This is a genomic window from Anaerobacillus sp. QJM3NY_32 (assembly GCF_056173645.1).
The window spans coordinates 3,049,706-3,107,376 of sequence record NZ_CM149684.1; the positions used below are offsets into that span (position 1 = coordinate 3,049,706).

Annotated in this window: 60 protein-coding genes (1 of these 60 cut by a window edge); 8 read left to right on the forward strand and 52 right to left on the reverse strand. The window is 39.2% G+C overall.

Features of this window, described 5'->3' with window-relative positions; all coding sequences use genetic code 11:
* Positions 1–441 precede the first annotated feature (441 nt).
* The 12 genes from AC0VYH_RS16005 to AC0VYH_RS16060 form a co-directional block, all read right to left on the reverse strand.
* A complete protein-coding gene (locus AC0VYH_RS16005; protein WP_430241391.1) occupies positions 442–1,470 on the reverse strand; it encodes a glyceraldehyde-3-phosphate dehydrogenase in 1,029 nt (342 codons plus the stop codon).
* A gap of 171 nt (positions 1,471–1,641) precedes the next feature.
* Entirely contained in the window at positions 1,642–2,235 is a 594-nt protein-coding gene (coaE, locus tag AC0VYH_RS16010) for a dephospho-CoA kinase (protein ID WP_194219315.1), read from the reverse strand.
* Positions 2,236–2,251: 16 nt separating this feature from the next.
* Positions 2,252–2,884 carry a sporulation membrane protein YtaF gene (gene ytaF, locus AC0VYH_RS16015; RefSeq protein ID WP_194219314.1) on the reverse strand — a complete coding sequence of 211 codons (633 nt, stop codon included), beginning with the start codon at positions 2,882–2,884 and terminating at the stop codon, positions 2,252–2,254.
* 65 nt (positions 2,885–2,949) lie between these two features.
* Positions 2,950–3,780, reverse strand: a complete 831-nt coding sequence (mutM, locus tag AC0VYH_RS16020) for a DNA-formamidopyrimidine glycosylase (protein WP_430241394.1) — start codon at positions 3,778–3,780, stop codon at positions 2,950–2,952.
* 20 nt (positions 3,781–3,800) lie between these two features.
* Positions 3,801–6,428: a DNA polymerase I gene (gene polA / locus AC0VYH_RS16025; RefSeq protein ID WP_475372751.1), complete on the reverse strand. Its 2,628-nt coding sequence runs from the start codon at positions 6,426–6,428 to the stop codon at positions 3,801–3,803.
* 326 nt (positions 6,429–6,754) lie between these two features.
* Positions 6,755–8,173: a two-component system histidine kinase PnpS gene (gene pnpS / locus AC0VYH_RS16030; protein ID WP_430241397.1), complete on the reverse strand. Its 1,419-nt coding sequence runs from the start codon at positions 8,171–8,173 to the stop codon at positions 6,755–6,757.
* Positions 8,173–8,889 carry a response regulator transcription factor gene (locus tag AC0VYH_RS16035; protein WP_283153890.1) on the reverse strand — a complete coding sequence of 239 codons (717 nt, stop codon included), beginning with the start codon at positions 8,887–8,889 and terminating at the stop codon, positions 8,173–8,175. Before AC0VYH_RS16035 ends, pnpS begins: the two co-directional genes overlap by 1 nt.
* A gap of 196 nt (positions 8,890–9,085) precedes the next feature.
* Positions 9,086–9,565: a MaoC family dehydratase gene (locus AC0VYH_RS16040; protein WP_475372752.1), complete on the reverse strand. Its 480-nt coding sequence runs from the start codon at positions 9,563–9,565 to the stop codon at positions 9,086–9,088.
* Between the two features lie 86 nt (positions 9,566–9,651).
* On the reverse strand, positions 9,652–10,590 hold the full coding sequence (gene mdh, locus AC0VYH_RS16045) for a malate dehydrogenase (RefSeq protein WP_475365599.1): 939 nt from the start codon (positions 10,588–10,590) through the stop codon (positions 9,652–9,654).
* 47 nt (positions 10,591–10,637) lie between these two features.
* Entirely contained in the window at positions 10,638–11,909 is a 1,272-nt protein-coding gene (gene icd / locus AC0VYH_RS16050) for an NADP-dependent isocitrate dehydrogenase (protein WP_430241403.1), read from the reverse strand.
* 73 nt (positions 11,910–11,982) lie between these two features.
* Entirely contained in the window at positions 11,983–13,098 is a 1,116-nt protein-coding gene (gene citZ, locus AC0VYH_RS16055) for a citrate synthase (RefSeq protein WP_194219306.1), read from the reverse strand.
* Between the two features lie 254 nt (positions 13,099–13,352).
* The gene (locus AC0VYH_RS16060) at positions 13,353–13,820 is read right to left on the reverse strand and encodes a DUF441 domain-containing protein (RefSeq protein WP_306558417.1); all 468 of its coding nucleotides are present in this window, start codon (positions 13,818–13,820) and stop codon (positions 13,353–13,355) included.
* Positions 13,821–13,957: 137 nt separating this feature from the next.
* Between AC0VYH_RS16060 and ytvI the strand changes: the two genes are divergently transcribed.
* Positions 13,958–15,067, forward strand: a complete 1,110-nt coding sequence (gene ytvI, locus AC0VYH_RS16065; RefSeq protein ID WP_475365600.1) for a sporulation integral membrane protein YtvI — start codon at positions 13,958–13,960, stop codon at positions 15,065–15,067.
* Between the two features lie 199 nt (positions 15,068–15,266).
* Here the strand turns inward: ytvI and AC0VYH_RS16070 are convergent, their stop codons facing one another.
* The 11 genes from AC0VYH_RS16070 to AC0VYH_RS16120 all read right to left on the reverse strand — a co-directional run bounded on the left by AC0VYH_RS16070 (position 15,267) and on the right by AC0VYH_RS16120 (position 27,881).
* Positions 15,267–15,563, reverse strand: coding sequence for a putative quinol monooxygenase (locus AC0VYH_RS16070; protein WP_430241409.1), 297 nt, complete (start codon positions 15,561–15,563; stop codon positions 15,267–15,269).
* Between the two features lie 31 nt (positions 15,564–15,594).
* Positions 15,595–16,230: a nitroreductase family protein gene (locus AC0VYH_RS16075; RefSeq protein WP_430241411.1), complete on the reverse strand. Its 636-nt coding sequence runs from the start codon at positions 16,228–16,230 to the stop codon at positions 15,595–15,597.
* 27 nt (positions 16,231–16,257) lie between these two features.
* Positions 16,258–16,692, reverse strand: a complete 435-nt coding sequence (locus AC0VYH_RS16080) for a MarR family winged helix-turn-helix transcriptional regulator (protein ID WP_430241413.1) — start codon at positions 16,690–16,692, stop codon at positions 16,258–16,260.
* Positions 16,693–16,941: 249 nt separating this feature from the next.
* Positions 16,942–17,334, reverse strand: coding sequence for an FxsA family protein (locus tag AC0VYH_RS16085; RefSeq protein WP_194219301.1), 393 nt, complete (start codon positions 17,332–17,334; stop codon positions 16,942–16,944).
* 180 nt (positions 17,335–17,514) lie between these two features.
* Complete coding sequence (gene pyk, locus AC0VYH_RS16090; protein WP_430241414.1) at positions 17,515–19,269, reverse strand: pyruvate kinase; 1,755 nt, start codon at positions 19,267–19,269, stop codon at positions 17,515–17,517.
* A gap of 125 nt (positions 19,270–19,394) precedes the next feature.
* Positions 19,395–20,354, reverse strand: coding sequence for a 6-phosphofructokinase (gene pfkA / locus AC0VYH_RS16095; RefSeq protein WP_226614638.1), 960 nt, complete (start codon positions 20,352–20,354; stop codon positions 19,395–19,397).
* 115 nt (positions 20,355–20,469) lie between these two features.
* The gene (gene accA / locus AC0VYH_RS16100) at positions 20,470–21,447 is read right to left on the reverse strand and encodes an acetyl-CoA carboxylase carboxyl transferase subunit alpha (RefSeq protein ID WP_404681375.1); all 978 of its coding nucleotides are present in this window, start codon (positions 21,445–21,447) and stop codon (positions 20,470–20,472) included.
* Positions 21,447–22,304 carry an acetyl-CoA carboxylase, carboxyltransferase subunit beta gene (gene accD / locus AC0VYH_RS16105; protein WP_430241416.1) on the reverse strand — a complete coding sequence of 286 codons (858 nt, stop codon included), beginning with the start codon at positions 22,302–22,304 and terminating at the stop codon, positions 21,447–21,449. The genes accA and accD overlap by 1 nt, the downstream gene beginning before the upstream one ends.
* Before the next feature lie 36 nt (positions 22,305–22,340).
* Positions 22,341–22,985, reverse strand: coding sequence for a FadR/GntR family transcriptional regulator (locus tag AC0VYH_RS16110; RefSeq protein ID WP_475365602.1), 645 nt, complete (start codon positions 22,983–22,985; stop codon positions 22,341–22,343).
* Positions 22,986–23,158: 173 nt separating this feature from the next.
* Positions 23,159–24,403 carry an NADP-dependent malic enzyme gene (gene ystJ / locus AC0VYH_RS16115; RefSeq protein ID WP_430241481.1) on the reverse strand — a complete coding sequence of 415 codons (1,245 nt, stop codon included), beginning with the start codon at positions 24,401–24,403 and terminating at the stop codon, positions 23,159–23,161.
* A gap of 124 nt (positions 24,404–24,527) precedes the next feature.
* On the reverse strand, positions 24,528–27,881 hold the full coding sequence (locus AC0VYH_RS16120; protein ID WP_475372753.1) for a DNA polymerase III subunit alpha: 3,354 nt from the start codon (positions 27,879–27,881) through the stop codon (positions 24,528–24,530).
* A 220-nt stretch (positions 27,882–28,101) separates the two neighbouring features.
* On the opposite strand from AC0VYH_RS16120, the gene AC0VYH_RS16125 reads away from it, so the two are divergent.
* From AC0VYH_RS16125 to AC0VYH_RS16135, 3 genes are all read left to right on the forward strand, one after another.
* Positions 28,102–28,437, forward strand: coding sequence for a YtrH family sporulation protein (locus AC0VYH_RS16125; protein WP_194219635.1), 336 nt, complete (start codon positions 28,102–28,104; stop codon positions 28,435–28,437).
* Complete coding sequence (gene ytrI, locus AC0VYH_RS16130; RefSeq protein WP_194219293.1) at positions 28,434–28,940, forward strand: sporulation membrane protein YtrI; 507 nt, start codon at positions 28,434–28,436, stop codon at positions 28,938–28,940. Before AC0VYH_RS16125 ends, ytrI begins: the two co-directional genes overlap by 4 nt.
* Positions 28,941–29,036: 96 nt before the next feature.
* Positions 29,037–29,228 carry a YtzJ family protein gene (locus AC0VYH_RS16135; protein WP_098444518.1) on the forward strand — a complete coding sequence of 64 codons (192 nt, stop codon included), beginning with the start codon at positions 29,037–29,039 and terminating at the stop codon, positions 29,226–29,228.
* A gap of 63 nt (positions 29,229–29,291) precedes the next feature.
* Here the strand turns inward: AC0VYH_RS16135 and AC0VYH_RS16140 are convergent, their stop codons facing one another.
* Entirely contained in the window at positions 29,292–30,230 is a 939-nt protein-coding gene (locus AC0VYH_RS16140; RefSeq protein ID WP_226614647.1) for a DHH family phosphoesterase, read from the reverse strand.
* Positions 30,231–30,338: 108 nt separating this feature from the next.
* On the opposite strand from AC0VYH_RS16140, the gene AC0VYH_RS16145 reads away from it, so the two are divergent.
* On the forward strand, positions 30,339–30,644 hold the full coding sequence (locus AC0VYH_RS16145) for a YtpI family protein (protein ID WP_430241427.1): 306 nt from the start codon (positions 30,339–30,341) through the stop codon (positions 30,642–30,644).
* 52 nt (positions 30,645–30,696) lie between these two features.
* On the opposite strand, the gene AC0VYH_RS16150 is transcribed toward AC0VYH_RS16145, so the two are convergent.
* The 13 genes from AC0VYH_RS16150 to AC0VYH_RS16210 all read right to left on the reverse strand — a co-directional run bounded on the left by AC0VYH_RS16150 (position 30,697) and on the right by AC0VYH_RS16210 (position 40,051).
* A complete protein-coding gene (locus tag AC0VYH_RS16150; protein WP_194219290.1) occupies positions 30,697–32,007 on the reverse strand; it encodes a DRTGG domain-containing protein in 1,311 nt (436 codons plus the stop codon).
* A gap of 107 nt (positions 32,008–32,114) precedes the next feature.
* Entirely contained in the window at positions 32,115–32,351 is a 237-nt protein-coding gene (locus AC0VYH_RS16155) for a hypothetical protein (protein WP_194219289.1), read from the reverse strand.
* Positions 32,352–32,455: 104 nt separating this feature from the next.
* Positions 32,456–33,136 carry a metal-dependent hydrolase gene (locus AC0VYH_RS16160; protein ID WP_194219288.1) on the reverse strand — a complete coding sequence of 227 codons (681 nt, stop codon included), beginning with the start codon at positions 33,134–33,136 and terminating at the stop codon, positions 32,456–32,458.
* Between the two features lie 99 nt (positions 33,137–33,235).
* Positions 33,236–34,780 carry a polyamine aminopropyltransferase gene (locus tag AC0VYH_RS16165; protein ID WP_475372754.1) on the reverse strand — a complete coding sequence of 515 codons (1,545 nt, stop codon included), beginning with the start codon at positions 34,778–34,780 and terminating at the stop codon, positions 33,236–33,238.
* 29 nt (positions 34,781–34,809) lie between these two features.
* Positions 34,810–35,205 carry a DUF350 domain-containing protein gene (locus tag AC0VYH_RS16170; protein WP_194219286.1) on the reverse strand — a complete coding sequence of 132 codons (396 nt, stop codon included), beginning with the start codon at positions 35,203–35,205 and terminating at the stop codon, positions 34,810–34,812.
* A gap of 18 nt (positions 35,206–35,223) precedes the next feature.
* Positions 35,224–35,784 carry a DUF4247 domain-containing protein gene (locus tag AC0VYH_RS16175; protein WP_475365605.1) on the reverse strand — a complete coding sequence of 187 codons (561 nt, stop codon included), beginning with the start codon at positions 35,782–35,784 and terminating at the stop codon, positions 35,224–35,226.
* A 26-nt stretch (positions 35,785–35,810) separates the two neighbouring features.
* Complete coding sequence (locus tag AC0VYH_RS16180; protein WP_430241435.1) at positions 35,811–36,482, reverse strand: PspA/IM30 family protein; 672 nt, start codon at positions 36,480–36,482, stop codon at positions 35,811–35,813.
* A 14-nt stretch (positions 36,483–36,496) separates the two neighbouring features.
* A complete protein-coding gene (locus AC0VYH_RS16185; RefSeq protein WP_475365606.1) occupies positions 36,497–37,003 on the reverse strand; it encodes a DUF4178 domain-containing protein in 507 nt (168 codons plus the stop codon).
* A 53-nt stretch (positions 37,004–37,056) separates the two neighbouring features.
* Positions 37,057–37,524 carry a DUF3939 domain-containing protein gene (locus tag AC0VYH_RS16190; RefSeq protein WP_475365607.1) on the reverse strand — a complete coding sequence of 156 codons (468 nt, stop codon included), beginning with the start codon at positions 37,522–37,524 and terminating at the stop codon, positions 37,057–37,059.
* Between the two features lie 132 nt (positions 37,525–37,656).
* Entirely contained in the window at positions 37,657–38,775 is a 1,119-nt protein-coding gene (gene ald / locus AC0VYH_RS16195; RefSeq protein WP_475365608.1) for an alanine dehydrogenase, read from the reverse strand.
* A 135-nt stretch (positions 38,776–38,910) separates the two neighbouring features.
* Positions 38,911–39,249 (reverse strand): fluoride efflux transporter FluC, encoded by a 339-nt coding sequence (locus tag AC0VYH_RS16200; RefSeq protein WP_475365609.1) that lies wholly within the window; start codon positions 39,247–39,249, stop codon positions 38,911–38,913.
* Positions 39,249–39,620, reverse strand: coding sequence for a fluoride efflux transporter FluC (locus AC0VYH_RS16205; protein WP_475365610.1), 372 nt, complete (start codon positions 39,618–39,620; stop codon positions 39,249–39,251). The genes AC0VYH_RS16200 and AC0VYH_RS16205 overlap by 1 nt, the downstream gene beginning before the upstream one ends.
* Positions 39,621–39,676: 56 nt before the next feature.
* Complete coding sequence (locus AC0VYH_RS16210) at positions 39,677–40,051, reverse strand: hypothetical protein (RefSeq protein ID WP_194219278.1); 375 nt, start codon at positions 40,049–40,051, stop codon at positions 39,677–39,679.
* A 127-nt stretch (positions 40,052–40,178) separates the two neighbouring features.
* Between AC0VYH_RS16210 and AC0VYH_RS16215 the strand changes: the two genes are divergently transcribed.
* On the forward strand, positions 40,179–41,504 hold the full coding sequence (locus AC0VYH_RS16215; protein ID WP_475365611.1) for a purine-cytosine permease family protein: 1,326 nt from the start codon (positions 40,179–40,181) through the stop codon (positions 41,502–41,504).
* Between the two features lie 84 nt (positions 41,505–41,588).
* Here the strand turns inward: AC0VYH_RS16215 and AC0VYH_RS16220 are convergent, their stop codons facing one another.
* From AC0VYH_RS16220 to sppA, 10 genes are all read right to left on the reverse strand, one after another.
* On the reverse strand, positions 41,589–41,747 hold the full coding sequence (locus tag AC0VYH_RS16220) for a hypothetical protein (RefSeq protein ID WP_226614667.1): 159 nt from the start codon (positions 41,745–41,747) through the stop codon (positions 41,589–41,591).
* Positions 41,748–41,881: 134 nt separating this feature from the next.
* On the reverse strand, positions 41,882–42,385 hold the full coding sequence (locus AC0VYH_RS16225; RefSeq protein WP_475365612.1) for a MogA/MoaB family molybdenum cofactor biosynthesis protein: 504 nt from the start codon (positions 42,383–42,385) through the stop codon (positions 41,882–41,884).
* On the reverse strand, positions 42,382–43,230 hold the full coding sequence (locus AC0VYH_RS16230; protein WP_430241447.1) for an EcsC family protein: 849 nt from the start codon (positions 43,228–43,230) through the stop codon (positions 42,382–42,384). Before AC0VYH_RS16230 ends, AC0VYH_RS16225 begins: the two co-directional genes overlap by 4 nt.
* Before the next feature lie 126 nt (positions 43,231–43,356).
* Complete coding sequence (locus tag AC0VYH_RS16235) at positions 43,357–44,544, reverse strand: acetate kinase (RefSeq protein ID WP_475365613.1); 1,188 nt, start codon at positions 44,542–44,544, stop codon at positions 43,357–43,359.
* A gap of 175 nt (positions 44,545–44,719) precedes the next feature.
* Positions 44,720–45,712 carry a class I SAM-dependent methyltransferase gene (locus tag AC0VYH_RS16240; protein ID WP_430241452.1) on the reverse strand — a complete coding sequence of 331 codons (993 nt, stop codon included), beginning with the start codon at positions 45,710–45,712 and terminating at the stop codon, positions 44,720–44,722.
* Positions 45,713–45,936: 224 nt separating this feature from the next.
* Positions 45,937–46,434 carry a thiol peroxidase gene (gene tpx / locus AC0VYH_RS16245; RefSeq protein ID WP_194219271.1) on the reverse strand — a complete coding sequence of 166 codons (498 nt, stop codon included), beginning with the start codon at positions 46,432–46,434 and terminating at the stop codon, positions 45,937–45,939.
* A 220-nt stretch (positions 46,435–46,654) separates the two neighbouring features.
* Positions 46,655–47,188, reverse strand: coding sequence for a GerW family sporulation protein (gene ytfJ / locus AC0VYH_RS16250; protein ID WP_194219270.1), 534 nt, complete (start codon positions 47,186–47,188; stop codon positions 46,655–46,657).
* A 31-nt stretch (positions 47,189–47,219) separates the two neighbouring features.
* The gene (locus tag AC0VYH_RS16255) at positions 47,220–47,819 is read right to left on the reverse strand and encodes a DUF2953 domain-containing protein (protein ID WP_430241455.1); all 600 of its coding nucleotides are present in this window, start codon (positions 47,817–47,819) and stop codon (positions 47,220–47,222) included.
* Between the two features lie 107 nt (positions 47,820–47,926).
* A complete protein-coding gene (locus AC0VYH_RS16260; protein WP_430241457.1) occupies positions 47,927–48,400 on the reverse strand; it encodes an RDD family protein in 474 nt (157 codons plus the stop codon).
* Positions 48,401–48,413: 13 nt separating this feature from the next.
* Positions 48,414–49,409 (reverse strand): signal peptide peptidase SppA, encoded by a 996-nt coding sequence (sppA, locus tag AC0VYH_RS16265; RefSeq protein WP_475365614.1) that lies wholly within the window; start codon positions 49,407–49,409, stop codon positions 48,414–48,416.
* A 284-nt stretch (positions 49,410–49,693) separates the two neighbouring features.
* Here sppA and AC0VYH_RS16270 point away from each other — a divergent pair, with 284 nt between their 5' ends.
* Positions 49,694–50,491 (forward strand): NAD kinase, encoded by a 798-nt coding sequence (locus AC0VYH_RS16270; protein ID WP_475365615.1) that lies wholly within the window; start codon positions 49,694–49,696, stop codon positions 50,489–50,491.
* Positions 50,492–50,664: 173 nt separating this feature from the next.
* On the opposite strand, the gene AC0VYH_RS16275 is transcribed toward AC0VYH_RS16270, so the two are convergent.
* Entirely contained in the window at positions 50,665–52,272 is a 1,608-nt protein-coding gene (locus tag AC0VYH_RS16275) for an amidohydrolase (protein WP_475367800.1), read from the reverse strand.
* Between the two features lie 171 nt (positions 52,273–52,443).
* Between AC0VYH_RS16275 and AC0VYH_RS16280 the strand changes: the two genes are divergently transcribed.
* The gene (locus AC0VYH_RS16280) at positions 52,444–53,514 is read left to right on the forward strand and encodes an undecaprenyldiphospho-muramoylpentapeptide beta-N-acetylglucosaminyltransferase (RefSeq protein ID WP_430241464.1); all 1,071 of its coding nucleotides are present in this window, start codon (positions 52,444–52,446) and stop codon (positions 53,512–53,514) included.
* 49 nt (positions 53,515–53,563) lie between these two features.
* On the opposite strand, the gene mbcS is transcribed toward AC0VYH_RS16280, so the two are convergent.
* The 4 genes from mbcS to AC0VYH_RS16300 all read right to left on the reverse strand — a co-directional run.
* The gene (gene mbcS / locus AC0VYH_RS16285; protein WP_475367503.1) at positions 53,564–55,147 is read right to left on the reverse strand and encodes an acyl-CoA synthetase MbcS; all 1,584 of its coding nucleotides are present in this window, start codon (positions 55,145–55,147) and stop codon (positions 53,564–53,566) included.
* A gap of 115 nt (positions 55,148–55,262) precedes the next feature.
* The gene (locus AC0VYH_RS16290; protein WP_098444548.1) at positions 55,263–55,463 is read right to left on the reverse strand and encodes an alpha/beta-type small acid-soluble spore protein; all 201 of its coding nucleotides are present in this window, start codon (positions 55,461–55,463) and stop codon (positions 55,263–55,265) included.
* Positions 55,464–55,552: 89 nt separating this feature from the next.
* On the reverse strand, positions 55,553–56,755 hold the full coding sequence (thiI, locus tag AC0VYH_RS16295; protein ID WP_276511810.1) for a tRNA uracil 4-sulfurtransferase ThiI: 1,203 nt from the start codon (positions 56,753–56,755) through the stop codon (positions 55,553–55,555).
* Positions 56,755–57,671 carry the 3' portion of a cysteine desulfurase family protein gene (locus AC0VYH_RS16300; RefSeq protein WP_475372755.1) on the reverse strand. It continues 223 nt past the right edge of the window, so 917 of the gene's 1,140 nt are visible here — the last part of the coding sequence; its start codon lies off the right edge, out of view; the stop codon is at positions 56,755–56,757. The genes thiI and AC0VYH_RS16300 overlap by 1 nt, the downstream gene beginning before the upstream one ends.

The window sequence follows — 57,671 nt, forward strand, 5'->3', positions numbered from 1 at the left end:
GGGGAAAGTTAGTCCGATGAGGTCCTAACCCTTTAAGTAGTTTTCAATGCCAAATTGCTATAAAAGAAGTTCACGAAAAATAGTATAAGGCTTTTAAAATAGATTTGCAAGAATAAATTAAAGAACCTTTTTGTTAGTTCGTCGTTATTGAGCATTAAAGCTCATTATATTCTTATATGACTAATTTTATCCTATTAACTGTAGTATGATTCAATCATTCAAATATATTTGGTTTATCGTTAACTGCTCCTTTAACTAAGATGTGAATTTCACGAGTACTATCATTACGTTATTTTACATACCGACTATATTAACGAGCCTTGTTGATTTTTGTAGTATTTACGCGCTGTGTCAACCCATTGATTCGAACAAAAATCGAGCTATCAATAACACAAGCTTATAAAAAAAGAAGCGGTGATATACCGCCTCTTCTCCCACTTTCTATACGATTGCTTTCAATCTCTCGGGTATTCTTTCTCCCACATACTTCGCCATATCAACAACTCGGCATGAGTAACCCCACTCATTATCGTACCAGGCAAGGACCTTTACTTTCTTATTCTCAACGACCATTGTAGAAAGTCCATCGACAATCGATGAATGATCATTTCCGTTGTAATCAATGGAAACGAGAGGTTCATCAGAGTAGCCAAGAATTCCTCGAAGCGGTCCCTCGGAAGCAGCCTTTAAAGCATCATTAACCTGATCAATTGTCACATCCTTCTCAAGATCTACTACAAGATCTACAAGTGAGACATTTGGTGTAGGTACACGAAGTGACATGCCGTTAAGTTTCCCCTCAAGGTGTGGTAAAACTTTAGAAATTGCTTTTGCCGCTCCTGTCGAAGTCGGTATGATTGACTGACCACAAGCGCGAGCTCTTCTCAAATCTTTATGGGGGTTGTCGATATTTTTTTGGTCATTCGTATACGCATGCACAGTTGTCATCATTCCCGAGACAACACCAAAGGATTTATCAAGCACCTGTACTACAGGAGCAAGACAGTTGGTTGTACAAGAAGCGTTTGAAAGAACGTGATGTTTTTCATTATTGTATTCGCTTTCATTTATGCCCATCACAATTGTAAGATCTTCATTTTTACCAGGAGCTGTTATGATTACCTTGGTAGCACCCGCATCAATATGATAGGCTGCTTCTTCTCTTGTACGGAATTTACCAGTGGCTTCAATCACAATATCGATCCCCATATCCTTCCAAGGAAGACTTTTCGGATCACGGTTGTTTAAAACAACAACTTTTTTACCATTAATTTTTATCCCGTTTTCAACAGGGACTACTTCTCCATCAAATGTACCGTGAATGCTATCATATTTAATTAAATGGCTGAGCGTTTCCGGCGGATAGCTAGCGTTAATTGCCACAACTTCTAAACTATCTTCCATAATTGCCTTTCTAAATACCATACGCCCAATTCTTCCAAAGCCATTAATCGCTACTCTTGATTTCATCCAGCGTTCCTCCTGCCATATATGTGTTATACTTATTTCCCCTATCACAAAATTAGTATAACATATAATATGCAATTAAAAAGATTAATTTACACTATTTTTGTAAATCGTCATATATCTGAGCAATCGTCTAAATAAATACAAAAAAACACGCCAGAAAGGCGTATTTTTTTAAATGATTTTCCATTTAGTTAGAATGTTCCTAAGCTGCTTATCTGTTTCTTCACGTGTTCCCATATTATCAATCACTTCATCAGCAAGCTTTTTCTTCTGTTCGATAGGCAATTGAGAGTGTATGCGATCAGTTGCCTCTTCTTCTGTACTACCGTCTCGCTCCACTAATCGTTTCAACTGGACGTCAGCATTAACATAGACAAGAAGTGTTTGATCTACCATATGAGTCAGTTTACTTTCAAATAACAGCGGAATATCGAATACCACGTGAGCGTTTCCTTGTTCTTTATAAGCTGCAGCTTCGTCAAGCATTCCTTTTCGAATAGCAGGATGAAGAACACGATTTAATTGCTTACGCTTGTCATCGTCCTTAAAGATAACAGAGCCAAGCTTCTTCCGATCAAGCCCACCATTATCATCCTTCATTTCCTCTCCAAACAAACGAAAAATCTCTTCTAGAGCTGGCTCACCAGGTTCAACCACTTTTCTTGCCATCACATCTGCATCAATTATTGGTATGTTATATCGGCGAATCATTTCTGCCACAGTACTTTTTCCACTAGCAATTCCACCGGTAAGTCCTATATCCATCGTATCTTCTCCTTTCCTACATTCTCATAAAGCCCAGAATGATGAGTAAACACCCTGGTAAAAAAGAAAGTTTATCCATCCATTTAATATTTGAAGTGAAGTTACCAAACTTAAGACCTAAAAGCAGGAATAACGAACTCATACATGCGATTAAAAGAGAAGTTTCAATTGGTGGAAACCCAACCATTGACGCACCAATCCCTGCTCCAAAGGCATCAAGCGACAATGCTGCACCGAGCATGATAGCTTCAATACCTGTAATCGTACCGGAGTCATCAAAATCGGCTGTTGTCGGCTTTCTTAATATACTGATGACCACTCCAAGCGAGCGAATTTCATAATGAAGAAGGATTCGCTCTGAAACAGTTTTTTCTGCTTCTTTATTGTTACGAAACATTTGATACAGCACCCAGCCACCAAGCGCAATAAGGATGCCGCCTCCAATACGCTGGGCTAATATATCTGATATCCATAATTGTAAAAGGGACCCGAACCCCATAGCGACCAACATGGAGACCGCCGAAAAGATTGAAATAATGAGAATTGACTTAAAAGGAATCCTCATTCTTCGCAAGCCATAAGTTAAGCCGACCCCAAATCCATCTACACTTACTGCAAGTGCTAAGAAACAAAGAGAAACCCAGTACATAGGCGAGCTCCTTCCATACTAAAATCTTAAATAGTATATGAAAGCAGCCCATCCAACGCTACGAATCACTCATTTATCTGACAGTCAGGACAAAATGTCGTACCGCGCCCACCGACTACGATTTTGGAAAGTTCTCCATTGCACCTCTTACACTCTTGACCTGCTCTACCATAGACAAATAAACTGTCCTGATAAGTTCCAACTTTTCCCTGACTATTTACATAGGAACGTATTGTACTTCCACCTTTGTTTACAGCATCTTTTAACGTATTCACAATCTCAGCATGAAGCTCTTCAATTTCGTTTTCTTTTAACGTTGAAGCCACTCGCTCAGGATGAATACCAGCTTTAAACAATGCCTCATCCACATAAATATTTCCTAACCCCACAACGATTGTTTGATCTAATAATACCGTTTTTACTTTCCTAGAAGTCTTTTTAAACCCCTGTTGTAAAACTTCTGGGGTAAACTGATCAGAAAATGGTTCATAACCTAGCTGAGCAAGCGGCAACTCATTTTCTTCTATTCCAATCGGAAACAAGTGCATCGTGCCAAATTTACGTACATCATGGTATCGAAGTTCTGTCCCATCATCAAAAGTGAAGAATACGTGAGTATGATGATCAAACTCTTCTTCTATAGATGTTAACTTATATTTCCCTTCCATTCGAAGATGCGAAACGATCACATCATCCTCGAGTATAAGCTTTAGAAACTTCCCTCTTCTTCTTACACCCTTAAATGTCTGTCCAATCACCTTCATTTTAAATGCTTCGACATCATCAGGTTTCTTGATGATTTTTGGCCATTTTACTAATACATTTGTAATTCGTTTCCCTACGATTAATTCTTCGAGCGTGCGTTTAACTGTTTCTACTTCTGGTAATTCAGGCATTATTCCCTCTCCTTTGATGCCTACTTCGCATCATACCAGGTGGAGCCATATTCATAATCAACTTTCAGCGGTACATCCAGTTTGATTGCAGATTCCATCACTTCAGGTACGATCCGTTTTAACGTTTCAATTTCTTCTTCTGGTGCCTCAAAAATTAATTCATCGTGTACTTGAAGTAGCATACGCGTTTTTAGATTTTCTTCTTTTAATCGCGTATCCATTTGAACCATCGCAAGCTTAATAATATCAGCAGCCGTTCCTTGAATCGGTGTGTTCATTGCCGTTCTTTCAGCAAACCCTCTTTGATTAAAGTTCCTTGAGTTAATTTCGGGCAGATATCTTCTTCGCTGGAGCATTGTTGATACATACCCCTCTTCTTTCGCCTTAACAACTACATCTTCCATGTAATTTTTCACCCCTGGGAAACTCTCTAAGTACCGATCGATGAATTCGCCAGCTTCCTTTCTCGAAACGTCAATACTTTGAGAAAGACCATAATCACTAATACCATAAACAATTCCGAAATTAACAGCTTTCGCGTGTCTTCTCATATTCGACGTAACGTCATCCTTGTTAACGTTGAACACATTCATCGCTGTTTTCGTATGAATATCCTCATCCTGTTGGAAAGCTTCGATTAAATTTTGATCCTGAGCGATGTGTGCAAGGACTCTTAGTTCAATTTGCGAATAGTCTGCCGCAAACATAACCCAGTTTTCATTAGATGGAATGAAAGCTTTTCTAATCTTACGGCCTTCTTCTAAACGAATCGGGATGTTCTGTAAGTTAGGGTCTGTAGAACTAAGTCGACCTGTTTGCGTGAGAGCCTGGTTAAACCTTGTATGAATTTTCCCAGTATCAGAATAGATCACTTTTAGTAAACCTTCTACATATGTTGAATTCAACTTCCCTAATTGACGGTAAAGAAGAATTTCTGGAATAACATCGTGTTTACTTTCAAGCTTTTCGAGTACATCAGCTGAAGTTGAATATCCAGTTTTTGTTTTCTTAATCACCGGAAGCTCTAGCTTATCAAATAGAACCTCACCGAGTTGCTTAGGCGAATTGATGTTAAACTCTGTACCTGCAAGTTCAAAAATCCTTGCTTCGATTTTGCTTAATTTCTCATTTAACTCTGCACCCATTTTCTCAAGGAATTTCGTATCAACGGATACACCTTTTGTTTCCATTTCACCAAGAACAAGGGTTAACGGCATTTCAAGATCGTGAAATAGCTCATATTGTTCATTCTTTTTTAACTGTTCTTCAAGTGTCTCTTTTAATTGGAAAACAGCGAAAGCTTTTCGAACAAGGTGGTCTGCAAGCTCGTCTTGTTCTGGAAGTTTGCGTTTTGCCCCTTTACCATAAACCGATTCATCAGAGGAAACGATTGAAAAGCCTTCTCGACGAGAAATAGCAGATATATCATGCGTTGACTCAGAGGGATTCAGTAAATAAGAAGCAATTACTAAATCAAACGTAATGCCTTCTAGCGCAACCCCTTTCCACCCTAGAGCAACAACTGCTCGCTTCGCATCAAACACCCACTTCTTCTGAGATCGATCTTCAAGGAAGTTTTTTAATAGCTTAGAAGACATTGCGACTTCGGTTGGTATGAAATAATTCCCATTTTCATTCACAATAGAAATACCTTGTATTTCCGCATTGTGATAATTTTCTTCCATTACCTCAACGATCATGGCAGAAGGACTGATTAAATGATGCTCTTCAATTTCTTTAACCAAATCAAAAGACAATTCATCTATTTCTTGTTCTTCATTTTGCTCTCCACCAATTCGATTAAGAAGGTTTTTAAAGCCGAGCTCATTAAATAATGAAACTACAGCATCATGTTCATATCCGCTGTATGACAGATCATTTATTCCAAGCTCAAGAGGCGTCTCCTTAAATATTGTTACGAGTTCCTTACTCATCATGGCCTGATCACGGTTCTCTTCAAGTTTTTCCTTAAGCTTTTTGCCCGACACTTTATCAAGCGACTCATAAACCGCATCAACTGTGCCAAATTGCTTCAATAATTTAAGAGCCGTTTTTTCTCCAACCCCTGGTACCCCAGGGATATTATCCGAGTTATCACCCATTAGCGCCTTCATATCGATAATTTGATCTGGAGAAAGTCCATATTTTTCATTAAGAAATGCAGGGTCATATGTATCAATATCTGTAATCCCTTTACGAGTTAAAGCAACATGAACGTTATCTGAAACTAGCTGAAGAAGATCCTTATCACCGGAGTATATTTTAACTTCCCAATCTTCCTTACTCGCAATGGTTGATACCGTTCCAATAATGTCATCTGCTTCATAGTTCTTAATTTCATATCTCTTAATATTAAAGGCATCTAGCACCTCACGAATGACAGGAAACTGTTCACTCAATTCAGAAGGAGTCTTTTGTCTACCACCTTTGTATTCTGTATATGTCTTATGACGGAACGTGGTTTTTCCTGCATCAAACGCTACGAGCATATGAGTTGGTGATTCATTTTCAATAATCTTCAGCAACATCGTTGTAAAACCTAACACCGCATTCGTATATACACCCTTATCATTGTTTAGCAATGGCAATGCGAAAAATGCACGATAAGCAATACTATTTCCATCAATTAATACTAATTTGTTTTTCAATCGAAATCCTCCCGTTTCATTCATATAGACGTTTTATTATCGCTAAAATTATAAAAAGCGACGCCTGCTCCTTTCATTTTACCACGATGGCAAAAAGAAAGAAAAACAAGCGCCAATAAACAAATAAAGCATAATAAAATCACGACTTAACATTTTCAATAAAGTTTTGATTTTGTATAGAAGGCATTCCATAATATGATCTAAAAAAAAGGAGACGAGTTATACTCGTCTCAAAAATATGCTCTCGTCATGATGAAGGGGTCAATTGTTACTTTACAGAAATAGTTTAAAGGACATATAAATAGAGTGTAAAGAAATCGTAAAGTTTAGAAATGTCTCTCTTTGTTAAGTGTAATCACGAATGTTGTCCCATCTCCAAGTTCGCTCTTCACATCAATACGACCATGATGTGCTTCAACAAGGTGTTTCACTATAGCAAGCCCAAGACCCGTTCCGCCTGAATTTCTACTTCTAGCCCGGTCCACTCGATAGAAACGTTCAAATATCCTAGGAAGTTCTTCTTTACGAATGCCAATTCCGTTATCCGAAATGATGAACTGAACAATGTCACTTGACTCTTGAACAGAAATCGTAATTTTGCCTTCTTCCGGTGTATACGTAATGCTATTGGCAATTAAATTCAGAAACACTTGTTTTAAACGATTTGTATCTCCTTTAATATGAAGATTCCCCTCATATTGGACATTCACTTCAATGCCCTTTTTTTCTGCTTTGCTTTGAGTCATTAACAAACAATCATCAATAACCTCTTTTAAGTCTACAACTTGCCAGTTTAATGAGAAATGCTTTTGTTCCATTTTAGATAAATCGAGAAGATCCTGAATTAAACTTTGAAGTCGATCACTCTCATTTAGAATAATGGTAAGAAAACGAGTTCTAAAAGCTTTATTTTCCATAGCGCCATCTAATAATGTTTCAGCAAACCCTTTGAGCGAAGTCACCGGCGTTTTCAATTCATGAGAAACGTTCGCTACGAAGTCTTTGCGCATTTGTTCGAGCTTCTTCAATTCTGTAATATCGTGAAAAACAAGGACAACACCTTTCAGCTTATTGTCCTGATCAAGAATTGGTGCACCAGACACATCAAAATGCCTTATTTCAATTCCCACTTCTAACTCAACCTGCTTACGCACTGTTTGTTCTACAAGAAGTGTCTCCTCAACAATACGAATAATATCTCGATAAGGAATAGCCTCATAATAAAGCAGGTCCATATAATCATTTACTTGGATTTGAAAAGTGTCTTTATAAAAGCGGTTTACTAAATTAATATGACCTTTTGAATCAATAAGAATTAAGCCGCTATCCATGTTTTCAATGAGTGTCATTAAGCGATTTTGCTGAATTTCATAAGATGTGGTCATGGTTTGCAAATTTCTAGCAAGTATATTTAAAGCATGACTAAGTTGTCCTGTCTCGTCTAGTTTATACTCATATGTTCTTGCCTTGAAATTTCCAGAAGCTAGTTCATTCGCAACCTTTAATGCTCCCTCCAAGGGCTTCGTTAACTGATTGGAGATACGAAGACTAATATATATAATGATAAAAAAAGCAGCTGCAAAAGAAAAAATCAATATCAGCCACATATTCGATAGAGCTTCCTGACTAGCACTCTCGAATAGAATTCCTTCAAATAAATTGCCAAGGAAAACGATCATCATAGAAAATACGATAAAGAGGATAACAAATTGAGCATTAAGAAAGCGTGAACGAAATCTTTTCATTAAATTGAGGGCTCCTCTAACTTATACCCAAGACCCCTGATTGTTTTAATGTATTCAGGTTTGCGCGTATTCTGTTCGATCTTTTCACGTAAGTGACTAACATGCACATCAACAATTCTCGTATCTCCTACAAAATCATAATTCCATACAGCGCTTAACAGCTGCTCTCTTGTAAGTACACGTCCTTTATGACGTAAAAGATAAACGAGTAACTCAAATTCTTTCGGGGTTACCTCCATAATTTCTTCTTGGAAGAATGCTTCATAATTATTAGGGTATACTTCCAATTCTCCAACTTGGATTTTTTCGGATTCTTCCATTTGGCTAGCAGCCTTTGATTCCTCAAGTTGTTTCACTCGTCTGAGAATAGCTTTGATTCTGGCCACTACTTCCCTTGGACTAAATGGCTTCGTCATATAATCATCAGCACCTAGTTCAAGACCAAGCACTTTATCAAATTCATCATCCTTTGCAGTTAACATCAGCACCGGTGTGTGAATATGACGTTGTCTCAATTCTTTACATACTTCTAATCCATCCATTTCAGGTAGCATGAGATCAAGGATAATGCAATTCGGCTTTTCCTCAATCACGACTTCTAAAGCTTCAGCACCGTTTTCAGCAGTGACGACTTCGTATCCTGCCTGTTCAAGATTAAATTGAAGCAATGTTAAAATTGATATTTCATCATCAACAACTAGTATTTTTTGAGCCATTGTCAAATCCCCCTAACGAATTTCCCCATTCATCAATACCGATTCTTATACCAGGCGGTTTTCTTTATTTTAGCCTGAATACTTTCATCATACTATTTTTTTCACAAAGGCAAAAGAAAAACTTAAGCTATCCACGATATTAACCGTTTTCCATACGTATGAAATTTCGTTACAAAAAAAGAGCCCAAAATGGGCTCTAAAAATTATCAAATGAAGTTGACTTTGTTAGTGGTTTAGCAGGATATGGAGGGCTGACAGTGAAAGTTCCGTCTAAAATGCAATCCTCCGATTCGTTTACACCCTTAACAGCTATGACGACTTCATGTGCTTCTTTAGACACGTTTATGACTTCAAACTTGAAGTGAAGCGTCTCATAATGATGAACCGGGTTTTCATATTTCACTTCATGTTTCTTAAGACTACTTCCGGGTCCTGGCAAATATTTAGAAATAGCACCTGTTACGATAGCAAGGAGCATAATTTGCGGAACAATCGGCTTTTTAAAAGGCGTCATAGAGGCATAATCATGCTGAATGAATAGGGGATTGTTATCGTTGGAAATTCCAAGGTAGAGAAGAAGATCTCGATCCTCTATTTTTTCTGATACTTCAAGCTTTTCACCAACAGAAATCTCTTCAATCATTCGTCCAATTTTTCGTTTTTTCCCTAAAAGCACAGCTACTCCCCCTTATATAAGAAAGCGCTTTCTTATAATGTTGTAAAAGAGATCCGGTTAACACCGGATCTACTTTAATGGCATTATTAACCTAATACCGTCATAACTTTGCGAACAGACTCGGCTGATTTATCCAGCTCTTTCTTTTCTTCGTCAGTTAAATCTAATTCGATGATGTCTTCAATCCCGTCGCCACCAAGTATTGTTGGCACACCAAGGTATAGACCATCATAGCCATATTCACCCTCAAGATAAGCAATTGTAGGAAGCACACGACGTTGATCTTTTAAAATGGCTTCAACCATCTCAACAAGAGATGCAGCAGGAGCATAATAAGCACTACCATTTCCAAGCAGACTTACAATTTCCCCGCCACCTTTACGTGTACGTTCTACAATTTCATTAAGCCGGTCTTCAGAAATAAGGCTTTGAAGAGGAATGCCTCCAGCAAATGAATAGCGAACAAGTGGTACCATATCATCACCATGACCACCAAGTACGAAACCGGTAATATCTTTCACAGAAAGATTTAATTCTTCAGCAATAAATGAACGGAATCGTGCAGAATCAAGAATGCCTGATTGCCCGATGACACGGTTTTTAGGGAGACCTGACTCCTTAAATACCGTATACGTCATGGCATCTACAGGATTTGTTAGAACAACTATTGTCGTTTCAGGAGAATATTTTACGATTTCTTGAGTAACGCTCTTCATGATTTTGGCATTAGTATTCACAAGATCATCGCGACTCATCCCTGGTTTCCTTGCAATTCCAGCAGTAATAACAACAATATCTGAATCAGCTGTATCTTCATAGCTTGAAGTCCCTGTGATTTTAGAGTCAAATCCTTGAACTGGGCTTGCTTCAAACATATCAAGAGCTTTTCCTTTTGTCGGACCTTCTTGATTTGGGATATCTACAAGTACTACATCAGCAAGTTCTTTTTGAGCTAGTAGAAAAGCCGTCGTTGCCCCTGTAAATCCTGCACCAATTACGGAAACTTTCTTACGTTTCATTGTCATTTAATAGCCACTCCTTTAATCCAGTTCAAAATTGGTGGTCTGTTGAATTAGTCCATATTGTTGATTAGTTCATCACCAAATTCAGATGTTTTCACTTCTGTTGCGCCGTCCATTAGTCGCGCAAAATCATATGTTACAACTTTATTCGCAATTGATTTTTCCATGGCATCAAGAACTAGCTTAGCTGCTTCATTCCATCCAATGTGCTCAAGCATAAGAACGCCTGACAAAATAACAGATGATGGATTTACTTTATCAAGACCAGCATATTTTGGAGCTGTACCATGCGTTGCTTCAAAAATAGCATGACCAGTTTCATAGTTGATATTTGCTCCTGGAGCAATACCAATTCCACCAACTTGCGCTGCAAGAGCATCCGATACATAATCACCATTAAGGTTCATTGTAGCGACAACGTCGAACTCAGCTGGACGAGTAAGAATTTGTTGCAAGAAAATGTCCGCAATCGCATCTTTCACGATGAGTTTGCCTTCACCTTCTGCTTTAGATTGAGCTTCGTTCGCAGCATCTTTACCTTTTTCTTCAACGATACGATCGTATTCAGCCCAAGTAAAGACTTTATCTCCAAATTCTTGTTCAGCCACTTCATAGCCCCAGTTTTTAAATGCGCCTTCTGTGAACTTCATGATGTTCCCTTTATGAACAAGGGTTACATTTCTACGACCTTCGTCAAGAGCGTATTGAATCGCTGCGCGAACAAGACGCTTCGTTCCTTCTTCAGAAACTGGCTTAATACCAATGCCTGAAGTTTCAGGGAAACGAATGTTTTTTGCACCCATTTCATCTTGAAGGAATGAAATCACTTTTTTCACTTCATCTGATCCTTTTTGGAACTCGATTCCAGCATAGATATCTTCTGTATTTTCTCGGAAAATAACCATATCTGTATCTTCAGGGCGTTTTACTGGAGAAGGAACTCCTTTAAAATAACGAACTGGACGAAGGCAAGTAAATAAATCAAGCTCTTGACGAAGTGCAACGTTAAGAGAACGAATGCCTCCTCCTACAGGTGTTGTAAGTGGCCCTTTAATTGCAATTATGTATTCACGAATTGCATCAAGAGTAGCTGCTGGTAGCCATTCACCTGTTTTATCGTAGGCTTTTTGACCTGCATATACTTCTTTCCATACAATTTTCTTCTTTCCTCCGTAAGCTTTGTCTACGGCACCTTCGATAACTTTAGAGGCAGCTGCCCAAATATCGGGACCAGTCCCATCTCCTTCAATATACGGAATAATTGCGTGATCTGGAACATTTAGTACACCATTATTTACGGTAATCTTCTCTCCATTTGCCATTCTGTATTCCTCCTATTGAAATAACTTTTATGTTAGCTAAGCAGGGAAGAAATGATCCTCCCTGAGTTTTCTTCTATCTGTCTTCTACTTTTACATATGTCTGATTCGTTGAACCAATATATTCTGCACGTGGACGAATGAGGCGATTGTTACTATATTGCTCTAGAATATGAGCAATCCAACCAGAAACTCTACTCACTGCAAAAAGTGGCGTGAACAGGTCATGGTCAATGCCAAGACTATGGTAAACAGAAGCTGAATAGAAATCTACGTTAGGTGGAAGACCTTTCTCACTTGTAACGATTTCTTCCATCTTCGTTGACATCTCATACCATTTTGTTTCACCTGTAAGGTCAGTTAACTGACGTGACATCTCTCGTAAATGCTTCGCACGCGGGTCACCTGTCTTGTAAACGCGATGTCCAAAGCCCATGATCTTTTCTTTGTTATCAAATGCATTTTGCAAATAAGGTTCGACATTATCAACGCTGCCGATTTCACTTAACATAGCCATCACGCGTTCATTTGCCCCACCGTGAAGAGGTCCCTTAAGAGCACCAATCGCTGCTGTGACACCTGAATACATATCAGATAAAGTAGCTACACATACGCGAGCGGTAAAAGTGGAAGCGTTCAGTTCATGGTCTGCATGAAGGACTAGGGCTTTATTGATAGCTGTCACAGCCACATCTTCCGGAAGCTCACCAGTTAATGTGTATAAAAAGTTAGCTGCAAAGCTTAGATCTTTCTTAGGTTCTACTGGATCCTTTCCTTCACGAACCCGGGAAAAAGCGGTTACAACAGTAGGTATTTTAGCTTGAAGACGAATCGCCTTACGATAATTCGCTTCTTCACTCATATCATCTGCTTCTTCGTCATATAAAGCAAGTGTAGAAACAGCAGTACGAAGAGCTGCCATCGGATGTACTTTATCACTTGGATAAGACTTCATTTGAGCAACGATTTCTTCAGGAATAGCTGCATTTTTGGCAAAATCAGCTGTAAATTCCTCAAGTTCTGTCTTATTTGGAAGTTTATCATTCCATAAAAGATAAATTACTTCTTCAAAACTAGCATTCTCAGCGAGGTCATCGATGTTATATCCTCTGTATGTTAAGACATCATTAACGATAGAACTAATCGATGATGTTGTTGCAACTACGCCTTCTAATCCGCGTGTAGTCGTCATACGTCTCCCTCTCCTTTTCCATATTATTGGCTCTGATATTTTCTAAAAATTCTGCTTTGATAACGCTTTTAAAACGCTCCAAAAAAAATAAGAACCTATGTACAAGTTGGTGCGTCAGTTCTCATTATAAACAATTCTCTGATATTTGTGAATGAATATGCATAATTTCATCAATTCCTTTTTTTCTCACATGCCGAAAATCTGAATTGATAATCAAAGAAATACTGCACAACCGCCCCTTCCTGAACAGTCGTTCAGTTAAAAAGTTCGACAATCTTCATAGCCATGTAGGCAATTCCAGCTCCTATTAATGGACCTACAGCAATCCCTTGAAAAACAGCAACTGCAAGAATAGTACCAAATACAAGTGCTGTCGTAATATGCGGATCATTCTGAAGTAAGACGATGCCTTTTGAAGCTATGATGGCTACAAACACTCCTGCCCCCATCGCAATCCAGGCATAGGAAGATTTGACAGCTTCTCCAAGTTGCTTAAATCCTATTTCACCACTAGCAATTGGAACGAGTACGGCAATGGTTATAATCGTAACGCCCCATGAAATGCCTTTGGATTGGAATATCGGAAACACTTTATCACCTAATCCCACTGCTTTGATTAGTAACAAAACGACTACCGCAATGATCAGTGAGCTATTCTTCGCTACAAGTGCGATCCCAAGTAAGATAAGCAAAAAGATGGTAGGCTGTGAAATAATTGTCATATAACTCCCTCTTTCACACTAACAGAACTCTTATAGTATAACAAATTTTATGAATTTAAGCACGGATCACCTCAATCCCAATTGATTGTCACGAAGCAACCGGTGTAAAATATAGGAAAGACATAAGGGGGATTAAAATGAATTGGAAGTACATACATAGAATCTTACGCTTTCTACTTGTCATTCTTCTTATTATTGTTTCTCTGATCTCCTTTTATTATATCTGGCATCTTGCTTATCCATTTGTCATCGCTCTTTTGCTCGCTTTTCTAATTAACCCTCTCGTAGACTTATTAGAAAACCGAGCGAAAATACCGAGGCCGCTCGCTGTAGCCCTATCAATTCTATTCCTTATCGGAGTCCTTGCTGCCTTTATTGCTCTGCTAGTAAATGAAGTTGTACAAGGCGTTGTATACCTCGCAAATGTATTACCAGGAAATTTCCAAGAAATTGTCTTATTCATAGAAGATCTTTTCGTGTCTCACGTCATGCCACTTTATTATCAGCTTGAAGAATTATTTAAGGATTTGAACAAAGATCAACAAACCACAGTACTCGATAATATCCAGTCCATTGGAACAACCATTACAACTACCCTTACGAATATACTTCAATCTCTTGTTGAAGGAATCCGCTCGTTTATTGTCAGCTTACCTACGATCCTAACAGTTCTGATCTTTTCTATGCTTGCCACTTTTTTTATTAGTAAAGACTGGTATAAGTTCATAAATTGGATGAAACTAAAAGTAAAAACTGATATCCAAGAAAGTATTAGCACCGTTTATATTGACTTAAGACGCGCTCTTTTTGGTTTTTTGAAAGCACAGCTTACCCTTATTTCAATGACAGCAATTATCGTTTTAATTGGTCTTTTTATTTTACGAGTAGATTATGCGATTACCATAGCGATTATCATTGGGCTTGTCGATTTACTACCATACCTTGGTACAGGCGCAGTTTTCGTGCCATGGATGATTTATTCCTTTTTAATCGGAAACTACGGATTGACCATAGGACTTTCTATTCTTTATGGAATTGTCGTGATTCAGCGGCAAGTCATGGAGCCTAAAGTGCTATCATCGAATATTGGACTTGATCCTCTCGCAACATTGATTGCTCTCTTTGTAGGCTTCCAACTATTTGGATTCATTGGTCTAATCATCGGCCCAGTTCTTCTCGTGGTACTAAAAACTCTTTATCACGCAAATGTTTTTAAGGACATTTGGGTTTTTATCAAAGGAGTATAAGTTTAATTACACTGTTAACTTTAGTGGTTCTTACAACCTTTGCTCGCAACCAATTAGATGAATCTCTAATAGAAAAATCGGCCTGGGTGACTTTATCAAATCTCCTTTAATAATAAAAGCAAAAAAAGCATGGCAGCAACGTCTCATTTAGACGATACTGCCATGCTAGAGCCGAAAGGTTCTCGCTATCTACTAATTATTATTTTTGTATCTCAGTAGCGTCATAAACTTTAACATCTAAAGGTGCAACTAGATATTCTGGTGCTTTACCTACAAAAGCTTGAAAATGAGCACTTTGGTTATGCGCATCGACTGCAGCCATATCTTCATAAGCTTCAATCATTTTATAAGTGTTCTCTTTTTCAACTTCTTTTGAAAGTGTATAAGAAATGTTACCTTCTTCATTTCTAGCCGCTTCAATCAAAGTTGTCACTTCTTTAAGAAATTCTTCTTCTTTAGCCGGGTTAATTTGTAATCCTGCATGAATAATAATCATTGTTCATTTCCTCTTTTCAATTTTAAATTTTTTATTTCCACTCTGCAATCGATTCAATAGGTAAGCGTACAGATTTGTAGCCTTCATTTGCTGCTTTACCAATTGAAAGCAACATAACTGGGTAGTAACGCTCTTTATCCATACCGTAAGCTTCAGCGATTTGAGCTTTCTCATATCCTCCAATTGGATTGGTGTCATAACCGTGTGCACGTGCAGCAAGCATTAACTGCATGGATACCAAACCACCATCAATGATGTTCATTTCTCTAAACTGCTCTGTTGACATTCCTTCTAACAACCCTTTAATCGCTGGAAGCTGCTGATCTCTAACTTCTGCAGGCATATACCCTTTTTGTACAGCAGTGTCATAAATTTCATCAGCATAGTCCAGGCTGTTCATATCAACAAAAACGGCAATCATTGCTGAAGAAGTTTCAACTTGAGACTGGTTGAATTTAGCAAGTGGTGCTAATGTCGCCTTTCCTTCTTCGCTATCAATAACGACAAAACGCCATGGTTGAAGGTTCACTGAAGAGGGTGCGAGTGTTGCTTCAGTTAGTATTTCAGTCATCTCTTCTTTACTTATTTTCACGGATGGATCATAATGGCGGATTGAGCGGCGCCCTGTAATAATTTCGTTAAAGTCATTTATTTTCGTTGCATTCATCGTTAATTCTCCTTAGTACTTTTCTAGTTAGTATTGAATATCTTTAATGTTATTTTGAATACGGTTAAGCATATTCGATAATTCTGATTGTTCCTGCTCAGTAAAATCTTTTAGTACCTTTTGAATGAATTGCTCTTTCTCTTTCCGAAAAGATGCAATTCGATCTCTGCCTTCTTCTGTTAACCTCACGAAGGTAAACCGGTTATCATCTGGATTTTTACGACGAGCAACCATTTTTTTCACTTCCAACTGCTTTAAATGTCTCGTTACAGCAGCGCTATCAATATTCACTTCTTTCTGCAATGCTGTTTGGCTAATTTCATCAACCTCAAACAATTTATGCAGGAGCTCTAAGCGAGACTGACTGATGCCGGTACATCGTTCGAATTTAGGGCTCATTTGCTTGTAAATATCATTTAACTGATATAAAATTTCGCCTTCATTTGAACAAGAATTCTTCAACGCATCCTCCTCCTTTAATCAGTTGATGGGTCAATCGTTGACTCATCAACTAATATACTAGATGAGTTCCTTGATGTCAACAATAAAACCTTAATTAATTGATAGGTCAACCATTGATCTATCAATTAATATAATTTACTTGTTTATACAATGTCAAATCACACTTTATTTCTTCCAATAGAAAAGGAGTTTGAATATGTATTCAAGCTCCTTAAGGACATTTCATTATACGTTTCTAAGGCAGAATTCTTACCTTCTAATAAACATAAACTGACCATTATTCATTCGACGTTCAAGGAATTTCTTAATCCATCTCTTAAAAGGTTTTCTCGTTGCCGGGATGAGAAGTAAAAATCCTGTTGCATCTGTGATGAAGCCTGGTGTGAGTAGAACGACACCACCTACGAGTATGCATAGACCATCTAGAATAGCATCTCCAGGCATCTGGCCTGATTGCATTTGTCTGTTAACCTTTTGGATCGTTTCTGCCCCTTCTTTACGCGCAAGCCACGCCCCTAGAATCCCTGTACCAATAATCAATAATACTGTCGGAATAAGTCCCAGTGTTCTTCCTGACAGAAGTAACAAAGCGATCTCTAGAGCTGGAACGATAATAATAAAAAGCAACAAAATACGAAACATGACATAGCTCCCTCAATCATAATCGGGAAATTGTCCCGTTAACACTATTATACGTGATTTAAAATAATTTTCGAACTCAATTGCACCATTAACCTAATCCCCAGTGAAGAATACCCAAAATAAGTTAAATAATAAAGGCTGTCGATTTTCTCGACAGCCTTTTAAAAGTTTCAATCTTGCTTATAGAATGCTTGCTTTCCCGTTGTAAATAATTCCAGTCGTTGCATCAAGTGTTACTTGTTGACCTTCTTCGAATAGTTGTGTCGCATTTTCAAGACCAACTACGACAGGTAGTCCAAGACTAAGACCTACAACTGCAGCATGGCAAGTAAGTCCGCCTTCTTCTGTAATAAGTCCTGCTGCCTTCTCTAGAGCAGGAACCATATCTTTATCAGAGCCAATCGTAACTAGAATTGTGTTTCCATCTGCTTTATCAATCGCCTCTTGAGCATTTTTTGCGATAGCGATTCTTCCTGAAATAGATGTTTTCCCAATTCCTTGAGCTTTTGCAAGAATATCACCGATAACGTGAACTTTCATCAAGTTCGTTGTACCAGATTCTCCAACTGGAACACCAGCAGTAATAACAACTGTATCTCCGTGATTTACAATTCCAGACTGGATTGAAGCGTCAACTGCAACTTCTAGCATTTCGTCTGTTGTTGATACTTTGTGTCCTTCTTGTGCATGAACGCCCCATACAAGAGCAAGCTTGCGGCATACGCTAGCCGTATTTGTTACAGCTACAATCGGTGCCTTCGGACGGTATTTAGCAATCATACGCGCTGTATGTCCGCTCTCAGTAGCTGTAATAATTGCTGGGACGTTTAAGTTATAAGCTGTGTGAGCTACTGATTCACTAATCGCATTTGTTGTATTTGTTTCTGTTTCTTTACTTCTTACAGAAAGAAGCTCACGGAAGTTTAATGATTTTTCAGTATAAGAAGCAATGTTATGCATAGTTTGAACAGCTTCTACCGGATAAGATCCTGCAGCTGTTTCACCTGAAAGCATGATTGCATCTGTGCCATCAAGAATAGCATTGGCAACGTCACTCGCTTCCGCACGAGTTGGACGAGGATTACGCTGCATAGAATCAAGCATTTGTGTTGCAGTAATAACAGGCTTTCCAAGTGCATTACACTTTTTAATAAGCTGCTTTTGTACAAGAGGTACTTCTTCAGCAGGAATTTCAACACCTAGGTCACCACGAGCAACCATTAAACCATCTGAAATCTCAAGGATGGAATCGATGTTATCAACACCTTCACGGTTTTCAATCTTAGGGATAATTTGAATGTCAGTTGCTTTATGCTTCTCAAGAAGTTTACGGATATCAAGAACATCGGATACTCGACGAACGAATGACGCAGCAATAAAGTCTACACCCTGTTCAATGCCGAATTCAATATCTGCAGCATCCTTATCTGTAATACCAGGAAGGTTAACGCTCACGTTTGGTACGTTAACACCCTTTTTGTTTTTCAATGTTCCATTATTTAGAACCTCAGTATAAAGTTCATTCTTCTCAATTTGCTTTACTTCAAGTTCAATCAATCCATCATCAAGTAAAATCTTAGATCCAACATGAACATCATTAACAAGGTCAGGATATGTGACAGAGATTTTCTCTGTTGTACCAAGTACTTCTTCCATAGAAACGATAAGCTGTTGACCAGCCTCAAGATCGATCCCACCGTTCTCCATATTGTTCGTGCGGATTTCCGGGCCTTTTGTATCTAAAAGGATCGCAACGTTTTTTCCGAGCTTTTCAGCAACTGCACGGATTGATTTAATACGATTACCGTGTTCTTCAAAATCACCATGTGAGAAATTCAAACGAGCAACGTTCATCCCTGCATTAATCAATTTTTCTAGAGTTTGTTCATTTTCACTTGCTGGTCCAATCGTACAGACAATCTTAGTTTTGCGCATGGGTCTGTCTCCTCCTAAAAAGCTATGCTTCAATTAGTTTTCTTCATAACAACTATGTTATGTAACATTTTCAGACATTACGATACACCCCTTATGTTTAAAGGGGTGAACCACTTAAGGTCTTTTTAAATAGATAATTCCTTTGCAAGCTGACACATTTTTTGATTGACTTCATGTGGTAGAGCGAGTGCTTCGTTAATATCCATATCAACAATTTGGTTGTTCTGAATACCAACTGTTCGCCCTTCTGCTCCTTCAAGTAGAAGTTCAACAGCACGTGCTCCAAGACGGCTTGCTAGAACTCGGTCCGAAGCAGTTGGTGAACCACCACGTTGAACGTGACCAAGAACGGTTACACGTGTTTCCATGTTCATCTCTTCTTGGATTTGTTTCCCAATTTCAACACCACTTCCAACACCTTCAGCAACAACAATAATACTGTGACGTTTTCCGCGATCATGGCCGCGCTTCAGACGACTCAAGATATCGGACAACTCGAACTTCTCCTCAGGAATGAGGATTGATTCAGCACCGTCAGCCAGACCTGACCAAAGAGCGATATCTCCTGCGTCACGTCCCATTACCTCGATCACATATGTACGCTCATGAGATGTCGCCGTGTCACGAATTTTATCAATAGCTTGAATAACTGTATTTAGTGCTGTATCAAAACCAATCGTAAAGTCTGTTCCAGGGATGTCATTATCAATCGTTCCTGGAATTCCAATCGTCGGGAAGCCATGACCAGTTAATTTCTGAGCTCCACGGTAGGATCCATCTCCTCCGATTACGACTAGACCCTCAATACCAAATTTCTTTAAGTTCTCTACACCCTTCAGTTGACCTTCAAGTGTCTTAAATTCAGGGCAGCGAGCAGAATATAACATTGTACCGCCACGATGGATAATATCAGCTACAGAACCGATTTCCATTTTCTCTATATTTCCATTAATCAACCCGGTATATCCGTGGTAGATCCCATAAACTTCAATATCATGGTAGATTGCTTTTCGAACGACAGCTCGAATAGCAGCGTTCATTCCTGGTGAGTCTCCTCCGCTGGTTAGTACACCAATACGTTTCATAACTGTTCACCTCATTAATTCTTTGTGTTATTAAAATATCAAATACGGTCGTTGAATACAATAGCTAAGCTACATCGCAAAAAAGTGCTTTCTCTATAACGAGAAAGCACTTTCCTTATTTTAAGCCAATGGTATCGGTTACAAACGTATATTGTCCGATATTTCTGTATTTTTCATAGCGTTGATTCACAAGCTCCTGTTTGGAAAGTTGTGTCAGTTCTTCAAGTGATTTGACAAGTGCCGATTGAATCGCCTTCGCCTGTTCTTCCATATTCCGATGAGCCCCTCCCTTTACTTCAGGGATAATCTCATCAATGACATTTAGTTCTTTCAAATCTGGCGCCGTGATTTTCATAGTATCAGCTGCCTGCTGAGCTAAACCAGAATCCTTCCACAACAAAGCCGCAGCTCCTTCAGGAGAAATAACGGAATACCATGAATTTTCAAGCATGTGCACGTGATTACCTACGCCAATCGCTAACGCACCTCCACTCGCACCTTCTCCAATAACAATGCAAATGATTGGAACGGTTAGCCCCGCCATTTCAATCAAGTTACGTGCAATCGCTTCACTTTGCCCTCTTTCTTCCGCTGCCTTACCAGGAAACGCTCCTTTAGTATCTAGGAGAAAAATAACGGGACGTTGAAATTTTTCGGCTTGTTTCATGAGACGAAGCGCTTTACGATAGCCTTCAGGATGTGGCATTCCAAAATTTCGTCTAAGATTCTCTTTTGTATCTTTACCACGCTGATGGCCGATAACCGTAACAGGTTTTCCTTCAAAGGTTGCAATACCACCTACAATCGCTTCGTCATCACCAAACAGTCGATCACCATGCAATTCAAGAAAGTTCTCAAAAATACGATCGATATAATCAGAAGTTGTGGGACGTTCAGGATGTCTAGCCAATTGGACACGGTTCCACGCTGTTAAATTCTCGTAAATTTCTTCTTCCATTTTTGAAAGTCTTTTTTGAAGACGAGAAACCTCATCATTAAGATCCACATTCTTTTCTTCCATGAAAGAATGTAATTCAGTAATTTTATCTTCTAACTCTTGGAGAGGTCGTTCAAAATCAAGTCTCTGTGCCATTATTCTTCACCTCCATTTCCATGAATCATTAGTACCTGACCGAGTATCTTCTTCATATCAGCTCGATGAATCACGCGATCCAACTGACCATGATGAAGGAGAAATTCAGCTGTCTGAAAATCTTCTGGAAGATCTTCACGAATCGTTTGCTCAATAATTCGCCTACCAGCGAAGCCAATCAAAGCCTTAGGTTCAGCGAAATTAAAATCGCCTACAGAAGCAAAACTCGCTGATACACCACCAGTTGTAGGATGTGTCATTATAGAAATGAATAGTCCACCGTCATCACTAAATCTTTTAAGCGCTACGCTGGATTTCGCCATTTGCATCAAACTCAAAACACCCTCTTGCATTCGAGCACCGCCCGATGCAGTAAAGACAATAAACGGGATTTTTTCTTTATGCGCATGCTCAATCGCTCTTGTGATTTTTTCTCCTACCACTGAACCCATGCTTCCCATTCGAAAACGTGCATCCATTACTGCAATAGCTGTTCGGTAGCCATCTATTGTTCCTTCACCCGTTACAACCGCTTCATTCAATGAGGATTTCTTTTGATCCTTCTCCAAACGCTCTACATAATCCGGAAAAGAGAGCGGGTTTTCTGAAATCATATCTGCATCCAGTTCTGTAAAAGAACCTGTATCAAGCGTATCCTTTAATCTTTCAGGGGCTGACATTTGATGGTGATACCCACATTTCACACAAACCTTATGCGATTTTTCCAGCTCTTTCGTATAAATAATACTTTTACACCCTGGACACTTTGTCATAATGCCTTCAGGTACATCTTGTTTTATTTTATCTGAGGGAACCGTCGCATACTTCTTCTTCTTGTTGAATAGATCTTTTAACAAAGTTGACCATCCCTTTCACAATATCAAACATATTTGCTATTCTTCCGCTTTTTTTATTTCATACGTGTCAAATAAACAAATGGCACTTTCCTTATTCCTAGAAGTCAATGCATCAATCATGGATTCATAATACTCTTTAGGGCGGAAAGTTAACTGGTGCCAAATTGTCTGATGGTAATCCGCAAGCTCTCCCCATAACCTCATGAGTAGATGATTATGAGTTGATGAAACAATAACTCGGAAGAAAGCTGTATCAAATTCAGTCGAAAAAATATTTCGACCGGAAGAGTTGTCCTTATATTCCATCATAGTTCTTAATCGATCAAGATATTCATCTGAGATTCGATCACACGCCACCCTTAGAATATCTTTTTCAATTAACCTTCTAGTTTCTAACAGATCTTCTTTAGACTTAGTATCTTTTAGAATAAAGGAGGCAATGACTTCTACAAGTCGATGATCTCTAGCATTTGCAATAAATGTCCCTTCTCCTCGACGAGTTTCAATTAGACCTAGCATTTCCATTGATCTTAACGCTTCTCTTACGGAAGATCTTCCGGCATTTAAGCGCTCAGAAAGCTCCCTTTCCGAAGGGAGCTTATCACCGGTTTGTAAACCATCGTTATAAATAATCGCTTTTATTTTCTGAAGGATATTCTGATAAACTTTCCCCTGACTCATCATGGGAAATCAACACCCTTTCCTGACTGAAAACAAATAGGAAAAGTAGACATTTGCGGTTTGGAACCGTGAATGCCTCTTAACCAAAATGAATGTTTAGAAGATAAGCTGTTTTTCATGTTCTCCATAAATAAAATGCAAGAAAAAAGTGAGAAAGTCAAGCTCTTCCCCACTTACTCGTTATCTTCTTCAATAATAGCGAGAGAACGTGTCTTTTCTTTAACTGATTCAGGATCTACGTTTATACGAGCCACACCCGTCTCCATCGCAGCTTTCGCTACACTAGCAGCAACAGCAGGTGCTACTCGTGGATCAAACGGTGCGGGAATAACGTAGTCGGCGCTCAAATCTTCTTCAGCAACAAGTTCTGCAATAGCATGTACAGCAGCAACCTTCATATCTTCGTTAATATGAGTTGCTCTAACATCAAGTGCGCCTCGGAAAATTCCAGGGAACGCTAGAACATTATTTATTTGATTTGGGAAATCTGATCGCCCAGTACCAATAACCTTAGCTCCTGCTTCTCTTGCATCATTTGGCATGATTTCAGGATTAGGGTTAGCCATTGCAAAAATAGTTGGATCGTCGTTCATAGATTCGACCATTTCTCTCGTCAGTGCTCCCTCAACTGAAACCCCAATGAAAACATCTGTGCCTGAAATAACTTCTTTCAATGACCCTTCTGCTTTGTCACGATTTGTATACTTCGCAACTTCTGCCTTCACGTCGTTCATTCCATAAGAACGGCCTTCGTAAATAGCACCTTTCGAATCACACATAATGATATCCTTTACACCAAAACGATTCAAAAGCTTAATAATGGCGATGCCTGCAGCTCCAGCACCATTGATAACGACTTTAATTTCACTCATTTTCTTACCTGATAGTTTCAAAGCATTGACAAGCCCTGCTACCGTAACAATGGCAGTGCCGTGTTGATCATCATGGAAAATAGGGATATTTGTTTCTTTTTTTAATCTTTCTTCGATTACAAAACAATTAGGGGCAGCAATATCTTCAAGGTTAATACCACCAAAAGTAGGTTCCATTAACTTTACTGTCTGCACAATTTGATCTACATCAGTCGTATTTAAGCAAATAGGAAATGCATCAACACCAGCAAAACTTTTGAAAAGCACTGCTTTCCCTTCCATTACAGGAAGTGCTGCTTCCGGCCCAATATTTCCAAGTCCAAGAACGGCTGTGCCATCGGATACGACGGCAACCATGTTTCCTTTCATCGTATATTCATATACTTTATTCTTGTCATCATAAATTTCTTTACAAGGCTCTGCAACACCTGGTGAATAAGCTAGACTTAAATCCGTAGCGTTTCGAACCGGCACCTTCGATTTAGATTCTAGTTTTCCTTGTCTCACTCTGTGAATATGTAGAGCTTCTTCTCTCGTAATGGACAATAAACCCACTCTCCTTTTTTCAGAAGCATTAGATGATGTTAACAATTTCCCTAGTACAATTGGGCAGTGGTCAGACCACTCTATTTTCACCATTATAACAAATCACCATTAGCTGTAAAGATTTTCATCGAGGCTTTTTCACAACATTGTTTTCACCAAGTAATTTTTTCAAGGCGTGAAGACAGTCAGTATCAGGGTTTACAAGCCATTCTTTACCGAGCTTTACGGTTTTATCTGTTTCACTATAATAAACTACGACCTCTGCATCACCCTCATAGTTTCGAAGCACTTCCTTCACTTCACTTAGCATACTTTTATGGTGAGGCTCAACTTTCAGAAATAAGGTTTTCTTCTCTTTCTTTGGTTGAACATCACTTAGCTTCATCGCTCTAGAAATAATAATATTCGTTTGATCATTTCGTTTCTGCCCTACACCATCAACGTAAAGAAATTGCCCTCTCGATAAAAGACTCTCCAATTGCTCCCAAACATCAGGAAAGGCGACTCCTTCTATTTCTCCCGTTTCATCACCCAACGTTAGAAAAGCCATCATTTGTCCTTTCTTCGTGCGAATACTTCTGACCTTCAATACCTCTACAGCTAACCTTAATGGAGCTCGATCTGAAGCATTGATGGCGTCCCTCGTAATATCTCTTACGTATCCCTTCAAATTTTCTAAATAGGGATCAAGAGGATGGGCTGTTAAATAAAACCCAATTGCTTCTTTCTCGAATGCAAGCATTTCTTTTTCATCAAAAGGGGGAACGCTCTCGTAAGCTGGTTCAGCCTCACCATCTTCAAAAAAACCTTTTTGTCCATTTTGTTCAGAGCCATAGTTCATGGCCCCTTCGAGTGAAGCGAGCATCGAAGAACGACTTACCCCGAACTCATCCATCGTACCAGCAAATATCAACGATTCAAGTGCGCGCTTATTTACTATTCTTAGTGAAATTCTTGCACATAAATCAAAAAGGCTTTTATAAAAGTGATTCCTCTTATCTAAGATTTCTTCTATAGCATTTTTACCGACATTTTTTACTGGAAGCAAACCGAATCTCAAGGCCTCATTTTCAACAGTGAAGGTTTCTTTGCTTTTGTTGATTGACGGCGGATGAACCGTCATGCCTTTCTGTCTCGCTTCTGATAAATACATAGCAAGTCTATCTTGGTTTCCGATTGCAGAAGTTAATAGACTCGAAAAGAAGTAACGTGAATAGTTAGCTTTTAAATAAGCTAGTTGATAAGCAATCACGCTATAAGCTACTGCATGACTCCGATTAAATCCGTAATCCGCAAATCGGACAATGTACTCATATACTTTAACAGCAGTTTCTCTAGGATATCCCTTTGCAAGACAACCACTAACGAAATGCTCTCTTTCAGATTCAAGAACTTCACGCTTCTTCTTAGATACGGCCCTTCTTAATAAATCCGCTTCTCCAAGAGAAAAACCTGCTAATTTTGATGCAATTTGCATGATTTGCTCTTGATACACGATAACTCCATAAGTTGATTTTAGAATTGGTTCAAGATCTGGATGGAGATAATCAATTGAACGTTCTTTATGTTTACCTGAAATGAAGAGCGGAATGTTTTCCATTGGACCCGGCCTATATAAAGCATTAACAGCAACAATATCTTCAAATTCAGTCGGCTTCAGCCTCCTCAGCACTTGACGCATGCCATCAGATTCAAGTTGAAAAACACCTGTTGTATCAGCTTTTTGCAGCAGTGAGAAGGTAGGTTGATCATCCATTGGAATTGTAGAAAGCGAAGGGCGCACGCCTGTTTCACTTTCGATATCATTTAATATCCCTTCAATTAAAGTTAAATTTCGAAGTCCAAGAAAGTCCATTTTCAAAAGACCTACTTCTTCTAAATCGTTCATGGGAAACTGCGTCAAACTAATATGATGACCACCAAGTAAAGGTACATGTTTCGTAAGCGGCTCAGCTGAAATAACAATTCCTGCGGCATGTGTTGATGTATGACGTGGTAGCCCTTCAATCGTACTTGCTATGTCAAAAACCTGTTTTCCTTCAGAGGTAGATGATATGAGATCCATGAGTGCTTTTGACTCTTCTTTTGCCTGTTTCAACGTCATTCCAGGTCTTGAAGGAACTGCTTTAGACATCGCATCCAGAAGCTTCGTATCTACTTCTAATACTTTTCCAACGTCACGAATTGCAGCTTTTGCAGCAAGCGTACCGAATGTTACGATTTGGGCTACTCGGTCATGTCCGTATTTCTCGTAAACGTATTCAATGACCTCATCTCTTCTTACATCAGGAAAGTCGATGTCAATATCTGGCATCGTAACTCGTTCTGGATTCAAGAAGCGCTCAAATAGAAGGTTGTGTTCGATAGGATCCACATCTGTTATATGCAATAAGTAAGCAACGAGAGAGCCAGCCGCCGATCCTCTCCCCGGACCTGTAATCATATGATGATCATGAGCATATTTCATGAAATCCCAAACAATTAGGAAATAATCATTAAATCCCATCTCATTGATAATTGAAAGTTCGTAATCTAATCGGTCCGTCACATGTATACCTGGATCGTGATATCGCTCAGCTAAATGGTTTATACATATCTCCTTCAAGAACTCAAAAGCCGATTTTCCGTCAGGAACTGGATAAACGGGTAAGTGCGTTTGTTCGAAATTCAGTTCGACAGAACATCTTGCGGCGATCTTAGTTGTGTTTGCAAGAGCTTCCTCATAACCCTTAAACCGCTCTCTCATTTCTTCCTCAGAGGTTAAATAATATTCATGATTAGGTAAGGCCACCTTGTCTTTCTCTTCATAACGTTGCCCTGTATCAATACACCTTAAGCAATCATGTGCTTCCCCATCTTCTTGATTAATATAGTGAACCGCATTTGAAACGGTTAATGGAATGTTCGCTTTATTGGCAAGCTTGGAAATTAACAAGTTAAGGTGTCTTTCTTCTCTAAGAGAATGATCCTGCATTTCGAGATAGAATCCCTCTTTGAAAACACGTTGATACTCCATTGCCATTTGTAAGGCGACCGTCTCTTTTTCATAAAGAAGGGCTTTTCCAATTTCACTATGAAGGGTCCCAGATAAGGCAATGAGACCATCTGATCTTTCAAATAAATTTGTTTTATCTATGTATGGTTGTGGCCCCCCTGTACTTTGCATTTGCGTACTGATATTCAATAAGTTCTCATAACCTTCCGTATTAACAGCAAGTAGAACAAGGTTATCCAAATGTTGCTCCCGCTGATGGAGAGAAGACTCATCCCCAACGCTTACCTCTAGTCCGATTATTGGCTTTATTCCCTTTGCTTGACATGCTTTATAGAATGGAATTGTCCCATACATTGTTCCTTTATCTGTCAGAGCCATAGACTGAAATCCTTTTTGTATTGCAGATTCAACAAGTGATTCAATTCGACTTGGGCTATCTAGCAGACTATATTCACTGTAAACACGAAGATGCACAAATTCCATATATAATCCCACTCTCAATTTGCTATTACTTTCTATTATAAATACTTCCACCTTCTCAAACAAACATTATCAAGCATATCCCTCTCTCCTAATTGCATAGGCTGTACTAAAAGCGAAAAATAGGCTGATTTATAATCACACACTTTTTCTTCAACTTTTTATGTGCTGTGAAGACAGAAAAAGTTACTTCATGAAATTTGATACGAAAGAAGGAATCAAAATGGAGAGAGTAACTCTCGTAACATTAATTATCGCGTTTTTCGTTGCATTTGGTGTGATTGTTGGAGGGTCAATTATCGGAGGAATCGGGGCATTCCTTTCTGGTGAGCCACCACTACACTGGATCTATATCGTTGCACAAAGATTAAAAATCTGGGCGATCGCCGCAGCAATTGGCGGAACATTTGATACGATAAATAACATGGAAAGAAGTTTTCTCAGTGGTTCTCCAGATGAAATCATGCGCCAATTTTTATGGATTTTCTGTGCGCTTGGTGGGGCGCAGGCAGGTATGGAGATCATTAACTGGCTTACTCAGGAACGCTCTTCCTTATGAGAGTTCCGCAAATTTATTCTAGAAAAGGGTGGCAACGATTTCTTGCAGGTCTTTCTGTAGGGGTCATCTTTGGGTGGTTATTCTTTCTGATGCTATTCGGCATTATGTACGAAAAGCAGATCACAACGATTAAAGAACAAAAAATTGAAATCTCGGACTTAAAAACCCAAAATCAAACATTACTCGATGATCAAGTAAATTATAATAATAAAGAAATCGAAAAAACTCTTCTCGTCAAAAAAATCGAAGTCACTTTCGAGAAAGATAATGATCTACCATTAAACTCATTAACGCGCCACGAATTAAAGAAAGAAATTCAAACCGAATTAAATGATCTTCTCAACAAGGATCTCGGAGCGATTTCTAGAACCAGAAGTTTTATCATTCAATCCCTCGAAAACAAAACGCTCATGATTGACAATATTAAATATGGTTTTAAAGTGAAGCAATTTATTCTTTGGACAACAGTCGAGGTGGTGCTTACAATTGAACTCGTTCAATAGCGAAAATAAAACTATTTTGTGACCTTTTGTCAGACAAGTCGCAATTTTCTCAGGTGTAGTATATGATAAGAGTATAGAAAATTGGGAGGTGGCGCGATGGTTATTGATCGCAAACAAATCGCGAGAGCGAAAATTGCTGATTTAATGAATGGGCGATCCGCTTACGCAGAGTCACACGAAATGACTGCTCTAATTAAAAAGGAATTGCAATCACTTAACATCGACGTGCACGAAGACGTGACAAGCTTTGGTTCGTGGTTTATACCTAAATCGCATGATCAAGTGTAAATGTGGTAACAACAAAGACCGGCGCTCTCTCAATAAAGGAGACCCCGGTCTTTTAACTTGTTATTATACTTCTTCGCACACTTTGTCTAGCTCCGCAAGAACGTCATCAGCCTCTGCCCACGAATAAACAGTTGCCCCCGCAGCCATTGGATGTCCGCCACCATTAAATTGAGCAGCAATTGTATTCACAACAGGCCCTTTTGAACGAAGACGAACACGAATTTGATCTGGTTCCTCAATGAAGAAAACCCACGCCTTCAAACCCGCTACATTAGAGAAAGTATTCACTAGCTGTGATGCCTCACTAGCCGTTACGCCATATGAAGCAACTGTTTCTTTTGTGATTTTCATCCATCCAGCACCAGTTTCTGATGTTTCAAAATGCTGTAAGACATATCCGTTTAAGCGAGCGATATGCTGTTCCGTTTTGTATAGTTCCTTATATAAAGAGCCTGTATCTACACCAAACTTCAAGAGCTCACCTGCATACATAAAGGTACGCTGAGTCGTATTAGAAAACATAAAACGTCCGGTATCACCTACTATACCTGCATAAAGAAGAAAAGCTCCTTTTTCAGAAAGCTTGTACCCTCGTTCCTTAGCAGTAAGGTACAAATCGACAATCATTTCACTAACAGAGCTTGAAGAAGTGTCCACCCAGAGAAGATCACCATAAGGGTCTTCATTTGGATGATGATCGATTTTAATTAAGAGCTTGCCATTACGGTATCGGTTATCACTAACCCTAGGCTGATTCGCCGTATCACAAACAATGACAAGTGCGTTATGATATGTTTCATCCTGAACCTCATCCATTCGGTTCAGGAATGTAAGTGATGGTTCTTCTTCACCAACCGTAAACACACGCTTCTTTGGAAAAGAAGTTTGTATAAGCTCGGCAAGTCCTCCCTGTGAGCCAAGTGCATCAGGATCTGGGCGCACATGACGATGAATTATAATGGTCTCATATTGTTCGATAGCATCTAATATTTGTTCCTTCATCAACTTTCTCCTTTCGACCGCTTCCCAATTGTTACGTATATGTCATAGATTTTCAGTACTAAATTCTATACAATAGAAAAGAACCTTGAATTATGGAGGAAAACAGTCATGCCTATCTTTGTCATATTAATTGTCTTTTCAATCGTTTTCTATTTGTTTTATCGAGTAAAAGCTGTTCGACATAACGGTGTCGCAACAACTCAATGGCTTAATTCAAAAGCAAGCATTGCACTCGGACTTTTCCTTGTCTTTTTTGCCATTAATACGCTTACCGTTTCTTTATCAACGGTCACTGTGATTGTTGCCGCTGTCTTTATTTTACTTGGTCTTGTAAACGTTACAGTCGGCTATAAAAAGTATCGACACTATCTTCCATTTGCAATCGAAGAAGCAAAGGATATGAAACTAAACTAACAGCGCTATGTTTACTTGTAAAACCGCCACGGATTTATTTCTGGCGGTTTTTTTATCGATCAATCAATTGCGCCATCATAAGAGCCTTTCCTACGACCGCACCTTCATGATAAATTTCAACATCTACTTTACCAAATTTCCTTGATACCTCGAGAACTTTAGGCACAATTTCAATTGTATGATCAATTTGAACCGGTTTGATGAAATAAAGTGTAATGTTTTCTACTACTAAATCACCCTTTTTGTATTTCTTCAAAACTCGACTCCCAGCTTCAGTGACTAGGGTTGTTACAACACCATAAGATAACGTTCCAAGTAGGCTCGTCATTTGAGGTGTTACTTCACAGCTATAGCGACTTTCCGATCCAGTGGAAATATCTTTGATTTGACTCGTGATAAGGTCGTCAAAGGTTTCCCCTATCTGTGGCTGCTGCTGAATCATTTGAAGAGCCTTAAGTACATCCTGTCTACTAATAATACCGATAAGTCGCTGATATTGATCGAGAACAGGAAGCATCTCTATCCCTTCCCAGATCATTGTATGAGCTGCAGAAGCGACGGACGTTTGCTCATTAACAGTGAGCGGGTGTTTTGTCATCACCTTAGCTATTGACGTTTCATGCTGTTCACCTAAAATATCTTTAGATGTCACAATGCCTTGAACCTTCATATTTGGATCCACAACCGGATAGCGACTATGCAATGTTGATTCATTTAGCTCATGCCAGCGACCTACACTTTCTGTTGTCACTAGAAAGCTCGTTTTCGTAAGCGGCGTTAATATGTCACTTACTAGAGCTATTTCTTTCTTAATTAATCGATCATATATCGCACGATTAATCATTGTTGCCACTGTAAAGGAGTCATAGGAGGTAGATATAATTGGCAAATCATATGCATCCGCCATTTTCTTCACATCATCCTGCGCATCAAAACCACCAGTAATAAGGACAGCCGCCCCGGCTTCTAGTGCAATTTTATGCACGTTGTCGCGATTACCGACTATGAGCAAACTACCAGGATCGACGTAACGCATCATAGCCTCTAGCTTCATCGCACCGATAACAAACTTATGAAGGGTTTTATGTAAACCATTTCTTCCTCCAAGCACCTGCCCATCGACGACGTTCACTACTTCAGCATACGTGAGTTTTTCGATATTTTCTTTCTCTTTTTTTGTGATTCGGATCGTCCCAACCCGTTCAATCGTGCTGACCGTCCCTTTGTTTTCAGCATCCTTAATCGCTCTGTATGCTGTACCCTCACTAACTTTTAATTCTCTAGCAATTTGACGCACGGATATTTTACTTCCTACTTCTAGCGTTTCAATGTAAGAGAGGATCTGTTCATGTTTCGTTGTCAATTTCTTTCACCATACTTTCTACATGCACATCTGTATCAGTAGCTAAACTACTTCTGTTATAGTGGTGTTTGAATTGACTTCATTATACATAACACAGACCTATAACTTCAACGACCGTATTGTTTTTTTCTTAATTCTTCTACTGAATCATTAACTGTCATAGGTTTTCTCTCTTGCTTTCCAAAAAATAATCCAGAAAGATTTCCACCAAGTGCCATAATGGCAAATAAAAGCCAGAGACTAAAAAAAGCACCTTCTAGCGTTAAATCAATTTGAAAGCGCGGCATAGCATCATACATCAAAAACAGAATGCACAAGACGGATAAAAACAATCGTTGTTTCACAATGATTCCCCCTCATAGTCTTTCTAAAAGGGTATGTTCAAGTCCGCGTATTTAATACGCTTATCAAACACAAAACCGATGCAGGGCATCGGTTTTGTGTTTGATTACAATTCGATTGTTTCTCCTGTTTGAAGAACCTTACCTTTTGTACCTTCAAGGCTTTCAGTAAACGCCTCGCCATTTTGTTCAATAAGCGGGAAAGTATTGTAGTGAATTGGTACGGTTATTTCAGCTCCTATCCATTTTGCAGCGATAGCTGCATCTTCAGGACCCATAGTAAAATTATCACCAATTGGTAGAAACGCAAGATCAATTTGCTTATTAGATAATAGCTTCATATCAGAATAAAGCCCAGTATCACCCGCGTGGTAGACCGTCTTACCTTCTGCGCTAAAGAGAATACCCGCTGGCATCCCTGTGTAAATGATTTGCTGGTTTTCTTCCTCAGTGTAGCTCGAACCATGGAATGCCTGAGTTAGCTTCACATTACCAAACTCAAACTCATGTGCCCCACCGATTGCCATAGGATGCGTGTTAACACCTTTAAAACCAAGATATGTAGCAAGTTCGAATGGAGCTACGACTAATGCATCGTTTCGCTTTGCAATTTCAACTGTGTCACCAACGTGATCATTGTGTCCATGTGTTAGCAATATCACATCGCAAGTAACTTGATCCGCATCTAAATCACATTGACCATTACCGGAAATAAAAGGATCAATTAAAATTTTTGCTTTGTTCGTAACAACTTCTACAACTGAATGACCATGAAATGTAACTTTCATTTGTTATCGCTCCTTTAACAATTGGGTTTCATTACCTTCCCTAAAACGCTAGGAAGTGGGTTCTCTACTTATTACGTTCCCTTTGATAAACGATCTAAACTAATAATACAACCAGGCATTCTCATATTTTTCAATTAAATGAGGGCGAATTAGAGTATTAGGTTCAAAGCTGATTTTATTGCCATCTTTCACCATGTGACTGTCCTCATCTTTACCAAATACAGTAAGAGATGGAATCATCTCGTCTGAAAGATAATCGGTTTGAACTGAAATATCCAATTTCTCTTGAGCTACAGGATTCCTTGTTGCCATAACAAAACCCCAGTTCCCGAAACTTGGAATATCAACGTGATAATTTGACGTTCGTAGTCCAGTTTCTGAAATCGTTCGATCAATCGTCCAATAAGCTTCCCTCGCAAATAAAGGACTAGTCGCCTGCACCATTAGCGCCCCATCTACATCTAAATGATTGCGCAATAAAGAGTAGAACTCCCACGTGTAAAGCTTATTCAAAGACTCATTATTTGGATCTGGGAGATCAGATATGATGACATCAAACATTTTTTTCTGTTTTTCAATGTATTGAAAGGCATCTTCATTATGAATATCGACACGTTTATCCTCAAGTGAATGCTCATTTAATTCCATTAATAAATGATGATTCTTCGCTAGTTTTACCATTTCCGGATCTAGATCCACTACCGTAATGGATTTCAGATCGTCATATTTAAGTAGCTCTCTAACCGCAAGTCCATCTCCACCTCCAAGTATAAGAACATCCTCCGCTTCTTTAACAGCAGCCATAGGAATATGGACAAGTGTTTCATGGTACCTATGTTCATCACTTGAGCTAAACTGAAGCTGTCCATCCAAATAAAGTCTTAGATCTCCCTGCTCCTTCGTTAAGGTGATTTTCTGATAGGATGTTTCCTCAGAGTAAATGATGGGGTCTTTGTATAGGCGCTGCTCAAATGAGAACGCCATCTCCTCTCCAAATAAAGTCCCACCAATCATTAGTACAAACAGAAGAAAGGCTACTCCAATATAGATTCCTTGATAGACGATCTCTTTTCTAAATGAATAAATCATCCAAAATGCAACGAGAATGTTTACAATAGCTACAAGGAAGGCTGATTTTACTAGACCGAATTCCGGACGAAGGTAAAAAGCAAATAACATTCCTCCTATAAGTCCCCCAGCATAGTCAGAGAAGAGCACCCTGGCCGTGCTTTTATTCATTTCCACGCCAATCTCATTCGCTTTCCGAATAAGAATGGGTAATTCAAGACCAGTTAGTCCACCAACAATGAGAATAATGGAATAGAGTACAATGGCTGTTGCTTCTTCTCCCGCAAAAGCTGTAATTCCAAACACAGCAAAACTTGAAAATCCTCCAATTAAGCCAATAAGAAGCTCAATTGCAATGAATCTCGTAATCAGGTTTTTAACTACCTTTTCACTCAATGATGCGCCAATACCCATACCTGTTAGAAAGAGCGAAATAGTTAACGTGTATTGCTTAACCCCGTCTCCGAGTATGTAAGAACCCAGTGCGCCGAACAGCACTTCAAAAATAATACCGCAAATGGATACAATTCCTGAAGCCCAGTACAATTGACTGCTTTTACTTAACGTCTTGCTCATGACTTCCACCTTCAGCTGATCATTTCTTCTTACGTAATTGATGCTCCTACTACTAAGCCCAGGCCTATTGAAACACACATCGATAGAATGCCTACTGATACGACACCTTCACTAAGCTTCTGTTCAACCGAAAATCGTCTAGTAAGAAAATCAAAAATATAATAGGCAACTAATTGAAGCACTACACCATACGCTCCCCAAATAATTGTTTCGAGAACATCCGAACTATGGTATATAGAGAATGCTAGTATTAAACAAATCCCAATTATCTTACCACCTATTGAAAGTGCAACGGCCGTGTTCCCGTTCTCAATCTGTTCCCAGTCCTTATATTTCGTCGTGATCAATTCAAACACAATCAATCCAACTACAACAACGACAATCGCCGCTATAAAATAAAAAAATGTTAATAGAAATGGCCCCATGTCATGATCCTCCTTTGTTTATTTTCCTGTTCCAGGTCCGCCCCCACGATTAGATCCTCGGAATGATGGAATCGTGGACGGTCCTTTATATGAACCTCCAGTAGATCCATAACCGCCATAACAATTTCCGCTAGCGCTCTGACAGCGGTTCTTCTGCTTCTTGCCCCAGTCGTCTACATCAAGTATTTCATCAAGAATGTAGTAAGCTAGCAACCCATCAAAGAAATCCGGCTGGTAATTATCTCTCACAAAGCCAACTGTCGCAACTTCAACTAGTGTGTTTGATGGCTCATCACTTTCTTCTAATGTAACGATATAGTCATCATAAACAAGAATTTGCTTACCTTCTTTTAATTCACTGACTTCATTCGGCTTTATTTGTTCCTTAAGATAGGTGGCAACAGAAGGAATATCTTCCTCAGCAAGATAGACCTTTGAGGTATCGTTTGAATCCACGCTACTCGCTACAACATCTTCAAGCTGATAGCGGTCTTCAACAATTTCGAGAATATCCTTCGTAATCCCACATGCCGATAAGAGCAGAATGAATGCTGTCAGCAATCCTATTAGCCATTTCATTCTTCCACCCCATTTAAGGGGAAAGGTTATTCTTTCCCCATTTTTTTCTTTAGCTCAGCTAATTCATCATCGATTCCATTATTTTTATCGAGGGCCTCAAGCTCATCATCAAGCGAACGATTTTTGGAACGCATATCTTCACTTGTTTCAGCTTCTGCCTCATATTGAAGGACCTTTTCTTCCATACGCTCAAATCCTCGTTTAGAATCATCACCACCAATATCAGACATGGCGCGATTCATTTTTGTTTTTGTTTTAGCTGACTCAGCTCGAGCCTTCAAACTATCTTTCTTCAGTTGCATTTGACGATATTCTTCTTTCATTTCATCTAATTTTGAGCGAAGAGAGTCGGCGTCAGCTTTTGCTCTTTCGTACGATACCTTTAATGTTTCCGCTTTGGCTTCATGATCTTTCTTATCCTGAAGCGCTCTTCTTGCAAGATCATCGTTATCAGTTTGGAGAGCTTTCTCAGCTTGCCCCTGACGCTTAGTCACCATAGAATTAGCATCGTCCCATTTTTTCTTTAACATCTTTTCATTAGAGATTTGTTTTGCAACAGCGGTTTCTGCTTCTCTTATATCCGCTTCCATATCCCTCATAAATTGCTCTAGCATTTTTACGGGATCCTCCGCTTTATCAAGTGCAGCGTTTAATTCAGAAGACATAATCGTTTTTACTCTTTTAAACATTTTAAACATTCGCTTTCATCCTCTCATTTGCTTCCAGCAAGAATTTTGATTTCATAATCTTCAATCGCGTAACCTTTACTCACTTCTACTTCGGAACCCCAGACTTCAATGGATAGATAACTTGATTCATCTTCATTGGAAAAATCATAATACTCGACTTCCTGTCCATCTAGATTACTTCCTCGTCCATTGCCCGTCACCTTTGCGTAACCATGTTCCTCTTTATAATAAGTAACGGAATCAATGCTTATTTCTTCAGGAATTGGTTTCGAGATTTTTTCTTTTACATTTCGATAAATGCCTAGCTCTAGTTCATCATCCATTTCAACACTAAGCCAGATCGAAGATGATCCTGAGATTAACTGGTATGCTTGCCATTCGTAACCTTTATTATGATATGTTAGCGTCCCCACAACCTCATAATCCTCAAGATCATATGTGATGATATCTCCTACCTGAATCGTAAAAACCGTTCTTTCTTCTACCTTCTTCTCTTCTTTCTTTCCAAAAAACTTTGATAAAAAACTCATACCGCGACCTCCCATCCTCTCTTTCATACGAATGATCGAGAAAAATGTTCCCGTTATTTTTCCCGTTTTCTATGTGTAACCATACTTTCCTGTTCTGTAAAATAGAAATCCAGTGGCGGTCGTTCTGTTAAAAGAGCTTTTTTCTCTAGCTTAAAAAAACTAATTTTTTTATACGGGTCTCCTTCAATAATTGGAGGTGCTTTTTCAGAACGAATGTATGCATCTACCGCTCTTTGCACTGCATCAATCCAAAAAGGAATGTGACGGTTTTCCTCTTCAAAGAGTTCGAATGTCTCTTTTGACATATAAAATGATTTAGAAGGAATGCCTCCAAGATGGGGAGCGAGGAGAGAAGAATCAAGTTCATTATTTTCTTTTACCAATACTTTCAACGAGATCCCATCTCTTTTCTTTTCAGCAAATGCTCCGACAGCCTGTCGTATCTCATGAAGGCTTGCATCTATTATCCCGATTGAATGTTGCGGATTGTTTTTAATGCTTTTTTTACTCCAAAAAGCCATTTGATGATTCACCTCCCTCTCTTATGATTCGTATAACTATATAAAAACCCTTCAACGCTGATGAAAATTTCTAAGCTTTTTAATACGATAAAAAAATAAAGCAGCTAACGGTTAGCTGCTTTATTTCTACTTCTATTTTTCAAGGAGTGAGCGAGCATTTTTATATGTGAGCTGATGGGCTTCAGCTACTGCTTCGTACGTTACAAATCCGTCCATCGTATTAATTCCTTTTAGCAAAGGTTCATTTTCAAGACAGGCTTTTTTATAACCTTTATTCGCAAGCTGAGCGGCATAAGGTACAGTCACATTCGTTAAGGCAATGGTTGATGTACGCGGAACAGCTCCAGGCATATTCGCTACCGCATAATGAACAACATCATATTTTGTGTATGTCGGGTTGTCATGAGTTGTGATACGATCGGTTGTTTCGAAAATACCTCCCTGATCAATTGCTACATCAACAATAACAGAGCCCGCCTTCATTTCTTTGATCATCTCTTCTGTTACAAGCTTCGGTGCTTTTGCCCCTGGAATAAGCACTGCACCAATCACTAAATCTGATTCTTTCACGGCTTCTGTTATATTAAGTGGATTGGACATCATCGTATTAATCTCAGTACCAAAAATGTCATCAAGCTGACGCATTCGTTCTGGACTTAAATCCATAATTGTCACATCGGCACCAAGCCCCATCGCAATTTTCGCTGCGTTCGTTCCGACGACTCCTCCACCAATAACCGTTACTTTACCTCTTTTAACCCCAGGGACACCGCCCAGAAGAATACCGAGTCCTCCTTTAGGTTTCTCAAGAAATTGAGCCCCTATTTGAGCCGCCATCCGACCAGCAACTTCACTCATGGGTGTCAAAAGAGGTAGCGAGCCATTTGGTAACTGAACGGTTTCATAGGCAATTCCGATAACTTTTTTTTCTACAAGAGCCCTGGTTAATTCTGATTCTGCAGCAAGATGAAGATATGTAAATAAAATCAAACCCTCACGAAAGTAGACATACTCCTCTCGAAGTGGTTCCTTTACTTTCATGACCATTTCCTTCGACCACGCTTCAGCGGCCGTCTCTACTAGATGAGCTCCAGCTTCAAGGTACTGATCATCCCCAAAACCAGATCCAACGCCCGCTCCTTTTTCGATATAAACTTCATGACCTAATCGCGTTAAGGTCAATACGCCAGCAGGGGTCATTGCTACACGGTTCTCATTGTTTTTAACCTCAACAGGCACTCCAATATGCATTGATACTCCTCCTTTATCTCTAACGAGCCATATACTGTTACCTCTATTGTATAACATTTAATACCATTAAATGAGGGAATGACTTAAGGGGTGAATCTATTTCATCAATAGATCGTATTAGTTATCGGAATATTTTTACACCATTATCATATACCCCACTGCCACCATTAACAACCCGCCAATTAAGCTAATTGATATATATGTAACAGAAAGCCAAAGCTTTATTGAGCCTAGTTCAAAAGCCTCGTACATAAAGGTGGAAAAAGTCGTTAGTGCTCCGAGAAATCCAGTCGATATCCCAGTCCCCCAATCGCCTGCTCCGAAAGCCATCCCTAGTATGAAACTTCCTATGAGGTTAACAAGTAGAGTGGCTAGCGGGAATTGAGAAGTGTTCCATCGGTTAACTATTAATGCCGTTATATATCGAAGCCATGCCCCTATACCTCCACCGATCGCAATCATTAACCACTCCATTACGTCACCTTCCTCGTTCTTTTAGCTAGTAAGACTCCAAGGAAGACACTTAGAATTCCACTTACAATAGTGCCGCCCCCATAAAGGCCCATCTTAATAAACTGACCATCTTTTATGTAGACCAAAAGATCAAGGGAGTAGGTTGAAAAAGTCGTAAATGATCCTATCATGCCAGTTGCAATCATTTTTTTCGCTGGCTCTGAAAAGCGATTGTTTGAATGATTGTATTGATAGAAAAACCCAAGGATAATGGAACCTACTATATTTACTATAAAAGTCGATAAGGGACTGCCATTCAATATGGTTCCCACCACCGCTCGTAGTGTAGCACCAATTGCACCACCTAAAACGACTGCAAAACTATTCTTCACTTGAATGCGGCTCCTTTCACGTCTTTCCTCATCTTAACGAAACCGCTATTCAAAGTCTACCGATCGTTTTGGTTCCAGACCCAAGTATATAATCTTCCACTTGCATCCATCCATTTCAACTCAAATCGCTCTGCATTTTTATAACCAAAGGTGTCCATTTTCTTTACTAATTCCTCTACGCGCGCGATTTCAGTTACTTCCAAATGCTGAAATAACGCCTCTACTTCGTCTTTTGCACGATCACCTTTCTCAACGACCGTTCCATTCTCTACCTCAAATTCGTTCGGACTGGAAAATTCCCATTCATGTTCAACTCCATTTGTTACTACCATACATTTAAACGAGAAGCTGTTTTCTAATGTAGAAGCCTCTGCTCGAATTGTAAATAGACACAAGTAAATAGCAAAGGTTATGACAACAAACTTTTTCATTATTAATCACCTCACCCTTATGCTGAGTGTAAACAGCAAATATTATTCCTAACCGAGCAATCAGGATTGCTTCATTCTTTTTTGCGAACTAAAATAAAGATAAGTCCGTAACTTTAAAGGAGATAATATGAGCAGTCTAAGCAAAACCTCTTCTACTATTCAAATTGAGCGTTATGGGCTTGAATCAGTCCCAGAAAAATTACGCACAACAAGATGGTATGAGTATGCCATGATTCAAATGACCGTTTCTGTCAATGCCGGTAACTTTCTCGTCCCAGCTCTCGCCGTCCTCGAAGGCGGCCTTAGTTTTGTATGGGCAGTTCTCGCCACTGTATTTGGAGCAAGTCTTGCATTCCTTTTCGTGTCTTACCTTTCTTTTCCAGGGGCACGTCGAGGTATCCCTTCACAGTATGCAGTAAGAGCTTTTGTTGGTCTGAAAGGAGCTCAATACTTCGCCTCTCCCGTAAGAACCATCACGTCGCTCTATTGGTTTTCTGTACAAACCATTGGAGGTACTTATATGGTTGTAGAGCTGATGAAACGTGCTTTTTCAATCGACCTTCTTTTTCTACCAACATCTCTATTTCTCGCTTCAGTAATGGCTTTACTTGCATTAATAGGATTCAATGCCGTCAAAAAAGCCACAAGGTACTTTCTCCCTCTTCTATTTGCCGGAGGAGTTGCCATGTTGTTTGTGTATTCTCAGACTCCTATTAACGGGAAGAGTTACTCAACCGTTCTATCAGTTAAACACGGTCCTGAACTAGGCTCTTTCTTTTTCTTTGCCAGCCTCGCTTTTGTGCAGTATGTATCAGGTGTTAGTAGTTCTTCAGACATGGCAAGGTACGCAAAATCCACTCAGCATGCATTCTGGGGAATCTTCTCAGGAAATACGATTGGTTTCACATTAACAGCACTACTCGGAGCCTACACCGCTTCAGTAGCTAGTACGTGGAACCCATTTTTAATCACGAGTCAACAAACACAGTCACCACTCCTATTGATACTCATTTTTGCTTCAGCCCTTTGCTCGATGATTATGATTAACATTAGCAATGCTTATACAGGAGGATATAGTCTGCTTAATACATTCCCCTCTCTTGGTCGAGTAAAAAGTGCGGTATTACTAGGTTGTGCCGCTGTTATATTAAGTGGATTCCCTACTTTTGTTAACCAGGCCGAGTCATTTATTTCACTTCTTGGAGCCTTCGTTATCCCGTTATCAGCTGTAATCGTGACTGATTTTATTATTGTGAAAAAAGGAAGGTTTACTTCAGCGATGCTCCAGGAATTATCTGAGAAGGCCAAGCTCTTGAATCGACCAGGGTTTGTCGCGATTTTAATTGGTCTTATCTTTTACATTATTCTTCCTGCATCCTATTCACCAGGTTTTCTCTCATTTTTCCTAACTGGTGGATGTTATCTCGCTTTTCGTTACTTCCCAGTTCGTTAATCATGGTGAAGTTCCATTAGAAACAGCAATTCAAAACGATCATAAATAAAAAAGTTCATGCGCTCAGCATGAACTTTTTGCTTTTTAATAATAACTTTTCCTGTCAGCTTTCCGTGGTAATTCTTTTGTTTTTTTAGTTTCTTCTTGATCAATGACACCACTCTGGTATGATTCACTCAACTGCTGATGCACGGCCATTTCGCCATTCTCATCGTAAATCAGTTCCTTTTTCTTATCAGCCATAAGACATCCTCCTATCATTTCGGACTTGCGCTTATATTGTTTCCAAAGCAAGGATGAAAAATGCTTCTAAAAATAGGATGATTGAATCTGAAATCGGAATGGATGGTCACATAAATTTCGTTACAAGACATTCTTTATTTATGGAGCTCACGGACAATATGCGGCAACTCCGGTAGCAGTAATCGCGACATTGCTAATTTGACTGCTCCTGAAGACCCAGGCATAGCAAATATTGCCGTTTCACCTGTCACCCCACCAATGGCTCTACTAAGCATCGCTGGAGTACCAATATCATCTGTATAGCTAATCATGCGGAATAGTTCTCCAAATCCCGCAAGCTCCTTTTCGAGTATAGCTTCAACAACTTCATACGTAACATCTCTTTTGGATATTCCAGTTCCACCATTTAATAGCACAACATCAACGTCTTTATCATCTATACCTTTTTGAATCGCCTGGCGGATCTCTTCTTGTTCATCTATTACGATTTTCATTTGCCCAACCATATGATTGTTTTCTTCAAGTAAGGAATAAATAACATCTCCGCTTTTATCCGTTTCAACTGTCCTTGTATCGCTCACGGTTACAATGAGAGCTCGAATCAATGGTGCATCTTTTTTGTGATCTTCTGCACTCATCCTACGTCCCCCTTTTCAAGCTCATTCAAGAAACGTTTCTGATAAAATTTATGTGCGGTTTCACTTACCGTTCGCGCAAATCTATAGTTCACTCCCGCTCCCATGGCAATTCCAAGAAGCGGTATTCCTTGAATTACTTTTTTCCTTAACATCATAAGAACAGTTCCCTTTATAATTTGCTTCATTGGTCCTTGTAGCCAATTTCCGTCTGCAATTTCTTCAGGCCCTTCATAAAAATAAGGATGCGTTTGCTCATGCTTTATCTCTTCCTCTAACGTTTTCCAGGCTTGTTCTTGTAGCACTTTCGGTAATGTTGCCATGTGAAATACTTTAAGAGCGATCATCATTTCGGAAGGATAGTTTACTGGATAGCCATATGTCATCGCTATTAGCTGAACAGTACGCAAGTTAATAGCAAGTACAGCAGGTATATCAAGACCCAGCAGTAGAAAACTCCCCGTTCCAGCAAGTCCTCCTTGAGCAAATGATACCATTCGCTGACGGGCAATTTGTTGATCTGCTATGTAAACAAGGTGATCAATCGAGAGGTTTTTCATATCCTGAATTTGTTCAATTTTAGGATCAAATAACCTTGCATCCGTTAACAATCGATGACTGGCATCCACTTGCGATTGTGAGTTTTGTATAAGCGAATGCATATGAAAAAGAGCTGAATCAATTACAGCATACAAACGGTTTTTCGTTGGTGACTCTAGCTGATTAAGCTGATAGTCATACCATTTCTGGAAAGTGCGCTCTACGTCCGTTGCATGATGCGTAAAGTGCTCTTCCTCCCATTGAATTATGCCGTTCATTCTTTTTTGTTCTCTATCTGTCCACACCATTCAAATTCACTCCCTTACAACTCTTTCCTATATTGTAGCTTTTCCAATCAAAAACTTCCAACAAAGGTGGAATAAGGAGTAAAAAAAGAACAGCGCATCTGTTAAGATACGCTGTTTCTCTAAAGTCTATTTTGAAAGCCTAACTGTATCACGCGCAATGACGACTTCCTCATTAGTAGGAATAATCATTACTTTGACAGGTGAGTGAGGGTAGTTAATGAAAGCTTCTTTCCCCTTCACCTTATTTAGAGCTGGATCCCAATATACGCCCATAAATTCAAGGCCACGAAGTACACGTGCACGAACAGCATCACTATTTTCACCGATACCTGCTGTGAAAATAATAGCGTCTAGTCCTGACATGCGCGCTGCATAAGACCCAATGTATTTATGAATACGAGAAGTAAATACTTCTAGTGCTAATTCAGCACGTTCATTTCCAGCTTCTGCTTTACTAGTGATATCGCGAAGATCACTTGAGAAACCAGACACTCCAAGAAGACCACTTTTCTTATTCAATGTATTCATTACTTCTTCTGCTGTTTGACCAGTCTTATCCATAATAAATGGAATCAAAGCAGGGTCAATGTTACCTGAACGAGTTCCCATTGTTACACCAGCTAGTGGAGTGAAGCCCATTGATGTATCAATTGACTTTCCGCCTTGAATAGCTGCAATACTCGCACCGTTACCAAGGTGGCAAGAAAGGAGACGCAATTGATCAAGCGGGCGACCAAGCATCTCTGCCGCTCTCTCTGAAACATACTGGTGAGAAGTTCCGTGGAAGCCGTACTTACGAATACCATAATCTTTATAATAATCGTAAGGGAGACTATATAGGAACGACTGCTCAGGCATAGACTGATGGAAAGCTGTATCAAATACGGCTACAGATGGAACATCTGGTAGAATTTCACGGAATGCACGAATCCCAACAAGGTGAGCGGGGTTATGCAATGGCGCAAGCTCTGATACTTCTTCAATGCTAGCTAGTACATCATCCGTAATCAATGCAGAGTCATCAAATTTCTCACCGCCGTGAACCACACGGTGTCCAACACCTTCAATTTCATTATAGGAAGAGATAATGGAGAAGCTAATCAGCTTATCTAATAGCATTTTAACCGCAACTCCATGATCAGGAATATCAGTAATTTCTTCTTTCTTTTCACCGTTCACTTCTATTGTAAAAATGGCGTCATCAAGGCCGATTCTCTCCACGAGTCCTTTAGTGATAACAGTTTCTTCCGGCATATTTAATAGTTGAAACTTCAACGAAGAACTACCGGCGTTGATTGCGATTATTTTCGCCATATGTGACAGCTCCTTTAATTCAATAAAATTAGAATACGACACGAAAATAGAAGGGTAAGACCCTTCTATCTTTAGCACTCTTATTATTTAAACATCGTCCATTACTTTATTCAAGGTGAAAACCGCTTACATTCAAGTATTCCGCCAATTCAGATTTGTAAACGTTTCATAACCTTTAAGAAAGCTGTGAAAACCACCCGTTAATCTGCTGCATCATGTTCAACATCGCTTCACGATTGGAGAAGGATGGAAGCTTTGCCATCATAACTTGTTTAGGCTTTAACGTATGTTCTCCTTTTTTCTGAGTAACAAGAATACTTTTAGCTTGCGACTCATTCGCAAATAAACTTGTAGGCAATTGAATAATGCCGTGGATAACAGAGCGATCATTTAGCAAATTCCTCACTTGCTTGGCTCCATCATCTCCAAAGAGAAAGTTTGGAATCATAAAGAAGAGCATGCCAGACTCTTCTGTCATATTTAAGCTTTGTTCGATAAGAAGATGGTGAACGTAAGACATCCCTTCTTCTGCTTTTAATTCGTATTTTGCAGATGCTTCCTCATGGGGATAGTAACCAACAGGTAAATCAGTTACGATCGTATTAACCTGGGGAATATAAAGTGGCTTTACGCTATCCTGGTGAAGAAATTCTACCTGGTGTTTTTGCAAATTCGCATTAACAAAACCTAAATGTAATAAAAGATCATCTGGTTCCGCCCCGAATGCTTCAACTTTCTCACCTTCTAATTGGTTTAGAACAGAAGTGAGTAAATTTCCTGTTCCTACTGCAGGATCAAGAATTTTCATTTCCTCTATATTTAATACATCTTTATATTTTTTCACAAGATAACCGATTAAATGCGCAACACTATCTGGAGTCATGGCATGATGAGGCTGAATTCCTTTCTTCATCCCTTTCAGAAGTGCAAGCTGGATCCCTTTACGCACTGTTTCTTTCTTAGCATCCTCAAGATCACATGAATCATAAAGAGCTTTAAGACGGACAACGGTATCCGTATCTAGTTCCTCTTGTAATACTTTATTTTCAAATATGTTTAAACCTGTCTCAACGAGAGCTTCAAGATACGACATTTCCAATTTATTTTGAATAACTAGCGTCGATTCATCAAGCACGTTATATAAATTTTCTACAGTTAGTTCGGTCATTGATTGGCCTCCTATCAGTTCGCCGTCTCTATTGTAAACAGTCTTGAGTTCTTTCGCAACATCGGAAGATCATCTGTTACGAGAGAGACTTTTTATACTTTGCAAAAGTTTATGGCTAATCGAGAGTTTTCTACACTAACGTCTATGAATTATAGATCACAATACAATTCCGTTAAAAAAGGACTCCGATCACGTCATCGAAGTCCTTGCCATGTTTGTTTACATTATTCAGCTTGCTTAGCGGCGTTAAGTGCAGCGTCATAATCTGGGTGATTTGTTGCTTCACTAACATATTCTGTGTATACAACTTCGTCCTTACTGTTTACTACAAAAACAGCTCTTGCTAATAAACGAAGCTCTTCCATCGCTACGCCAAAAGCTTTACCAAATGAAAGATCGCGATGATCAGATAAAGTAATAGCATCTTCAATTCCAGCAGCACCGCACCAGCGCTTCTGTGCAAATGGGAGGTCAGCGCTAATTGTTAACACTTTCACGTTATCAAGCTTAGCAGCTTCTTCGTTAAATTTACGTGTTTGAGCATCACAAACGCCTGTATCTAGTGATGGTACGACACTAATGAGACGAATACCTGCATAATCATCAAGCGTTTTTTCAGATAGATCATTAGCAAGAACAGTAAAATCAGGCGCTTTGTCCCCCGCTTTTACTTCTTCCCCTAAAAGTGTCATCGGCGTTTCTTTAAATGTAATATTAGCCATGTTCATACCTCCTTCATAATTGGTCGTATGTACGACTGTTTTCATCATATATGCCATCGCTTCTGATTTCAAGAAATCAGCTAAGGCTTTCTAGCTCAGTTTTTATGAATCAGAGGTATTTATGTTCGATTAATGCAACTTAGTTTTCTAGAATAACCCACAATGGCAGAAGAATCGAATCTAAAGACCATATAAAAAAGCTACTTTAATTAAAAGTAGCTTAAAAATCCAAATCCTGCTTATCGTCATCCTGCTGTCTCTTATGACCACGGAAGAGGTGTTTTCCTTGGGATGTATGTCGCGAAGATTGTGAATCGCTTTGGTGATCGTTTCCTCTTCTTCCCTTAGTCTCATGATTCATATTCTGAAGAATGCTTTGTACTTTTTCAATTGCCTGTGGGGCAAGATCGAGCAATCTCTCATAAAGATGTGTGGTGTTATCAAGGTGTATCATCTTTATATCGCCAGCACTTACAATTAAAAACGCAATTGGCGTTATGGAAACACCACCACCACTACCTCCACCAAAAGGATCGCCTTTGCTTTGCCCTTGCTGATCACGCTGATTGGACTGTTGCTTTAGCATAAATTCACTACCACCAGCAGCAAATCCAAATCCAACCTTTGACACCGTTAGAATGACGCTTCCATCAGGGGTTTCGACAGGATCACCTATAATCGTGTTGACATCAATCATGTCTTTCAGATTTTCCATTGCAGTCTGCATAAGTCCTTCAATTGGATGTTCAGGCATTTTGTGTTTTCCTCCTTCACTTACTAAACCGCTAAGCCTCCTGCACATTCTTTTGAGACTTCATTAATTTAATTGCCGCGATCATAGCATGCCCCAGTTTAAATGTAATCATGCATCGTATATAAGTTTGAATCGTTTTCACTTCATAAATTGGTGTTACGATGAGTTGAGGGACTGAATGAAGATTAGAGTAATGTGATAAAAGTGTGAAGATAGCGACTTTTGTATTCATAATAAGTTCAGCTACTACTGCAGTACTTGCAGCGTTTCCCATTCCAAAATTTGTTTCCCATTGAATCGTTCGAAATCGTGTCTTCCTAAGAAAAAACAAAACAGATGTTTTAGCCCCAAGCGTTTTTTTCAGTAACTGGATGACCTCTTTGAGGTCACCTTTCAGCCCCTCTTCTTCTTTGCTTGCTTTGACAGCCTCTTCCCCACCTTCTAATAACGTTTCAAGTGGTATGGTTGTCTCATAAATAACTAATCCGAAGAGGGCTTTCACAGCTATTTGAATTTCTTCAACTGAAGAAGAGTGTTCTATTGTGAACGTTACTCTTACTGTCGAAAAAACAATAAGGGGTAAGGAGGCGATCACTAATAAGCCAAATATAGCAACAAGAATAATAATCAATGAATAGCCTCCTCCCATATACCTTTCTATTTTGAGACAGTATTCATGAAAATAGAGTATAAAATAAACCTGCCCAATATGGACAGGTTTATTCATTCAGTATGTTCTTATTCTTCGTGCACAACAATTGTATCAGCGAACAAATCATGGATTCCTTGTTTCTTTTTCGTAAAAGCAACGACAAGGAAACCAACAAATAAGATTGTTTTACTAATAAATCGTCCAATGCCTTCTCTAAAAATAACCGTTCCCCATGTTAAAGTCGTGCTTTTAACAGAGGCTACCCTTAAACCAAAAAGCATTTTCCCTAGCGTTTGAGATAAGAACTTAGTCATCAGTATAAAATAAGCGTAATACACGATACCTGTTAATATCGCCTGTAGCGGCAGATAGGCAGGTTCATTAGCAGGAAGATCAAACCCCTTGATCATAGGAGTAATCAGAATTCCATTCAAACTTGCTACAACAATAATATCAACTAAATATGCCCAAAAGCGCATCCAGAAGCCAGCAAAACGCTCGTGCTTCACTTCTTTCTCTAAAGATGCGGGAGAGGCAGTCGTACTCATTGTTTCATCCATTCTGCCTGCCTCCTTATTCAGAATATAAATACATTAACTCAGGGGATTGTGGAGTGGATAATAACTGCTGGATGCCTAAGAGATCTTTATCAGGCCCCATGAGCTTAGCGGCCGTCATTTCAAAGAGAGAGTTTAATCCTAAGTTTTGCTTATATTGCACCACTTGTAACTTACGATCTCCCACGTCTTCTTTCATACCGGCAATTGTATCTTCAAGATTTCCCAGGTCATCAACAAGGTTAACTTCCTTCGCTTGCCTGCCATCATAAATTCTTCCGTCAGCAAGCTCCCTTACTTTGCTTTCATCCATTCCTCTACCTTCACTAACTACCCGAACGAATTCATCATATGAATTATCAATCATTGATTGGAGAATGTCCCGTTCTTCATCAGTCATTTCACGACTAGGAGACATAATATCTTTATGTGGACCGCTCTTAATTGTCTCCCATTTCACTCCTACCTTCTCAGCTAGTTCTGCATAGTTCATCGACTGCATAATAACACCGATGGAACCTGTAATCGTGGAAGGACTCGCAACGATTTTATCAGCTGGAGCTGAAATATAATAACCCGCAGAAGCCGTCATGCTTCCCATTGAAACATAAATGGGTTTATCCGTTTTCTCTTTAATCTCTAAGAGCTTATCATGAATCTCTTCACTTTCTACTACCCCGCCGCCCGGCGTATTAAGTCTTAAAATGATGCCTTTAACACTGTTGTCTTCCCCAGCATGCTCCAAACGTTTCATAAACACAGCATGATTGTATCCAGACTGTGGAAGAAAACTAGTGTTTGTTCCAGTATCTTGAATAACTCCTTCCACATTCAAAACCGCAATCTTATTCGAACTACTACCTTCCTCAATAACCGTCTCTGCAAATTGGTCCGTTGTGTTCATTTCTTCCTGCCATCCTCCAAATGCCAGACTAGAAACAAAATTAAACACGATTGATACGATAATCAGAACAACGGTAATGCCGAGGGCGATCCATCGTTTTCCATTCATAGTAAGCCTCCTCTATATCCTGATGCTATCTTATGTACGATGAAGCCAACTTATTGGTTTCATATTTTTGAGAATACCATACAAAATAAGGAATCGCACTCCTTAGAAGCGTTTGAACAAATTTAATGTGTCGAGAGAGGGAACCATAGAAAGTACACTTTACTCTTCTTTCCGCACTCGTTCATAGCCTTGAATAAATGAGCGAAATCATAATTTTTTCTTTTTTCTAAAAAGCGATAATGATAAAGTAAAGAAGACAAACAGATAGACAGGGAGGAATCTACATGCCAAATCGGCGTAATTTGTTTTTTTTCTATAAGCAGTCAAAAGAAATTCAGGAGAAAGTAGAACCGTTAAAGGCACTAGCAGAAAAAAACGATTTTCATATCGTAGAAAACCCTGAAGAAGCTAGCATTATTGCAAGTATTGGAGGAGATGGTGCTTTCCTTCAAGCCGTAAGAAAAACAGGTTTCAGAGAAGATTGCCTTTATGTAGGAATTTCTACTGGTGAGCTCGGATTTTATTGTGATTTCCACATCGACAACATCCAAAATATGGTGGGAGACATTTTGTCAGAAGGCATTGAAGTTCGTCGTTACCCGACGATTGAAGTAAAAGTGAACAATGAATCATCCTTCTATTGCTTGAACGAGTGCACCATTCGTTCGTCAATTATTAAGACACTTGCCATGGAAGTTTATGTGGAAGATTTTCACTTTGAAACATTTCGTGGAGATGGTCTCATTGTTTCCACACCAACAGGAAGCACGGCGTATAATAAGTCCGTAAACGGTGCAGTGGTAGATCCTAAGCTTGCTTGTATGCAAGTAAGTGAACTCGCTTCACTAAACAATAATCATTACCGCACGCTCGGCTCTCCTTTTATATTAAGTGATGAGAGAACGCTTTCTCTTCAAGTTATTCAGGATGGTAATGATTATCCTGTTATTGGTATTGACAATGAAGCAATGAGCATTCAGCATGCTCAAGAAATTCAAATTCATATCCCAGAAAAACGCATTAAAACTGTTAAGCTTAAAAACAATTCTTTCTGGCATAAAGTTCAAAGAAGCTTCCTCTAAACGAAAGAAGCGCCACAAAAATGTGCGGCGCTTCTTTTTTTATTGACTATGTTAACGAACATCGTTGAACTTCGGCTCATTTACGATCTGTTATAACCAATCGTTTTGAGCTAAAAAAACGAGTTATCAACAATATAAATTCACATAGGTTTTTTATTAGTAAAGAATTTTTTCTATGAGAGAGAACCACGCTCTTTTTGATAAACGATTGTTTCATCAATGACTGTCATAACAGCATCTGTTTGAATAATAAGGTCTGGATCACAATTAAAAATATCGCGATTTAATACAGTGAAATCCGCTGCAAAGTTCTCTTTAATCATACCTCTTTCACGTTCTCTTCCAATTGCAAACGCACTTCCTTTAGTAAAAAGAGAGACGCTCTCAAACACAGATAATTTCTGTTCAGGATAATATCCACCATGTGTTTCCTCAGGACGCTTTCGCGTAACTGCTGCATGAATACCTAACAATGGATTCACAGGTTCAATCGGTGCATCTGATCCACCTGCAATTGGAACGCCACTATCAAGCAGCGTTTTCCACGCAAATGACCATGTCATTCTTGCTTCGCCGAGACGCTCCATTACCCATGGAAAATCCGAAGCGACAAACCTTGGCTGAATATCAAGAATAACTGAAAGTTCTTTTAATCGTTTTAACAAATCATCACGCATGACCTGCGTATGGATAAGGCGATCTCTAAGCCCATGTGGAGCAGGATACTGTTCAATCGCTTCAATTGCATACTCGAGTGCCAAATCACCAATCACATGAATAGCCACAGGCATATCATGAACCCTTGCTTTCTTCACAAGTTCGGTAAGTCCTTCAATGCTATGAATCGCAACTCCTGACGTATCAGGAGAATCATTGTATGGATCGCTCAATAGAGCAGTACGACCACCAAGTGCGCCATCAGCAAAAATCTTCATCGCACCTAGCTCTACATAATTTGTTCCATCACCGAAACCTAACCCTTGCTTGCGCATCTGCTCGATTACTTCATGATGGACTAATAAATTAGCTCTAAATTTACGTTGTCCGTTGATGACATTTACGAAGGTCTCATAAGTACGTTTAAAACCACCATAGTAATTTAGATCTTCACTATGGCCACCTGTAACGCCTTTCGCTACAAGGTCATCGACTGAGCAAGATAGAGCTTTTTCAAGGTATTCAACACTTACTTCAGGCATAGCATCCTTTACTAGTTCCTGGGCACGATCCAATAAATAACCAGTTGCTCTGCCTTCATTATCCCTCATGATTACGCCACCTTCAGGATCTGGTGTATCATCCGTTATACCTGCAAGATCAAGGGCTATCGAATTCGCAAGTATGGCATGTCTACACACTCTTGTTAACATCATTGGATTATTTGGAGCAATATCATCTAATTCATCACGGTGGAAGATTTTGCGATCCTGAAAGTTGTTTTCATTCCAACCTTCCCCAATCACCCAGTCAAATGAGGCTGTATCATTCACTTTGTTAATCAGATGTCTTTTCATCTCTTCCGCTGACGTAGCCTCCGATAAATCGAGACGCAGAAGTTTTTCTCCATGTCCAATCATGTGGAGATGACTATCCACAAAACCAGGAATCATGACATTCCCTTTTAAATCATGTTTTTCTGTCATTTCTTTCTCGAACATAGAGGTTAGTTCTGATTTAGACCCGACCTTTTTGATACGGCCATTTTCTGTATAGACGGCTTCTACCGTTTCATTTTCATGTTCAAGCGTATAGATCTTACCACCAAACCAAAGCGTTCCCACTGATGTTCTCTCCTTTATGTAAATGTAAATTGTGAGCTAATTGTATCATTCCTCATATAAACTGTGAATCTTCTGGTTTTTCATCAAACTCTTGGTTGATTTTTCAATCATGATACAATAAGAATAACAAAGAGTATATGCAAGACAATTGTTGAAGGTGAGGAAATCTCGTTGAAAAAGAAAATCTTATTTACAGGTGGCGGCTCTGCCGGGCACGTTACAGTTAATTTAGCACTAATTCCTCGTTTTTTAAAAGACGACTGGGATATCCATTATATCGGTTCTGAGAACGGCATTGAACGTCAGTTAATTGAACCTGTCAAAGGGGTTACTTATCATCATGTTGCTACCGGAAAGCTAAGAAGATATTTTGACTGGAATAACTTCAAAGATCCTTTTAAAGTAATTAAAGGCGTAGGAGAGGCTTTTTCCATTATTAAACGTGAAAAGCCTTCTGTCATTTTCTCTAAAGGGGGATTTGTATCTGTACCTGTCGTAATCGCCGGAAAGATGAATGGAGTTCCTGTCATTATTCATGAATCTGATTTAACACCGGGACTCGCTAACAAAGTAGCCATCCCTTTCGCCTCAAAGGTATGTACAACTTTCCCTGAAACGGTAAACCATTTACCTGAAAGCAAAGCGGAATATATCGGCGCAGTTGTTCGTGATGAACTGAAAAGTGGCAAACGCTCCACTGGCCTTTCTTTTGCCGGATTCACTGGGACAAAGCCTGTTATGTTAATTATGGGCGGAAGTCTTGGTGCAAAACGAATCAATGAAGCTGTTCGCAATCAGTTAGATGAGCTTTTACAAACATATGATATTCTCCACCTTACCGGTAAAGGGCAAGTGGTTGAAAATTTGCAAATGCAGGGGTATAAGCAATTCGAGTATGTAACAGATGAACTTCCTCACTTATTAGCCATGGCTGATTTAATTGTCTCAAGAGCTGGTTCAAATTCTATTTTTGAGTTCCTTGCATTGAAAAAACCAATGTTACTCATCCCATTATCAAGAGCTGCAAGTAGAGGGGACCAAATTTTGAACGCCCAATCGTTCCAGAAATCAGGCTATGCGAATGTTCTATTGGAGGAAGATTTATCAGACGCTTCTTTCTTAAAATCCGTACGTGAAACATTTGAGAACCGCTCGACATATATAAAAGCAATGGAACAGGATAATGCAGGTGATCAGGCAAATAAGATTGAAGCTTTAATTAAAAATAAAGCAAAAAAATAAGAAGAAGACCTCAAAGGTCTTCTTCTTATTTTTTACTGTATCCTCTATTCTAAGACGCCCCAAGAGTTTCTTTTTGACGAAGCTCAATTCTTCTAATTTTACCTGAAGTTGTTTTCGGAAGTTCTTCAATAAATTCAACTTTTCTTGGATATTTATAAGGCGCAGTTAGCTCTTTTACATGATCTTGTAGTGTACGAACTAAAGCATCTCCCGCTTGATTGGGATCTTTCAGTACAATATACGCTTTTACTATATTACCGCGAACTTCATCAGGACTTGCAACGACCGCACACTCCTGTACAGCCGGGTGTTTCACAAGAGCATCCTCTACTTCAAATGGTCCAATTGTATATCCGGAGCTAATGATAATATCATCACCTCTACCTTCAAACCAAAAGTAACCATCCTCATCTTTGGAAGCTTTATCCCCCGTTAAGTAATAGTCACCTCTGTACGCCATTTGCGTACGTTCCTGATCCTTATAGTACCGTTTGAACAGAGCAGGTACATCCTTATGGACGGCAATGTCTCCCACTTCTCCAACCTGAACAGGTTGACCATCTTCATTAATAATATCCACTTGATTACCAGGTGTTGGTTTCCCCATTGAACCTGGCTTTACTTCCATGCCTTTTAGAATGCCAACAAGTAATGTATTCTCAGTTTGACCATAGCCGTCTCTAACATCAATCTGAAAATATTTTCTAAACGTATCAATTACTTCACGATTAAGCGGCTCACCAGCTGAAACGGCGCTTCTGAGAGCAGGCAATTTGTACCTAGTTAAATCATCTACCTTTGCCATTAAGCGATACTCTGTTGGTGTACAACATAAAACATTAATATCATATTCTGAAAGAAAACCAAGGTACGCTTCTGGATCAAATTTACCACTATAAACAAAACCAGTTGCGCCACTACATAATGTGGCAACAAAAGGGCTCCAAATCCATTTTTGCCACCCTGGTCCTGCAGTTGCCCAAACGTTATCTCCCTCATGAATATCGAGCCATGAGGCTGAAGAAGTTCTTAAATGAGCATATGCCCAACCATGACTATGAACAACGCCTTTAGGATTTCCCGTTGTTCCAGACGTATAGGAAAGGAATGCCATGTCTTCTCTTGATGTGGCCACGCCAGCGAAAGAAGCGCTTTCATTTTTAGCTTCATCCAGTAAAGATATCCATCCATTAGCACGATTGCCTACAATGAATCTATGTTCCAAAGAAGGCGCTTCGTCTTCTACACCTTCAAATGATTCAATAAGTTCTGCTTCACAGATAACCGCTTTTGCTTCGGCATGATTAATTCGATAGATCAAATCTTTTTTTCTCAACATTTCTGAAGAAGGAATAACGACTAGACCCGCTTTCAAACAGGCAATGTATACGGCATATGTATCAATTAACCTGGGCATCATGATCAAAACACGATCTTGACTTGTTAATCCCTGGGCAGTTAGCGCGCCAGCGATGCGATTCGCCTTTTCAAATAAATGTTTATATGTAATTTCTTGAACTTCGCCTTGATCACTTCGCCATTTTAAGGCCACTTTATCTTCTTTAGAAGTAAAGCGCTCCATCTCGCTTGTTAGATTGTAATGTTCAGGTGCAATTAAGTCCTGCATTCTTATCCCCCTTTATTCTGCAATAATTACATTATACATAAAAGTATGAAAGTTTTGAACATTATTGCCGATAAAAAAGGAGAAGGTGTCTAATTCACCTTCTCCAAGCCATTATATTAAATTATTTGGAGTATCCTCCGAATTGCTGTTCAGATTGTTGAACAAGACGCTTCGTGATCTCGCCGCCAACTGAACCGTTTGAACGTGAAGTTGAGTCTGGACCAAGATTCACACCAAATTCAGAAGCAATTTCGTATTTCATTTGATCTAAAGCTTGTTGTACACCTGGTACAACAAGGTTGTTTGAGCTGTTATTAGCCATGAGTTGTTCACCTCCTTGACACTATCATTTGATAGAGAAGGGAGGGTTATTCTCATTAACTATTGGTAGTATGGTTAAATGTTGGAAGATTAAAGTAAGTCATCAAATGAATCATCTTTTTCCTTAATAACAATCGTTTCAACACCACTTACAGCCTCTTCTACTAATTCATCAATTGGTAAGTATTGTTCAAATTTATTTGCATGTTCCCGTTTTGGTTTTGTCTTAGGTGCATCTGGCAAGAACACCGTGCAACAGTCCTCATATGGCCGAATCGAGATATCATACAGGTCAATAGCCCTTGAAATCCTCATAATCTCAATTTTGTCCATAGAAATAAGAGGCCTTAGAACAGGATAATTTGTCACTTCGTTAATTGTATTCATACTTTGAATCGTTTGACTTGCTACTTGTCCAAGACTTTCCCCTGTTGCAATGGCAAGTGCTCCACTTTTTTCTGCTAACTTTTCCGTGATTCGCATCATCATTCTTCTCATAATTGTCATGCTGTAATTATCAGGCATTTCTTTTTGAATTGATTTCTGTGTATTTGTAAACGGGACAATATGAAGGCGAATGTCTCCACCGTATCGAGAGAGAACTTTTACAAGATCCTCTACTTTCTGGCGTGAACGCTCACTTGTAAAAGGAGGGCTGTGAAAATGAACTGCTTCTACTTTTACTCCCCTTTTCATCGTTAAATAACCCGCGACTGGACTATCGATACCACCTGATAACATCAACATTACCTTATTATCTTGAGCAGTTGGAAGACCTCCAGCACCTTCTGAATTATCGCAACTAAGATAAGCACCATCTTGCTTCACTTCTACCTTCAATTCCATGTCAGGATTGTGGACATCCACCGTTAATTTTTCTGTATTAGTAAGAACATAACCGCCTATATCGCGATTCATATCTTGTGAGCGATGTGGAAATTGCTTGAAAGGTCTCCTAACTGTTACTTTGAAAGTCATACTTTCATTACCCATTTGATCCTTAACAAGCTGTAATGCCTTTTCTTTAATAAGATCGAGATCGTGTTCTGTCTTGATGGCGACACTAAGGGAGTGAATGCCAAAAATCGTTTTTAGCTTCATAATTATCGGATCTGGATCCTCTCCATTCAATTTCACAATCATTCGGTCAAAAGATTGATGAACCTCAATGGATGGATAGTCAGACAATACCTGCTTCACTCTTTTTTTCAAAGCAGTGATAAATCCTTTTCTGTTTTTACCTTTAAGTGAAATTTCCCCGTAGCGAAGAATGATATGATCATACATAGCTATTACCTCATTACATGTTTTAGTTTGGGTATTACTTTTTGAAGCTCTTCAAGAAAGAATTCTACTTCCTCTATCGTTGTATCAAAAGAAAGGCTTATTCTAATAGCCGACTTTGCCCCTTGATCTGATAAACCAACAGATGTTAATACGTGGCTTGCTGCTGCTGTTTTGGAAGAACACGCCGAACGAGTTGACACATAAATTTCTTTTTCCTCAAGCGTATGAATCAATACTTCCGGCTTAATACCAGGGACTGAGAAATTAACAATATGCGGAGAACCTAATTGAGTACTATTTAACTTCACGCCTTCAATATCGGAGAGTTCTTTTAGCAACAGCGTTTGTAATGTTTTTAACTTCTCCTTTTGAACATCCGCTTTACCTAAAAATATTCGAAGAGCCTTTGCCATCGCGACGATTCCAGGACCATTTTCTGTACCTGAGCGAATGTCGCTTTCCTGCCCCCCTCCTGAAAGCAGTGGAAATAAAGACAGTTTATCTCGTTTTATTAATATCCCATTACCTTTTAGCCCATGAAATTTATGCGCCGAATAAGAGACTAAATCCGCTTGTACTACATTAAAGTTGAGTGGCACCTTACCAATTCCCTGAACATCATCAATATGAAAGAAGGCACGTGATTTTTGTTTAATCAACTTTCCCGCTTCTTTTATTGGTTGAATGGCACCCATCTCATTATTCACGTGCATAATAGAAACAAGAATGGTTTCAGGAGTGAGCGCCTCTTCAAGATCATCTAGAGAGATTTCTCCTTCTCTGTTAACAGGTAAATACGTCACTTCAAATCCCATGGATTCAAGCTGCCGGAAGGACTCCAAAACGGAAGCATGTTCTATACTCGTAGTAATGAGGTGCTTACCTCGATTCATATATTGAAGTGCTGAACCTTTAATAGCCA

What these genes read in the sequence shown, in the direction of transcription:
- AC0VYH_RS16005 (WP_430241391.1), bottom strand. Translation starts at nt 1,470, where the DNA reads ATGAAATCAAGAGTAGCGATTAATGGCTTTGGAAGAATTGGGCGTATG.
- coaE (WP_194219315.1), bottom strand. Translation starts at nt 2,235, where the DNA reads ATGGATATAGGACTTACCGGTGGAATTGCTAGTGGAAAAAGTACTGTG.
- ytaF (WP_194219314.1), bottom strand. Translation starts at nt 2,884, where the DNA reads ATGTACTGGGTTTCTCTTTGTTTCTTAGCACTTGCAGTAAGTGTAGAT.
- mutM (WP_430241394.1), bottom strand. Translation starts at nt 3,780, where the DNA reads ATGCCTGAATTACCAGAAGTAGAAACAGTTAAACGCACGCTCGAAGAA.
- pnpS (WP_430241397.1), bottom strand. Translation starts at nt 8,173, where the DNA reads ATGAAAAGATTTCGTTCACGCTTTCTTAATGCTCAATTTGTTATCCTC.
- AC0VYH_RS16035 (WP_283153890.1), bottom strand. Translation starts at nt 8,889, where the DNA reads ATGGCTCAAAAAATACTAGTTGTTGATGATGAAATATCAATTTTAACA.
- mdh (WP_475365599.1), bottom strand. Translation starts at nt 10,590, where the DNA reads ATGACAATGAAACGTAAGAAAGTTTCCGTAATTGGTGCAGGATTTACA.
- icd (WP_430241403.1), bottom strand. Translation starts at nt 11,909, where the DNA reads ATGGCAAATGGAGAGAAGATTACCGTAAATAATGGTGTACTAAATGTT.
- citZ (WP_194219306.1), bottom strand. Translation starts at nt 13,098, where the DNA reads ATGACGACTACACGCGGATTAGAAGGCGTAGTTGCAACAACATCATCG.
- AC0VYH_RS16060 (WP_306558417.1), bottom strand. Translation starts at nt 13,820, where the DNA reads ATGACAATTATTTCACAGCCTACCATCTTTTTGCTTATCTTACTTGGG.
- ytvI (WP_475365600.1), top strand. Translation starts at nt 13,958, where the DNA reads ATGAATTGGAAGTACATACATAGAATCTTACGCTTTCTACTTGTCATT.
- AC0VYH_RS16070 (WP_430241409.1), bottom strand. Translation starts at nt 15,563, where the DNA reads ATGATTATTATTCATGCAGGATTACAAATTAACCCGGCTAAAGAAGAA.
- AC0VYH_RS16075 (WP_430241411.1), bottom strand. Translation starts at nt 16,230, where the DNA reads ATGAATGCAACGAAAATAAATGACTTTAACGAAATTATTACAGGGCGC.
- AC0VYH_RS16085 (WP_194219301.1), bottom strand. Translation starts at nt 17,334, where the DNA reads ATGTTTCGTATTTTGTTGCTTTTTATTATTATCGTTCCAGCTCTAGAG.
- pyk (WP_430241414.1), bottom strand. Translation starts at nt 19,269, where the DNA reads ATGCGCAAAACTAAGATTGTCTGTACGATTGGACCAGCAAGTGAAAAT.
- pfkA (WP_226614638.1), bottom strand. Translation starts at nt 20,354, where the DNA reads ATGAAACGTATTGGTGTACTAACCAGCGGAGGAGACTCACCAGGAATG.
- accA (WP_404681375.1), bottom strand. Translation starts at nt 21,447, where the DNA reads ATGGCACAGAGACTTGATTTTGAACGACCTCTCCAAGAGTTAGAAGAT.
- AC0VYH_RS16110 (WP_475365602.1), bottom strand. Translation starts at nt 22,985, where the DNA reads ATGAGTCAGGGGAAAGTTTATCAGAATATCCTTCAGAAAATAAAAGCG.
- AC0VYH_RS16120 (WP_475372753.1), bottom strand. Translation starts at nt 27,881, where the DNA reads ATGGAATTTGTGCATCTTCGTGTTTACAGTGAATATAGTCTGCTAGAT.
- AC0VYH_RS16125 (WP_194219635.1), top strand. Translation starts at nt 28,102, where the DNA reads ATGGAGAGAGTAACTCTCGTAACATTAATTATCGCGTTTTTCGTTGCA.
- ytrI (WP_194219293.1), top strand. Translation starts at nt 28,434, where the DNA reads ATGAGAGTTCCGCAAATTTATTCTAGAAAAGGGTGGCAACGATTTCTT.
- AC0VYH_RS16135 (WP_098444518.1), top strand. Translation starts at nt 29,037, where the DNA reads ATGGTTATTGATCGCAAACAAATCGCGAGAGCGAAAATTGCTGATTTA.
- AC0VYH_RS16140 (WP_226614647.1), bottom strand. Translation starts at nt 30,230, where the DNA reads ATGAAGGAACAAATATTAGATGCTATCGAACAATATGAGACCATTATA.
- AC0VYH_RS16145 (WP_430241427.1), top strand. Translation starts at nt 30,339, where the DNA reads ATGCCTATCTTTGTCATATTAATTGTCTTTTCAATCGTTTTCTATTTG.
- AC0VYH_RS16160 (WP_194219288.1), bottom strand. Translation starts at nt 33,136, where the DNA reads ATGAAAGTTACATTTCATGGTCATTCAGTTGTAGAAGTTGTTACGAAC.
- AC0VYH_RS16165 (WP_475372754.1), bottom strand. Translation starts at nt 34,780, where the DNA reads ATGAGCAAGACGTTAAGTAAAAGCAGTCAATTGTACTGGGCTTCAGGA.
- AC0VYH_RS16170 (WP_194219286.1), bottom strand. Translation starts at nt 35,205, where the DNA reads ATGGGGCCATTTCTATTAACATTTTTTTATTTTATAGCGGCGATTGTC.
- AC0VYH_RS16175 (WP_475365605.1), bottom strand. Translation starts at nt 35,784, where the DNA reads ATGAAATGGCTAATAGGATTGCTGACAGCATTCATTCTGCTCTTATCG.
- AC0VYH_RS16180 (WP_430241435.1), bottom strand. Translation starts at nt 36,482, where the DNA reads ATGTTTAAAATGTTTAAAAGAGTAAAAACGATTATGTCTTCTGAATTA.
- AC0VYH_RS16185 (WP_475365606.1), bottom strand. Translation starts at nt 37,003, where the DNA reads ATGAGTTTTTTATCAAAGTTTTTTGGAAAGAAAGAAGAGAAGAAGGTA.
- AC0VYH_RS16190 (WP_475365607.1), bottom strand. Translation starts at nt 37,524, where the DNA reads ATGGCTTTTTGGAGTAAAAAAAGCATTAAAAACAATCCGCAACATTCA.
- ald (WP_475365608.1), bottom strand. Translation starts at nt 38,775, where the DNA reads ATGCATATTGGAGTGCCTGTTGAGGTTAAAAACAATGAGAACCGTGTA.
- AC0VYH_RS16200 (WP_475365609.1), bottom strand. Translation starts at nt 39,249, where the DNA reads ATGGAGTGGTTAATGATTGCGATCGGTGGAGGTATAGGGGCATGGCTT.
- AC0VYH_RS16210 (WP_194219278.1), bottom strand. Translation starts at nt 40,051, where the DNA reads ATGAAAAAGTTTGTTGTCATAACCTTTGCTATTTACTTGTGTCTATTT.
- AC0VYH_RS16215 (WP_475365611.1), top strand. Translation starts at nt 40,179, where the DNA reads ATGAGCAGTCTAAGCAAAACCTCTTCTACTATTCAAATTGAGCGTTAT.
- AC0VYH_RS16220 (WP_226614667.1), bottom strand. Translation starts at nt 41,747, where the DNA reads ATGGCTGATAAGAAAAAGGAACTGATTTACGATGAGAATGGCGAAATG.
- AC0VYH_RS16225 (WP_475365612.1), bottom strand. Translation starts at nt 42,385, where the DNA reads ATGAGTGCAGAAGATCACAAAAAAGATGCACCATTGATTCGAGCTCTC.
- AC0VYH_RS16230 (WP_430241447.1), bottom strand. Translation starts at nt 43,230, where the DNA reads ATGGTGTGGACAGATAGAGAACAAAAAAGAATGAACGGCATAATTCAA.
- AC0VYH_RS16235 (WP_475365613.1), bottom strand. Translation starts at nt 44,544, where the DNA reads ATGGCGAAAATAATCGCAATCAACGCCGGTAGTTCTTCGTTGAAGTTT.
- AC0VYH_RS16240 (WP_430241452.1), bottom strand. Translation starts at nt 45,712, where the DNA reads ATGACCGAACTAACTGTAGAAAATTTATATAACGTGCTTGATGAATCG.
- tpx (WP_194219271.1), bottom strand. Translation starts at nt 46,434, where the DNA reads ATGGCTAATATTACATTTAAAGAAACGCCGATGACACTTTTAGGGGAA.
- ytfJ (WP_194219270.1), bottom strand. Translation starts at nt 47,188, where the DNA reads ATGCCTGAACATCCAATTGAAGGACTTATGCAGACTGCAATGGAAAAT.
- AC0VYH_RS16260 (WP_430241457.1), bottom strand. Translation starts at nt 48,400, where the DNA reads ATGGATGAAACAATGAGTACGACTGCCTCTCCCGCATCTTTAGAGAAA.
- sppA (WP_475365614.1), bottom strand. Translation starts at nt 49,409, where the DNA reads ATGAATGGAAAACGATGGATCGCCCTCGGCATTACCGTTGTTCTGATT.
- AC0VYH_RS16270 (WP_475365615.1), top strand. Translation starts at nt 49,694, where the DNA reads ATGCCAAATCGGCGTAATTTGTTTTTTTTCTATAAGCAGTCAAAAGAA.
- AC0VYH_RS16290 (WP_098444548.1), bottom strand. Translation starts at nt 55,463, where the DNA reads ATGGCTAATAACAGCTCAAACAACCTTGTTGTACCAGGTGTACAACAA.